The organism is Mesorhizobium sp. M0621 (assembly GCF_040320745.1).
Lineage (GTDB): Bacteria > Pseudomonadota > Alphaproteobacteria > Rhizobiales > Rhizobiaceae > Mesorhizobium.
The window spans coordinates 1-56275 of record NZ_JAMYQF010000034.1; the positions used below are offsets into that span (position 1 = coordinate 1).

The window sequence follows — 56275 nt, forward strand, 5'->3', positions numbered from 1 at the left end:
TTCTCCCGCTTGCTCTCCACGATCAGCCGCTCGATCTGGTCGGGAAGCTGGTTGGCGTAGCGCACCGGCCGCCGCGAGCGGTCGGTGAGTGCCTCTAGCCCGTCCTCCTTGTAGCGGTTGAAGATCTTGTAGCCGGTCTTGCGCGAGATGCCGAACTCGCGGCACACATCGCTCATGCCTTCCCCGTCGAGAAGACGAGCCACAAAACGAAGACGTTCCTCCATCACCGAACACTCTTTCCACGGCATCAACACCTCCGGCCAAAAAGCCAAAAGTGTTACCCATGTGTCCGGTACAAATCGTCACCTATGTCTCGGGCCGCTCAGATAGCCTGATACCAGCCTGCTGGCGCACTCTGCGCAAGATAAGAGATCGCGGCCGTTCCCCAGCGCTCGCAGTTCAAGCGCGGTATCGATCCACGTCAGAACCTCCAGCCAGATAGGCCTTGAAGCCACTCGCCGCCACCGAAATCCAATTCTAACCACTTATCGTCGTGGGTAACGCCGGTATTTTTGCTTCGTCACGTTTTGAAAGCCTCGATATCCGGCAATCTCTTCATGAGTTTCTTTGGCAAACGGAGAGGACAATGAGTAATATAGCCTGCTGATGCTTCGGGGGTAGTTTGGCCATAAATCTGGTCAACCCGTCGGATGCTCAAGCGAAGGTATCTTTTGCCTTGACGTCAGACGAAAAGAACAACCGCCAGATATACCTTGGGTCCTGCATACGCCGATAGGTTTAGATCGTTAAGGCCGAGCTTTCGGTTTCTTCTGAGAGGCTATAGCGCTCACACCCCCAATCGCCGCCACCAATATCCGGTTCTGCCGGCGTATCGCCGCGCGTAGTTCGGCAATCCTCGCCTCATCGCGCTTCACAAACTCGATGAACATCACGTTCATGTTGTTGAAGATCAGTTCGCCGAGTGCCCCCGTCTATCACCGCGACCTTGGTGTCCGTCCGCCCGATATCCCTATGAGGCGCTGGCGATTTGGGCAGATATGTTCGCCCTGGTGAACGTATTTCTCACCCTGACCGACTTGTAGACGTAGGCGACCCAGAGTCCTGTCAGCACAAACGAGACTATGTGCGCCGCCAGCGCATTGCCTACGAGCACCTGGCTCACCGGAACGCCCAGAACTGACGCAACCCAGATCGTGTCCAGCACAAAAACAACAGGGATCGCCAGCCACTGGAGCAGAAACAGTTGCGGAAAGCGGTGGCTTCGCCGCAGCATCGAAACGAGCACGACCAGTTGAAGCGCCAGAAATGCCAGATTGAGAGCAACCTCGCCATACACGGCCAGGGGCCCATTCGAGAGGGTCATGAGTTGCTGGTAGCCGTCGGCTGAATTGGCGAAGTCGGCGAGTGTACGCAGCGGTGACAATGCCTGGCCGATCGCCAGCAGCATCAACCATCCGCCAATGCCTACAAGAGCCGCAGGATTCTGTGACGGCTTCGTGGCCGATCGAACAGCAAAGAAAACAGGCACGCCGATCAACAGCAGCACGATCGCCCAATGCCAGATGGAAAACGCCCCCATTTACCCCTCCCCCTTTTAATGCCCCTCTAAGTTGTATCAGGTTTCAAATTCAACTCAAGAGGCGAGCCCTAATGTGAAATGACAATATGCCGAGCGGACGATTTCTCCTGTCTGCTCCTGACTCCCTCACACCGCAATCGCCGCCACCAGAATGCGGTTCTGCCTTCGTATCGCCGCGCGCAGCTCCGGGATCCTCGCCGCATCACGCTTCACGAACTCGATGAACATCATGTTCATGTTGTTGAAGATCAGTTCGCCGAGAGCTGCGCCATCGATGTCCTGCCGCACCAAGCCGAGTGCCTGCAATCGGGCAATCAGCGCACGGATCTGTTCGGTCAGTGAGCGATCGAGCCCGGTATAGGCCTGGCCGAATGGGCTGTCGGGCAGTTGCGTCGAGATCGCCATTGCCTGCCGCCACATCTCCTTGCTGAGATAGTGCAGCGAGTGCTCGATATAGATGCCGATCAGCGTGTCCAGCGCATCGCCGACATTGGCCGGCGGCCTGGCGACGACGCCCTGTCCGGCATTGAGCACCTCGTTGACCTCCAGCGAGACGATGGCGCCGAGGATGTCGCCCTTATTTTGATAGTAGTTGTAGATCGTGCCGACCGAGACCTCGGCCTGCGCGGCGATCGCCTCGATCTTGGCGCCTTCATAGCCGGCCTCGCGAAACAGTTCCGCCGCCGCCTCGATGATGCGGCGGTGCCGGTCCGCCTTTTGCCTTGCCCGCAATCCGCTCATCCCAGCCTCTTGCCATAAAAACAGAATTGACTCAATTTTAGAATTGGTTCAGTTTTTTGCAAGAAGCCACAAAGGCAAGGGAGAACACTCGATGACCGCTAAACCTGCATCCAGGAATCCGCTTTCCATTCTGAAGAGCCATCTGCATGCGGCGTGCGCCGCCGCGGCACTGCTGCTCGGAGCCGGCAGCCTCGCCCAGGCCGCCGACCTCAACGCGCTGATCTGGTGCGATCATGCCGATCCGGCGCTGCTGCAACCCTTCGAGGAGGCCAACAACGTCAAGGTCAACGTCAAGGAGTTCGAGGGCACCGGCGCGGGTCTCGCCATCGTCGAGCAATCGCAGCCGGGCGACTGGGACGTGATGGTGATCGATAGCATCGACGTGCCGCGCGGCGTCGAAAAGGGCCTGTTCGAGCCGCTGCCGGAAGACAGACTGCCGCTGGCCGACCTGTTTGCGCAGGTGAAGATGGACGGCTCCACCGTGGTCGGCGGCAAGCGCTACGGCATCACCGAAAAGTTCGGCTACAACACGATCGGCTACAACAAGACCAAGGTCGATCCGGCCGACATGCAGTCGATGGCGGCGCTGATCGGCGACAAGTACAAGGGCAAGGTCGCCATCTACGACTACTATCTGCCGGTCATCGGCATGGCCGCACTCGCCATCGGCAAGAAGACGGCCGACCTCACCGAGGCCGACCTGCCCGCCCTCAAGGACGAGCTTCTCAAGATGAAGGCCAATGCCAAGCTGGTCGGCGAAGTGACCGCTAGCCAGACAGCGCTGGCGACCGGTGAGGTCGACATACTGGTCGGCGGCGGCGAATGGGTGACGGCGGGGCTGGCCAAGGAAAACCCGGCGCTGGACTTCTCCATTCCCAAGGAAGGTGCGGTTCTGTGGTCGCAGTCGTTGGCCATGTTCAAGGACTCCAAGAACAAGGACATGGCGCTGAAGTTCATCCAGTACATCATGAGCCCGGAGGGCCAAGCGCGGCTTGCCACCTCGTCCTGCTACTGGGGCATGCCGGCGAACACCAAGGCGGCGCTGACCGACGACCAGAAGAAGGTCCTGCGCTTCGACGAGCAGCCGGGCTTCCTGGCGCGGGCCCAGGCCTACCCGGCGCCCAACGCCGATCTCGACAAGAAGATGCAGGACATGTGGACCGAAATGCTGCAGGCAAAATGAGCGGATATCGCTCATGAGTTCAGCTGGAAACAATGACCATGCCTTGCCCCTGGCGGGCCGTGCCCTACCCCGGGCGGCCCTGCCCTGGGCACTGGTCACGCCGGCGCTCGGCTGGACGCTGCTGTTCTTCGTGCTGCCCTTCATCGCCATGGGGTTTTCCAGCCTGACGGCGCATGAGGGCGGCGGTTTCACGCTGTCCAACTACAGCCAGTTCTTCACCAACCCGTCCTACTGGCAGGCGATGGTGAACTCGCTGCAGGTCACCGCCATCGTCACCGTCGTCTCGGTGCTGCTTGCCTATCCCTTTGCCTGGATCCTCGCCGAACAGGTGCCGGAGCGCTGGCAACGGCTGGCGCTGATGCTGGCGGTGCTGCCGTTCTGGACCTCCTATGTCGTGCGCTCTTACTCCTGGCTTCTGGTGCTGGCGCAGAACGGCGTGGTCAACCGGGCGCTGACCGGCTCCGGCCTATTCAGCGAGCCGGTGCAACTCGCCAATACACGGTTCGCCACCGTCACCGGTTTCGTGCACTTCTTCGTCATGCTTTTGACGCTGACGATCTTCGCCAACCTCAAGCAGCTCAGCCCAAGCTACCGCAAGGCCGCCGCTGATCTCGGCGCCGGGCCGGTGCGCACCTTCCTGCATGTCGTGCTGCCGCTGACGTTGCCCGGCATCATGGTCGGCGCCTTCCTCACCTTCGTGCTGTGCATCGGCGACTACATCACGCCGCAGATCCTGGGCGGCAACAACGAGTTGCTGATGCCGCAGCTGGTGATGATGCAGATCGGCCGGCGCGGTGACTTTCCGCTGGCCTCGGCGCTGTCGATCATCCTGATGGCGGTGGTCACCATTGCCTATTTCGCCTGCGCCCGCTGGCTGAAGATCGAGCGGGCCTGAGATGCGCAGGATTGTCCGCATCGCCTCATGGCTTTACGCCGTCCTGATCTACGGCTTCATCTTCCTGCCGGTGGTCGTGCTGGTGCTGTTTTCGCTGCAGGCGACGTCGTTTCCGATCCCGCCCTTCACCGGCCCATCGCTGCGTTGGTACGAAGCTGTTCTCTCTGACGTCAGGCTGACCTCGGCGCTGGCCAATTCGCTGCTGGTCGCTTCCATCTCGTCGCTCGCCGCCGTCACGCTCGGCTTCCTCTCGGCCTGGGGCTTTGCCCGTTTCGTCCTGCCCGGCTCCGGCCTGCTGCGCGGGCTGATCACATTGCCGCTGACGGTCAGCTATCTCATCATCGGCATGGGGCTGCTGGTGCTGTTCAACTGGGCGGGAGTGCCGAAATCGCTGCTTGCGGCAGGGATCGGCCATGTCGTGATCAACCTGCCGCTGTGCTTTGCCATCATCTACAGCCAGATGGGCGACCACCAGATCAACATCGAGCGCGCCGCGCGCGACCTCGGCGCGGCGGAGTGGAAGGTGCTGCTCCTGATCACCGTGCCGGTCATGGCGCCTGCGATCTTCGCCGGCTTCTTCCTGTCGATGACCTTCTCCTGGGACGAGTTCGTGATCTCCTTCCTGCTGACGCGCTTCGACACCACGCTGCCGGTCGAAATCTGGAACCTCTTGCGTTCCGGCCTCAATCCAAAAACCAACGCCGTCGGCTCGCTGGTCTTCGCCGTCTCCATCGTGCTGGTGGTGCTGTTCGAACTGACATTGCTGCGCAGGAGAAGAGCATGACCGCACCGCTGGTCGATATCAGCTCCGTCTCGCACCGCTTCGGCCAGCACACGGTGCTGAGGAACGTGTCGCTGCAGATCGAGCCCGGCAGCTACACGATCCTGCTTGGCCCCTCTGGGTCCGGCAAGACGACGCTGCTGTCCATTCTGGGCGGCTTCGTCACGCCCAGCGAAGGCAAGGTGTTCATCCGTGGCGAGGACTGCACCTCGGTGCCGCCGGCCAAGCGCCCGACGACGACGGTGTTTCAGGACTACGCGCTGTTCCCGCATATGAGCGTCGGCAGCAATGTCGGTTTCGGCCTGCGCATGCAGGGCGTCGACGGTGCTACCCGAGCGGCAAAGGCGCGCGAGGCGCTGGCGCTGGTTGGCCTCGCCTCCGCCTTCGACAAGAAGCCGCACCAGCTCTCAGGCGGCCAGCGGCAGCGTGTGGCGCTGGCGCGTGCGCTGGTGATCGAGCCGGCGGTGCTTCTGCTCGACGAGCCGCTCGGCGCGCTCGACCTCAAATTGCGCCGGCAGATGCAGGACGAATTGAAGGCGATCCAGAAGCGCGTCGGCACCGCCTTCATCCATGTCACCCACGACCAGGAAGAGGCCATGGCGCTGGCCGACCATTGCGTGGTGATGAATGACGGGCGCATCGAGGACGAAGGCCCGCCCGAGCGTGTCTATGCACGGCCAGCGACGCGCTTTTCCGCGACCTTCATGGGCGAAAGCACGATCCTTGCTGGCACAATCACGGAGGCCAGGGACCGGACAAGCATCGTCGCGACGCCGGTCGGGCCGATTTCGCTGCCCGGCACGCTGCCGGTGGGCGCTGCCGTTGTGCTGGCCATACGGCCGGAGCATCTTGTCCTCGGCCTGGCCGCTGGCAGTGTAAAGCTCGGCACGGCCGAGGTCAGCGACGTCGTCTTCCAGGGCAGCTTCAAGCGCGTGCTCGCCGTTTCCGCCCAAGATCCCTCGCTTCACTTCATCGCCAGGCTGCCGGCGACCGCCACCGTCAGGCCGGGCGACACGGTTGCGATTTCCTGCGATACCGACCAGATCATCCTGCTGACGGACTGAGCATGGGCACGCTTGCGGTCATCGACGCTCCAGACTGGTACGAGACCATTCGCATGAGCGATGGCGTGACCTTGATCCACGAGCCATGGATAAAACCGTTCTTCCGCTGCAACATGTGGCATGTGCGCGGCCGCGACCGTGATCTTCTGTTCGACACCGGGCTTGGTCATTTCAGCCTCCGGCGCCACGTGCCGCTGGTGAGCGAGCGCAAGCTGACCTGCGTCGCCAGCCATACGCATTTCGACCATATCGGCTGTCACCATGAATTTCCCGAGCGCTGCGTGCACGCGGCCGAGGCTCAAATCCTCGCCGATCCGCGCAACGAATGGACGGCCGCCGGCACCTATGCGACGGACGAGATGTTCGACGGTATGCCGCAAGGGTGGGACACGGCGCGCTACGGCATTCTGCCCGCTCCCGCCGGCCGCCTGCTCGCGCATGGCGATGTCGTCGATCTCGGCGACCGCGCCTTCGAGGTGATCCACACGCCCGGCCATTCACCCGGCGGCATCGCGCTCTACGAAAACAGGACGGGCATCCTGTTATCCGGCGACATCATCTATGACGGCCCGCTGATCGACGATGTCTACCACTCGGACATATCAGACTACATGGCGACACTCATGCGCCTGCGCGACCTCGATGTCTCGGTCGTGCATGGCGGCCATTTCCCGAGTTTCGGCAAGGTGCGTTACCGCCAGCTTGTCGACGAGTATCTCGAACAGAAGCGGCAGGCCGGCTGCCATCTGCGGCAGCCCTGGAACGCGGGCTAGCGCATCAGTTCGAAATGCCTTGGAAACGCCTGATGCAGCAGGAGCAGCATGGTCTTGCGCAGCACGTTGGTGTCACGGCTGCGAGGGTTCAGGTGATCCCAATACCAGGCGCCATGAACCAGATAATTCAAGCTCTCTGACAGTGTGTCTATGTCGACGTCGGTATAGCCGCCGCTGCGCGAAATCTCGATCAGCAGCTCGCGCGCCTCGGCGGTGTAGGCAAGGTCGCTCGGCAGGCCGATCTCGTTGTAGATCTGCATGCTCTTGCGGTCGCTGGAGAACACGACAAAAACCGAAACCCATTTCGGATGCTGCCGGGCGAAGTTTTGCGCGCAGTTGACCGCGCCGAGCAGGCGCTCAACCGGCGACAGGCCGGGCGCTCGCACCAGAGTCACCCACAGCTCATCGTATTGATCGCTGAGATACTGCAGGACGGCCCGGAACAAATTCTCCTTGCTGCCAAAATGGAAAACAACCAGCGCGTTGGAGGAACCGACATGCTGGGCAATGCGCTGCATGGTGACGCTCCCCAAGCCCTCTTCGGCGATCAGCTCAATGGTGGCGTCGATGATGCGCTGCACGCTCGCTTCGCCACGCTCGCGGCGGCGGTCCTTGGGAGCCGTATCTATGTTCGAGCCCCGACCCGCAGCGACGGCAACCTTGCCTGTCTCGGGTGCCGCTATAGCCTTGCGTTGCGCCATCTTCGTCAGTTCCTTTCGAACCATGCGGCGGCGATCGCCAGCCCACCTGAGGTTCGGGCATTCAAGTGTCCAGCGTCGGCTCACCATAACCGAAGCCGGAGATCAAGCACCATCGCGGCAAGGGCCGCATCGCCCGGTCAGAGCGACGGGCGTGTTTCGGTGTTCGTGTACCATTGGCCCTGCGCCGTTTCATAGGCCAGTGCGGCCCGGAAGACATCGGCGTCGCAATAGCTGCGGCCAACAATCTGGATGCCTGTCGGCACGCCGCTTGCCGCCCGGCCCGAAGGGATCGACAGAACCGGACAGCGGCTCATCATATTGAACGGCGTCGTCATCACCCAGCCAAGCGACGGGTTCACCTCTCTGCCGTTGATCTCGACCGTACCGTTGGTCTGATCGAACTCCGCCGGCACAGAGGGAAGCGCGTTGGTCGGGCAGATCAGCACATCGTACTTTTCGAGCAGCGGGCCCAGCGTCTGGTACATCCTGGCCGCCACGTCGAGGGTCGCGACAAAGTCCGTGGCCTTGGACTTTTGCCCGTCCTCGGCGAACTGCCGTGCATAGGTCGTCATGTCCTTGCCGTGCTCCTTGAGCAGTTGCGCAAGCGAGGCACCGAAGAGATGCTCCAGATAGGCCATGCCGGCCTTGAGCACGTCGTCGCCCCAGCCAAGGTCGACCTCCTCGACCGTAGCGCCAAGCGAGCGGAACACCTCGCAGGCGGCAAGCGTGTTCTTGCGCACGTCCGGGTCGATCTCAAAGGAGCCAAGGTCCATCGAGAATGCGATTTTCCAGCCCTTGATCGGCTTGTAGTCGAGCGGCAGGCGCAGTTTTGGGCGCAGCGTGGCGATGTCGAGCGGGCTCGGTCCAGCCATGACATTCTGCAGCACGATCGCATCCCTGACGTTTCGCGCCAGCGGTCCGGTGTGGCAGTAGAAGTCGAGGTTGAATGGCGGCTCGTCCGGATTGCGGCCGTAAGGCGGCTTGAAGCCGACGAGACCGCAGGCCGATGCGGGAATGCGGATCGATCCGGCAATGTCCGAACCGGTGGCGATCGACGATGTGCCGGAAGCCAGCGTCGCCGCCGCACCGCCGGACGAACCGCCCGGCGTAAAATCCGGATTCCACGGATTGCGCGTCACACCCCAGCGCCTCGACCAGGTATAGCCGGCGCAGCTGAATTCAGGAGTCGCCGTGCGGGCATGCACGATGCCGCCGGCCTTGATGATGCGTTCGTTCATCGTCGAGGTATGACCGCCGATGGCATCCTTGGACAGCAGCGAGCCATGCGATGTCGGCTTGCCCTTGATATAGCTCTCATCCTTGATGCCGATGGGCAGCCCCTCGAGCGCCCCGGTGCGGGCGCCCTTGGCGTATTTGGCCTCGGCCTTCCCAGCCAGATCCATCGCCTCGTCGAAATGCGTGAAGGTGAAGCAGTTGATCGTCGGCCTGGTGGCTTCGGCGCGTCGGATGGTGGCCTGCATCAGGTCGACAGGCGAAAGTTTCTTGGCCTTGAACAGCCGCAGCGCCTCGCTGGCCGGCATGTAGCAAAGGTCGAGATCGGTCATGGGAAGTCTCCTGCGATCGCCGGATCGCGTTTGGCAACGGGAGGTGGCCGCGCCGCGTGGCGCGGCGCGGAGAACCGGGTCAGGTTATTTCTGGAGGTCGGTCCAGATTTTCGTGTAGAGCGCCTGGACGTCCGGCGGGCAGGCCTGCATGAACTGGCCCTTGGCGGCGAATTGCGCGGGAACATCGACTTCCGGCGCACCTTTCATGTCCGCGGGCATGAAGGCTTCCGAGCCCTTGATGCCGTTGGCATAGCGGGCAAAAGCCGAGATCATCGCGGCATTTTGCGGATCCATGACGAAGTTCTGGAAGAGCTTGGCATTTTCGACGTTTTTGGCGTCCTTCAGCACCGCGACATTGTCCATCCAGATCGGGTAGCCTTCTTTGGGATAGCCGTAGACGATCTTGTCGTTCTGCATCCGCTGGCGCAGCGAAATGCCGTTCCAGTTGACGCCGGCCGCGATGTCGCCCTTGCCCAGGCCGTCGACGGCGCCATAGTCGAAGGACAGCCATTTCGCCTTGGCCTCGACCAGCTTGTCGCGCACCTTCTTCAGCAGCACCTTGTCGTCTGTGCAGTACTGGCCGCCTTCATAGGCGATGGCGAGGAACATGATGTCACCCATTTCGGGGACGACATTGATCTTGCCGACGAGTTCGGGCGGCGGGTCGAGGAAGATCGCGGACGTGTTGATGTCGCCGGAGTAGACCGACTTGTTGACCGACACGCCTGTCGTGCCCCACTGCCACGGAACGGTGTACTTGCGGCCCGGGTCGAATGGCACGTCGACCCATTTCGGGTCCATATTCTTGAAATTCTCCATCTTGTTGGGATCGGTCTCCAGCAGCAGGTCTTCGCTGATCCAGATCGGAACGACGCTGGCCGAAGGCACGACGATGTCGAAACCGGCGCCGCCCTGGCGGATCTTGGCAAGTGCGGTGTCGTTGGAATCGAAATCGGTGACGGTGACCTTGACCTTGTAGGTCTCCTCGAATTTCTTGATCAGATCGGGGCTGGTGTAGTTGCCCCAATTGTAGATGTTGAGTTCGCCGTCGGCGCGGGCCACGCCCGTAGCGGCCAGCATCGACAGCCCGATGGCCGTCGCGGTCAGTTTCCAGTTCATGCTGCTTTCTCCCATTGTTGGGACCGGCGGCAAAGCTGCCTCAGGTCCGTTTCCTGCTGACGAAAAAGAAGGCGGTGACGATGCCGATCGACAGCACCAGGAACGCCGTCGAAATTGCGTTGATCTCGGGGGTAACGCCGCGGCGGATCTGGCCGAGCATGTAGGTGGGCAGTGTGTCCTGGCCGCCGGACTTGACGAATTCGGTGATGACGACGTCATCCAGCGAGACGACAAAGGCGAGCATCAGCCCGGCCAGAATGCCCGGCCAAAGCAGCGGCAAGGTCACGTGCAGAAAAGTCTTCCATTTCGTCGCGTAGAGGTCGGCCGCCGCGGTCTCGAGCGACAGGTCCATGCTTTCGAGCCGCGCCCGGATCGGCAGGTAGGCGAACGGAATGCAGAAAGCGGTATGCGCGGCGATGAGGTAGCCGAGGCCGGAATAGCCGGTCCAGATCTTGATGCGCGAGAACACGATCAGCAACGCCACCGCGGTGACGATCTCCGGCACCATCAGCGGCTGGTTGATGAAGGCGTATTTGAAGGTCAATCCGCGATAGGGTTTGGTCCGGGTCGTCGCCAGCGCCGCCATGGTCGCCGAGACCGTCGCCAGCAACGCAGCGACGGCCGCGATCTGGAACGAGCGGACCGACGATTCGATCACCAGCCCGTTGTTCCAGGCCACATGGAACCAGCGCAGCGAGAAGCCCTTCCAGATCGCCAGGGAATCGTTGTCGTTGAAGGCGTAGACGACCAGCGTGGCGATCGGCAGATAGAGCAGGAAGAAACACAGTATCGCCAGGCTGACGAAGCCGTTCTGCCGTCGGACGTCGAAGCGCTTAGGCATGGGCGCCATCCGACCTTGTCGTGTTGCTGACATAAAACAGCAGCGCCACCATGACGATCGCCATCAAGGTGATCGACAGCGCCGCGCCAAGCGGCCAGTTTCGGCCCTGGCCGAATTGCAGCTCGATCAGATTGCCGATCATCAGATTGGTGCCGCCGCCCAGCACGCGCGGCGTCACATAGGCGCCAAGCGAGGGAATGAAGACCAGGATCGAGCCGGCGACGATGCCCGGCGTGACCAGCGGGACGATGATGCGCCTCAACACCTCGAGCCGCGTCGCGTAGAGATCATAGCCGGCCTCGACAAGGCGGAAATCGATCTTCTCCATGCTGGCGTAGAGCGGCAGCACCATCAGCGGCAGGAAGACGTAGACCATGCCGGCCAGCACGGCGAAATTGGTGTACATGAGCTGGATCGGATGGTCGGTGATGCCAAGCGCTTGCAGCGCCAAATTGATGATGCCGTCATTGCGCAGCACCTCCTGCATGGCGAAGGTGCGGATCAGCAGGTTCGTCCAGAACGGTATGGTGATCAGGAACAGCCAGATGTCGCGCCGGTGATCCGGCCGCGTGGCGATGAAATAGGCGGTGGGAAAACCGAGGATCAGCGTCAGCACGGTGGTTGCCAGCGACAGCGACACCGAGCGCCAGAAGATCGACAGATAGGCGGTGGCGAAGGACAGCGTGTCGTCGAAGACATCGCGCTCGAACAGCACGCTCACCCAGGCGTCGGTCGAAAACCGCCACTTCACATCGCCGTAATTGCCCGGCGTCAGGAAGGAATAGACAACCACGATCAGCAGCGGCCCAAGGGCCGCGAGGAAGACGATAAGCAGCGCCGGGGCGGAAAGCAGCCAGCGCGACCTGATATCGTCACGTTCGGCCTTTTCGGCGACCTCTCTCGCGCTTCCCATCGCCCTAGTCCTTCAGCAACTGGGCGGCGTCATTGCCGATGGAAATACCGACCCTGGTGCCGTTTTCGAAACCACAGCCGGCGCTGCGCGAATTCTGCTGGCGCACCATGAAGACATCGCCTTCGTCCAGCCGGACATGGATATGCGTGTCGGTGCCGAAATAGACGATGTTCTCGATCGTGCCGCCGAGATCGCCACGGCCTTTGACGAGCTTCGCATGCTCTGGTCGGACCATCAGCGTTGCATTGCCGCCGGCGCGGAAGTCCACGGCGGCGGTCGCGCGGATCTTCGCCCCCGAGCGCAAGGCGACTTGCGCCTGGCCATTGCCTGCACTTTCGACCGTGCCGGTCAGGAAGTTCGTCTCGCCAATGAAGTCGGCGACGAACCGCTCCGCCGGATGGTCATAAATTTCCCAGGGCGAACCGACCTGCAGGATATTGCCCGACGACATGACGGCGATGCGGTCCGACATGGTCAGCGCCTCTTCCTGATCGTGGGTGACGAAGATGAAGGTGATGCCGGTTTCGTGCTGCAGCCGCTTCAGCTCGATCTGCATTTCCTTGCGCAGCTTGTAGTCCAGCGCCGACAGCGGCTCGTCGAGCAGCAGCACTTTCGGCTGCGGTGCGAGCGCCCGGGCGAGCGCCACGCGCTGCTGCTGGCCGCCGGAGATCTGGCTGGTGCGCCGGTTCTTCAATTCCTGCATGTGGACGAGTTTCAGCATCGCGTCGACACGCGCAGCGATTTCGGCCTTCGGCCTACCCATCATCTTCAGGCCAAAGCCGATGTTGTCGGCAACCGTCATGTGCGGAAACAGCGCGTAGGACTGGAATACGGTGTTGACCGGCCGCTTGAACGGCGGCAGCGGCGCGATGTCCTGGCCATAGAGCAGGATCTCGCCGTCGGTCGGAAAGTCGAAGCCGGCGATCAGCCGCAGCAGCGTCGTCTTTCCGCAGCCGGATGGCCCCAGCAGCGTGAAGAATTCATTTTCGCGGATCGCGACGGAGACATTGTCGAGCGCCCTGACCGAATCCTGGCCGGTTCCCCGGAAGACCCTGGTGACGCCCTTCGCCTCAACGGCGGGCCGCATGGCTGTCAAGATATTCCCCTCTCCCTGGTGGCCATTCACCGGCTGACGCCGGCTGGCCATCCTCGACACCACGAATAACTATGACTAAACATACAGTCAATATCTTTTTGCCGACACAGTCGTGGCATCGATCCGCGATGATGCGGCCGATGCGCCGGTGAACCATCGTGATATGGTCACGGCGAGACCGTTGATGAATCGGGGCGAGTTGTGGCGTGAACCTGCAAATGGTGGCGCAGTGAACAGGCGTCCGTCGCGTCAGATCCTCGACTGCGCAGAACCCGTGCCGCTGGTCATCAGGCCGACGATCCGTATGCCTTCGTGACTACAGCGCCCTTTGTGGGCATGGGGCCCCGGCGGCATCACCGCAGCGCGACGCTGTTGGCTGAGGTCGGAAGCTCGTCTCTTCGGACTGGCGCACCAGTTGGGCAAAGAGAAGCGCGAAGCTTCCCAGCATCAGAAAGACGATGATCAGGCGTGTTACCGGCAATATGTCGGCCTCGACTGGCTAGCCCCCACGCCACCCATCCACTGCCGGCTAACATGACCGGTCCGGCTTTACGAGAGTTTAAAGCCGATCTTAACCATCACATTCGGGTAGCCTTTGACATGATGCGCGAACGGCAGGGCCGCATCCCGCCTTTTTATGCCGCCTTGCAGCCCGGGATGGGCCCTACCATTCGGGATGGTGCCGCCATCCGAGATGGCTCTCTTTGCAGACATGCCCTGCCCATGCTACCCCGGCGCTGGCGCGGCCCAGCCGCTGCCAACCGGTCGTCATTGGGGAGCCATGAGCAAAGCCGCCAGCCGCATCGCCTTCGTCTCGTCCGACACTGCTGACGCCAAGACGGCGCTGGAAAGCCTGTCGGCGCGCTATGGACAATCCTCCGTCGAGGAAGCCGAAACCGTCGTCGCCCTTGGCGGTGACGGTTTTCTGCTGCAGACCCTGCGCGACACGATGGGGACCGGCAAGAAAGTCTACGGCATGAACCGTGGCACCATCGGGTTCCTGATGAACGAGTACCGCTCCGGTGGCCTTACCGAGCGTCTCGCGGCCGCCGTTGCCGAAACGATACGCCCGCTGGAGATGCTGGCCGTGACCTCGGAAGGCGAAACGATTTCGGCGCTGGCGATCAACGAAGTGGCGCTGTGGCGGCAATCCTATCAGACGGCCAAGATACGGATCACCGTCGACGATCAGGTCCGGCTCGAGGAACTGAGCTGCGACGGCGTCATGATCGCCACGCCGGCCGGCTCCACCGCCTACAATCTTTCCGCGCATGGACCGATCCTGCCGCTCGACGCGCCACTGCTGGCATTGACCCCGGTCAGCCCGTTTCGCCCGCGCCGCTGGCGCGGCGCGCTGCTCTCCAACAAGGCGACCGTGCGCTTCGACATCCTCGAGCCGGAAAAGCGGCCGGTGAACGCCGCCGCCGACCACACGGAAGTCAAGGCGGTGACCTCGGTCACGGTCAGGGAATCGCCCACTGCGACGGCGACGTTGCTGTTCGATCCCAACCATTCCTGGAACGAACGCATTCTCGCAGAACAGTTCCGCTATTGAGCCGGCGCCGCGACCAGCACCTCGATTAAGCATCCCGATTAAGGTTACAACTTCACAATCGCGCCAATCACGGCCGTTTCTGTTGACAAATCGAGGGCTTGCTCCTAATTGCAATACCAATCTTGCAGGCGCGTGGCGCTTGCCGCGACAGATGTCGTTAGACGCCGTTGCGCTTCCCCGAACCAGCCAAAGACAACAACAATTGTCCTCAGACACCACGACCGCTCCAGAAGCGTTGACCTTTTCAGACCTCGGCCTGTCGCCGAAGGTTCTTTCCGCAGTCACCGATGCCGGCTACACGCAGCCGACGCCGATCCAGGCCGGCGCCATTCCGCACGCGCTTCTCGGCAAGGACGTGCTGGGCATTGCCCAGACCGGCACCGGCAAAACGGCATCCTTCGTGCTGCCGATGCTCACAAGACTGGAAAAGGGCCGTGCCCGCGCCCGCATGCCGCGCACGCTCATTCTAGAGCCGACACGTGAGCTTGCCGCGCAGGTCGAGGAAAACTTCGTCAAATACGGCAAGAACCACAAGCTCAACATCGCGCTGTTGATCGGCGGCGTGTCGTTCGACGAACAGGACAAGAAGCTGGAACGCGGCGCCGACGTGCTGATCGCGACGCCCGGCCGCCTGCTCGATCACCGCGAGCGCGGCAAGCTGTTGCTCAACGGCGTCGAGATCCTCGTCATCGACGAAGCGGACCGCATGCTCGACATGGGGTTCATCCCCGACATCGAGCGCATCTGCGAGATGATCCCGTTCACCAGGCAGACGCTGTTCTTCTCGGCGACGATGCCGCCGGAGATCACCAAGCTCACCGAAAAGTTCCTGCACGCGCCGGTGCGCGTCGAGGTCTCGAAGGCCGCATCGGCCGCGACCAACATCATCCAGCGCTTGGTCAAGTCCGGCTCCAAGCCATGGGACAAGCGCGAGACCTTGCGCAATTTGATCAAGGCCGAGGATGCGGAACTGAAGAACGCCATCATCTTCTGCAACCGCAAGGTCGAGGTGTCGGAGCTGTTCCGCTCGCTGCTGAAGTATGATTTCGACGCCGGTGCGCTGCATGGCGACATGGACCAGCGCGCGCGCATGCAGATGCTGGCCAATTTCCGCGACGGCAAGCTGCGCTACCTGGTTGCCTCCGACGTCGCCGCGCGCGGTCTCGACATCCCCGATGTCAGCCACGTCTTCAATTACGACGTGCCGATCCATGCCGAGGACTACGTTCACCGCATCGGCCGCACCGGACGCGCCGGGCGCTCTGGAAAATCCTTCACCATCGCGACCAAGTCGGACACCAAGTACATCGACGCCATCGAGCGGCTGATCGGCAACAAGATCGAATGGCATGACGGCGACCTGTCGACAGTGGTCGCCAGCGAAGGCGAGGACGATGCTCCGCGCCGCGGCAAGGGCGCGCCGCGCCGTGCCGGCCGCAAGGACGACGACCGCAAGGACCATGATCGCAGGGAAAAGGGCGGCGAGCGCAAACCACGCGAACGCCACGCTAGGCACGGCGAGGAAGCGGCACCGGAAACGGTGCGCGAGGATCAGCCGGGGGCCGAGGCCGCAGTCGCCGACATCGACGAACGCCGCTCGCGCAAGGAAGCGATCCGCTCGGAAAACACCGAGCGCAAATCATCCGATCGCAACGAACCGCGCGCACCGGAACGCGGCGACACGAGGCCGCAGCGCGACAGCAACCGCCCTGCCCGCCAACGCCACCAGGAAGACAACGACTCCACCGTCGGGTTCGGCGACGACATGCCGGCCTTCATGAAGATCGTCGCCAAGGTCTGATACGGCAGCGCTGCGCGTCCTTTTGGACGCGCAAAGCACGCAGCCACCTGCGAAAACGACCAGCCGGCTGGCTAAAGGTTTTTGAGTTGCAGGCGGGACGCCAACATATCCAGAAACGTGCGAAGCTTGGCGGAAGACGATCTGCCTTCTGGCCACAAGGTGTGTATCGGCACCGGCGCCGGCTCGAATTCCGTTAAAACCAACTCGAGGCGACCCTCATCCACCAGATGCCTTATCTGCCAAAGGGGTGAGTAGCCCAGGCCCAATCCGTGGATTGCGGCGGCATAGATGGGCGTCATCAAATTGGACCGAAAAGCGCCGGCGACTTTGACCGCTCGAGGCTTGCCTTCAATCTGAAACATCCATTCACCCGGACGCTCGTCAACGGTTCGAACGATGCAGCTATGCGCATTCAGTTCAAAGGGATGAGCCGGGCGGCCGCGGTGTGCAAAGTAGGAAGGTGCGCCGAATACGACGCGCCGCAATGCGCCCAGGCGTTTCGCTTGCAAGCTGGAATCCGGCAGATTGCCGATTCGTATCGCCAGATCGAGGCCCTCGGCACCGAGATCGACAAATCCATCGGAAAGCTGGAGGTCAACCTCGACCCGAGGATAGGTCCGCATGTAATCGGCGATGACAGGCACGAGGAAATCCGGACCGAACAGAACTGGTGCGCCCACACGCAGGATGCCTGACGGCTCCGATCGCTGGTTGGCCGCTTGCAGTCGGGCTTCATTTATTTCCTCGATGGCTGGTTTGATGCGGTGGAAAAGGGCCGCTCCGGCTTCGCTCGGTGTCGAGCGGCGTGTTGTTCTGTGGACGAGTTCGACCCCGACGGAGTCTTCCAGTGTCGCCAAGGACCGGCTGATTGACTGCAGTGAGCGGTTCAGTCGGCGTGCGGCAGCCGTCAGACTTCCGAGTTCGATGACTGCGATGAAAGCTTCAAAATCATCTATCCGGCTCATGAACTCTCCCGAAAATCGGTAGAAACTATCGCAATACCGGACAATTGTAACGCGGTTCGCGACATTTTATTTTCCTGCAAGAAAGTCCCGAAAGGACGGCTTGATGGAAGGAAATGTCATGCGAGCACCCAATCCAACCGTCCTGGTTGTTGGCGCCACAGGCCGATTTGCCGGACTTGTCGTGCCTGAGCTTGTCCGCCGCAATGTCAGTGTTCGAGCGCTTGTTCGCGACCATCCCGCGAACATCGAAAAGGCCGGGAAGCTCGGAGTATCCGAGGTTGTAACTGGAGATTTGCGCAGCCATCGGAGTCTGGAAAGCGCTGTCGAAGGCGTCGACGGCGTCTTTCACATCGGGCCGGCTTTTGCCCCCGATGAAGCCGCGATGGGTGTTGCCATGGTTGAAGCGGCGAGCCGGGCGGGTGTTCGAAAATTCGTTTTCTCGTCGGTGATCCAGCCCACCAATACGAGGCTGGAAAACCACGCGAGCAAGGTGCCGGTCGAAGCTGCTCTCTATTCGACTGATATGGAATACACCATTCTGCACCCTGCCAATTTCATGCAGAACATCGGAGCGGCTTGGCCGTCCATTGTCGAGCGTGGCATCTTCTCGGAACCGTTTCCAAAGACAGCAAAGGTGGCGCGTGTCGACTACCGCGATGTCGCCGAAGTGGCTGCGATCGCCTTGACAGAAACGCGACTGTCCTATGCGACGCTGGAACTTTGCGCCGGCATGCACAGCCGCGACGAGATCGTTTCAATGATGGGTGAGGAACTTGGCCGCCCGATCTCCGCTGGCGAGCCGACATTTGCGGAATGGGCAGCAAAAGCCCGTCTTCCCTACAGCGACCACCAGATGCAATTGCTGGCCAAGGTATTTGACCACTACGCTCAATATGGTGTCGGCGGAAATAGCCTGACGTTGCGTGCCGCCCTTGGGCGCGAGCCACGCTCTTTACAAAGCTTCATTCGCGAACTGGCCATGCGAACGGCACAGGCCGCTTGATCGCACTCACAACGGGTCCACTCACATTTTCTAGACCAGGAGATTTTCATGGCACGCGACAGGGTTTTGAAATTGAGAAAACTACCGCCTTCCTACAGCACGGTGGTGATGCCGTTCGTTCTTTCGATCCTCATGTCCTGCATTGTCTCGGCGGTTTCGACGGCAATCGGCACGGGCTGGGCGAGCGGTTTCGTGGCGACCTGGTCGTATGCATGGGGAGCATCATGGCTTGTCGCGTTTCCGAGCCTGCTGATTGTCCTTCCGATCGTGCGGCGGATCGTTGCAGTGATCGTCGATCAGCCAGCCCGGTCCTAGGGCCACGTTCTATCCGCGTGTGTTTTTAATCTCAGGGTGGGCTCGATTCCGCTCGCACCGCTGCAAGTTAATTTGCGGATCACGGTACCCACCAGACAGGAGCAATCATTCGGGAAGCGGCGGCGGTGTGTCACTCAAGGTCCGCAGGTAAGCGATGACGTCTGCTCGCTGCTTCTCGTCCTGCAGGCCCGGGAAAATCATATCTGTTCCAGGCAAAGTGAGTGCGGGGTTTGAGATAAAAAAATTCAGTTCCTCGAAGGTCCAATCGCCACCAGCGTCCTTTAAACTTGACGAATACTCGACATCGCCTTGCGAAGCCTTACGCCGCCCTACGATGCCCCACAGATTGGCCTTTTTGGAAATCTTGACCCCCGGCGCTGCAAGATGACAAACCCCGCACGTTCTGCCGAAAATTTCTTTGCCCGATTCAGCGTTTGCCGATGCAAGTCGTGCCGAAATCGGCGCAAGGGCCGGTCGTCCGGCGCCATGACTGCGCAAGTAGGCCACGACGTCCTCGTGACCACTGAGCTTGGCCAAATGTATGGGCGGATTTCCATTCGATGTCAGTGCGTTGACTTCTGCCCCGGCGTCCACAAGATGAATGACGCACTGAAGGCAGCCATTTTCGGCAGCCACGTGCAGCGGCGTCTGCGCTTTCGCCACCTGATTTGGATCGGCCCCATTGTCGAGCAACAGCTTCACGATCTCGGCGTGCCCAGCCTTGTTGGCGGCGTAGAGTGGCGTTCTTTGCCAGCTGACGGGCAGCTTGACGTCCGCGCCACGATTGATCAGAAGTTTGGCTAACTCGACATTTCCGCCTTCGCAGGCGATGTAGAGCGCGGTAACGCCGTCAAGTTCGTCAACAGCGGCGCCTTTGTCCAAGGCGAAAGCCACTGCCGCGACGTCGCCATTCCTGACAAGATCACCTAAGCTGCTCGCCTGGGCGGGCAGTGTAAAAAGGCAAAGGACGCACGAAGCCATTGTCACCCACATGCGTCCTCGTTTGATCATTGTATCCTCCCTGAAGAGAGTTCCATGACGGGCTTGTCCTAGACAAGCTGGCGACAACGCCCGAGCCGGCGGAAGAGATTTTAAGATGCCTGGTCAATGACCGCTCGGGCCTGGCGACAGGAGCCGAAACGGGCGCTTTCGCCTTGGAAGCGCCATTTATGAGTTCACGCCAGCCTGGCTCGCCCGTTACATCGGCCCGGGCATCATCTTGGTCGGCTTTTCCAGCATCGGAAACTCGGCCTTGCTGCATTTCACGTTCGGGTTCGTCGGACTGAACATGCCGTTCGGGTTGTCGCCGAGCCAGGCATGAAGGTCGTAGTGCACGAACTCCCTCGGGATGAGCGGATAGTGCCCCTCCATCGGTCCCATGAATGTTTGGCCAAAGAGCTTCGGGGGTTCCTTGGTGTCTGGCGTCAGAGGCATCAGCCATTCCACGCCCACCAGACGCAAGCCCTTCTTGGTCGGTTCGTAGATCAGGACATTGGGGTGCATCGGGTCGAGTTTTTGGCCGATACTCGGGACATTGACGAAATGGATACCCATGGCGCCCTTCGGGTAATCCATCGCACCCGCTATCTTTTCTCCACTGTAGTAGACGCAGCCGACTGTCGACAGATAGAGGTCGCGGACGGCTGCGGTGTAGTCCTCATATTTGGCGAGTGACTTTTTCAAGGCATCGATGTCGGCCTTGTTGGCGTCCTCGGCCCGAGCCGTAGCGACGCCCAACCATGCGCTTGCGAGACCTGTTAAAATGAGGACGCCGCAGCGCCCGAGGCTGGCTGTTCTTGGCATGCATTCCTCCCAGATTTTCTGATCTGGCCGTGCAAGACCGAGGCGGAAAAAATGCTGATTGCGCGGCCAGTTGTACCGCCTCATCCCCTCCGGAACAGCAACGATGCTATTCCCTTCCATGGCTGCGGGAAAGCAATTATTTTAGCGATAGCTAATTCTACGGTGCGCCAATCTGAAGAGCATCGACATCAGTTCAAACAAAAACGGCCCCATGTGGGGCCGTTTCGCATTCGCTTGCCGAACAGATCAGGTGAGCGGCGAGAGCTGGATCTCGACGCGGCGGTTCTGAGCGCGGCCTTCGGCCGTGGCGTTGGATGCGACCGGGCGCGTCTTGCCGAAACCGGTGACGGCGAAGCGGCGCTGATCGACGCCCTGACCGGACAGATAGTTGGCGACCGCCAGAGCGCGGCGCTGCGACAGATCGAAATTATGCTGCTCGCCGCCGGTCGAATCGGTATGACCGAAAACGTCGACCGTGGTCTGCTTGAACTTCTTCAGCACCAGCGCGACCGAGTTCAGCACCTGGTAGAAGCCAGGCTTCACCGCGTCCTGATCGACGTTGAAGGTGATGTCGGATGGCATGTTGAGGATGATCTGGTCACCGCTGCGGGTGACGCTGACACCGGTACCCTCAAGCTGTCGGCGCAGTTCGGCCTCGTTCTGGTCCATTGTGGCGCCGATGGCGCCACCGGCGAGCGCGCCGATGCCGGCACCAATCAGCGCGTTGCGGCGGTCATTGCCGCCGGCAAGCAGGCCAAGACTGGCACCTGCCAGAGCACCGAGGCCTGCTCCGGCCGCCGTATTGGAAATCTTCTGGTCGCCTGTATACGGATCAGTGGTGGTGCAGGCGCTCACGAGCACAGCCGTCGCCACGACGACGAGCACAGTCTTTTTCATAGATGGTCCCTCTCCAAGTCACGCCTTGCGGTGGCGCCAAATCAGCCCTTCCGGCGACTTGTACCATGAATTGCGGCGAAAAGCGGAACGGCAAAAGCACCGCCCATGGCTTTTCCCGGGGACCATGCCCCGGCGAACGCGCCGCATCGCCGCGCTGGGATGACCAGAACCAGGCTACCAGAGATTCTTGCCGTCGATGACCACCACTTCGACCTTGTCTAGATCGAAATCATCGAACAGCCGCGAGTTGACGCTGATCTTGGGATTATCGAAATCCGGCTCGCCGGTCGACCAATCCGGTGTTTCCGTGAAGGTGCCGCAGCCGCAGGTGGCGCAAAACCCATGCTTTACGGTTTTCGATCCCCATTGGTAGAAAGAAACGTTCTCTATCGGACTGGTGAGCTTGAATTGCGATGGAATGTAGTAGGCCCAGAGCGAGCCGCGTTTCGAGCAGAACGAACAGGTGCATTGCGTCACCGTCTGCGGTGCCTGCGAAACCTCGAACGTCGTCGCCTTGCAATGACAGCTTGCCTTGATGGTCATCAGCGAATTCCTCTCCATTGCCCGTCGCCTGTGAGGCAAGGCAACATAAAGAAGTGCTCCTGACAACCATCCGTCAGCAGGCTTGCCCGCCGAGAAAAAGTGTCGACCGCCGACGCCCTCGTCAGTAAGAGCGCGGCGGCACGAACAGGCAGATTGTCTTGCCGGCGTCGAGACCGGCCTGATGCGCGCACCAGTGGAACTCACCATCCGGGCTGTCCTTGACGCGCTTGTCGCTCATGGGAACAACCTCACCCGTGCCGGCGATGACATAGCCCTCGGGTTTTTCCAACACTTCGCCGGTATGAGCCGTACGACAATCATAGTTGGCGCAGCATGCGAATGGGTAACTCCAGCCTAGTGGCTTTGCCGCTGTCGGTGTGGCGTCATGCGCAAAGGCAGGTGCCGTCAGCATTGCGATTGCGCCAATTGCGAACAGGGAAAACAAGAGTCGGCCGACCGGTTCAGCGGCATGGGCCGATCTGGATGTGGCAGCAGACATGGAAGCGTTCCTTTCAAACGAGCATCAAGCACTTTGCTTGCCCGTTCCCGGAACGTGTCTTCCCAGCGGCCAGATCGTCAGCTTGCAGATATGCCGCGCCCGGCCATAAATGCTTTTTGTCTCCCCTCGATGCCGTGATGGTGAGCGCAAATGTGAGTCGGCGCAAGAAATTGCTGCGTTCACGAGTGCCGCGGCGCATGCCAACCAACCATCCGCTACCGACCGCTGAAATCAACTTCCCGGCAAACAGGTGTCGAATAAACGGGATTGGTGCGGTGTGGTTCCAGCCTATGGCTGGTTGGCGATCACATGCTCTTGATATTGAGGCAGGCCGTCGGCGATGTTGAACCAGCTGGCCTTCGAGCCGACGAAGATGTGCGCGGTCGGGCGGATGGCCGGATCGTCGACAAGTGTTCCCATGGCGACATGGACGAAAGCGCCCTCGCGGACGAGCGAATAGAGCAATGAGCCGCACCGGCCGCAATGCGCGTCATGGCCGCTTTCGTCGCCGAAGATCAGGAGCTTGTCATGCCCTGCGGTGAGAGCAAACTTCTCGCGCTCGATACCGGCGAAAGGCTTGAAGGCCGAACCGGTGGTGCGGCGGCAGTTCGAGCAATGGCAATTCGCGGCATAGATGAATTCGTCCGCGACTTCGTAGTGAACCGCGCCGCAAAAGCACTTTCCGGTGAGCCTGCTAGTCACTCTCTCCTCCGTCGTGTGGTGCGCAGGGTATGTTCAGATTCAGGTCAGGCCGAGTCGAAAATGGTGGGTTCCGAGAACCGGAGCGGACATTCGGGTCCGTGAGCACCGGAAACGCAGGTATCAGCCATTTGCAGGCCGGCCTCACCTGAATATGGACATATCCTAGTCCAGGTCCGCCACGGCTTCACCCGCACCACCTTCGATGCGCTGCGACAACGAGGCTTCCATGAAATCGTCGAGGTCGCCATCGAGTACGCTCGACGGGCTGGTGCTCTCGACGCCGGTGCGAAGATCCTTCACCAGCTGGTAGGGCTGCAGCACATAGGAGCGGATCTGGTGACCCCAGCCGATATCGCTCTTCGACGCTTCGGTGGCGTTCGCAACCGCCTCGCGCTTCTTCAGCTCTTCCTCGTAGAGGCGCGAGCGCAGCATCTCCCAAGCCTTGGCCTTGTTCTTGTGCTGTGAACGTTCGGCCTGGCAGGCGACAGCGATGCCGGTCGCAAGGTGGGTGATACGCACCGCCGAATCGGTGGTGTTGACGTGCTGGCCGCCGGAGCCGGACGAGCGATAGGTGTCGATGCGGACATCGGATTCGGAAACGTCGATCTCGATCGTGTCGTCGATGACCGGATAGACCCAGACGCTGGCGAAGGACGTATGGCGGCGCGCATTGCTGTCATAGGGCGAAATACGCACTAGGCGATGAACGCCGGATTCCGTCTTCATCCAGCCATAGGCATTATGGCCCTTGATCATCAAGGTGGCGGACTTGATGCCGGCCTCCTCGCCATCATGCACTTCCAGGATCTCGACCTTGAAGCGGCGCCGCTCGGCCCAGCGCGTGTACATGCGCAGCAGCATCGAGGCCCAATCCTGGCTTTCGGTGCCGCCGGCGCCGGCATGGATTTCGAGATAGGTGTCGTTAGCGTCGGCTTCGCCCGACAGCAGCGTCTCGACCTGACGGGCCTTCGCTTCGCCCTGCATCGAGCGGATCGCGGCTTCGGCTTCGGCAATGACGCCCTCGTCGCGTTCTTCCTCGCCGAGTTCGATCAGGCCGATATTGTCTTCCAGCGCCTGTGTCAGGCCTTTCACCGAGGCGATGCCTTCTTCGAGGCCCTGGCGTTCGCGCATCAGCTTCTGCGCTTCCAGCGGCTCGTTCCAGAGGCTGGCGTCCTCGGCGCGCACATTGAGGTATTCAAGCCGCTTTATGGCCTGATCCCAGTCAAAGATGCCTCCTCAGCAGGGTGATCGCCTGCCTGATCTCGTCGACAATATTCTGCGTTTCCGCGCGCATGGCTGGCTGTTCTGTCCTGTTTGCTGAATTGGTCGGCGATACATAGGGAGGCGGCCGCCGGCTGTAAAGCAAAATGGGCCGGCGCAAGGCCAGCCCATCCGCTCCTGAAAATCGTCAGTAGAGGCCGCCGCCGCCGGACTGGATGGCTTGATTGGCCTGCGGCGACAGCGCGCCACCGGTGGCATTGGAGCCGTCGGCGCCCATGCCGATCACCCAATAGCTGTCGGCGGGACCGGTACCCGGCTTGAAGGCCTCGATGATGGTGCCGGGATCGCCCGACGCGGCACGCATGCCGGTCTTGCGATTGATGGCGACCAGGTTCATGCCGTCCGGAACCTTGAAGTCGACATTGGGCGTGCCGTCCAGCGCCACCCGCATGAAGTCCTTGAAGATAGGTGCCGCGAGACCGCCGCCGGTGGCGCCATGGCCAAGCCCGCGCGGGGTGTCGTAGCCCATGTAGAGACCGACGACGAGATTGGGCGTGTAACCGATGAACCAGGCATCCTTTTCGTCGTTCGTCGTTCCGGTCTTGCCGGCAATATGGCGGCCCAGTTCGCCGATGGTGGCGCCGGTGCCGCGCTGCACGACACCTTCCATCATCGAGGTGATCTGATAGGCGGTCATCGGATCGAGCACCTGCTCGGAATTGTCGACCAGTTCCGGCTCAGGCTGGTTCTGCCATTCGGGCGCATTGCAGCCCTGGCAGCCACGTTCGTCCTGCTTGAACACGGTCTTGCCGTAGCGGTCCTGGATGCGGTCGATCAGCGATGGTTTGATCGACTTGCCGCCATTGGCCATGATCGAATAGGCCGACACCATACGCATCACGGTGGTTTCACCGGAGCCCAGCGCCATCGGCAGATACGGCGCCAGATGGTCGTAGACGCCAAAGCGTTCGGCATATTCGACGACCAGCTTCATGCCCATGTCGTTGGCAAGCCGCACCGTCATCAGGTTGCGCGACTTCTCGATGCCGGAGCGCAGGGTTGCCGGACCAGCGACGGTGCCGTCGTAGTTCTTCGGCGTCCAGGTCGTGTTGCCGCTCTGGATGGTGATCGGCCCATCCATGATCACCGAGGCCGGCGTATAGCCATTGTCGAGAGCCGCCGAATAGACGATCGGCTTGAACGAGGAACCCGGCTGGCGCATGGCTTGCGTCGCGCGGTTGAATTCGGACTGCGCGTAGGAGAAGCCGCCGACCATGGCCAGCACGCGGCCGGTATGCGGATCCATGGCGATCAGGCCGCCCTCAACCTCTGGAACCTGGCGCAGGCTGTAGGCGCCATCGGAGCCATCGTTCTTCTGCACGAAGATGACGTCGCCCGGCTTCAACACCTCCGCCGGCGACTTGGCCTTGACGGTCTTGCCGCCGACCACATGGCGCATGGCAAAACCCATGTCCTCCTTGCTGACGGTGCCTTCGACGCGTTCCTTGACGATTTCGCCCGATGCCTGGCGCGCGGGCTGCAGACCTATCGACAGGCCGGTCGCCGAACTGTCGAGCACGACGGCCAGCGACCATTCGGGAACGTCCTCCAGCCCTTTGACGGCGCCCAGCGGCACGCCCCAGTCGCCCGACACGTCGATGGATTTCACCGGCCCACGATAACCGCGCAGGGTGTCGTATTTCATCAACCCGTTCTGCATCGACTTGCGGGCAATGAGCTGGATCTTCGGGTCGAGTGTGGTGCGGACGGAAAGGCCGCCTTCGTAAAGCGCATTCTCGCCGTAACGGGCGATGATCTGGCGGCGCACCTCTTCGGTGAAGTACTCGCCGGCAAACAGATAGTTGCCGTTGCGGCGCGGGGTCACGCCCAGCGGCTCGGCCTTCGCCTTGTTGCCTTCCTCACGCGTGACGTAGCCATTCTCGACCATCTGGTCGATGACCCAGTTGCGGCGCTCCAGCGCGCGATCGGCATGCTTGAAGGGGTGGTAGTTGTTCGGCCCCTTCGGCAGGGAGGCCAGATAGGCGGCCTCGGCCACGCTCAGCTCGTTGACCGACTTGTCGAAATAGGTCAGCGCCGCGCCGGCGACGCCATAGGCGCCGAAGCCGAAGAAGATTTCGTTAAGATAGAGCTCGAGAATACGGTCCTTGGGATAGGCCTGCTCGATGCGGAAGGCGAGGATCATCTCCTTGATCTTGCGCTCGTAGGTCTGGTCCGAGGACAACAGGAAGTTCTTCGCCACCTGCTGGGTGATCGTCGAAGCGCCTACCTGACGCCTGCCCGAGCCGAGATTCTGCAGGTTGACGATGATGGCGCGGCCGAGGCCGGTCACGTCGATGCCGGGGTGGTTGTAGAAGTTCTTGTCTTCCGCCGACAGGAAGGCCGCCTTGACGCGGTCCGGTATGGCCTGGATCGGCAGATACAGGCGCCGTTCGCGCGCATATTCGGCCATCAACGCGCCATCCGATGAATGGATGCGGGTGGTCACCGGCGGCTCGTATTTAGCCAGCACCTCGTAGTCGGGCAGATCCTTCGACAAATGGCCTATGTAGATCGCAACGCCCGCCGCGACCAGAAGGGCCAGCGTCGTGCCGATGCCGAAAAAATAGCCAATGAGACGAATCATACCCGCTCCAGTCCTTGGTTCGGGAATTTCCTAAACGAAGCCGCCTTTCGCGCAAGCTTTCGAGCCGGTCCCAATCCGTAATCGAAGACCCTTGTCGCCACCATGTGGACAAAATACGGCAATGCAGGATTTCGCGGTCGCGAGCCGAAAATAAAAGCACCGTGTGTTGTCGCCGAGCAACGCTGCCTCTGGTTGCAGGCGCCGCCGGGCATATCAGCCTCCGGTTCCCGGTTCCGCCTTGGCCGAAGCGAAAAGCGCGACGGCATTGGTTATGCTCTGGGCCGCCTTGCCCCGCCAGTCGGCGTTGAGCAGCTGCGCCTCGTCCTTGGCGTTCGAAAGATAACCGAGTTCGACCAGTACGGATGGCACATCTGGTGCTTTCAGCACCTTGAAGCCCGCCGAACGCTGCGGATTGTTGATCAGGCCGACGCTGGTCGACAACTGGCCGACCAGTGTGTGGGCGAAACTCATCGAGAAATTGTGCGTTTCACGGCGGATCAGGTCGATCAGGATGTCGGTGACTTCCTTGCTGTCGTTCTTGATTTCCATGCCGGCAAACTGGTCGGAGAGGTTTTCCCGGTCGGCAAGCGCCTGCGCCTCGGGATCCGAAGCCTTGTCGGAAACCGTGTAGACGGTGGCGCCGCGAATGCCCTTGACGCTGATCGTGTCGGCATGGATGGAAATGAGCAGGTCGGCCTCGTGCTGCCGGGCAATGCGCACGCGGTCGTCCAGACGCAGGAATTCGTCGGTGTTGCGCGTCATGAACACATCGTAATTGCCGACGGCGGCCAGTTTGTCGCGCAGCTCCGTGGCGAAGGCGAGCGTGACGTTCTTCTCGATGGTGCCGTTCAGGCCCTCGGCCCCGCCGTCGATGCCGCCATGGCCTGGGTCGATGACGACGGTGAAGCGATGGCCCGGATTGGAGACCGGTCCGGTGCCGATCCGCCCTCCCTTGTCGGTCGAAACGGTCGATCCGGTGGTCAGCGCCTGATTGGCAAGTGCGGCATCGAACTCGCGTGCGGACGCCGCCGACATGTCGATGGCAATGCGGTAGCCGGTTCCATCCTCGTTCTTGAGCACATCGAGCTTGTCGACGGCGAAGGGGCCCTTGCCGGTGATGATCAGCCGCGAAACGCCCTCGCCGAGCTCGCCCAGGCGTACGCCCTTGACCAGGCCGCGTGCCTTCAAATCCTTGGCGTCAATGGCGAATCTCGTATTGGCAAGATCGAGGACAAGCCGGTTGGGACCGCGCAGCAGGAACCATTTGATATCGGGCTCACGGTCGAAATCCATGACGATGCGCGTCTTGGTGGCATCGCCGGCCATCTTGTAGCCTTTTGCCACAAGTGGAGCGTCGGCGGCATTGGCGACAGAGGAAAAGGCAGACGAGATCGCCAGCAGCAGCAAGAGGCAGAAAGCGGCCAGAACCCGGCCGCCAACACGACATCCCTTGTCTGTGAAGTCTGCCAGTCCCATCTCTCTTCCAGTCGCTCCCGGTTTGGCGCCAGGCGCCTGGTCGTTTCGTCGAAGTGCCGGTTAGGCCGCGAACTCGATTAACGATTGGTATCCAGAGAAGGTTAACCAAGCCTTTTCATGCAAGGGTCGGTAGCTGTACTTACGTTACGGAACTGCTTTTTGCCGGCATCGGAAATCGGGGTTGCCTTCCACCCCGCCAAATCATAAAAGCGATGGTGGATCACTGCAATCCTGGAACCGCCCTCCTCCGCAGCTTCCTGCTACAGGGTCAGATGAAAAAGGCGGCTCCTTTCGCTTCACGCGAAAAGGGTTCAGGTGATCGCGACGAATTTCGCAGGTGTGCGCCCGTGGCGGGGGAATCGCCTGCGTGAGGAAAACGGCCGGGTTTGTTCCCGCGCCGGCTCTGTATGAGCAAACAAGCTGGTCCGGTTCGTCCGGGCTTTGGTTCAAAAGGTTCTGCTGGTGACGATGGCTTCAAGCGCAATCATGGAAAGGTCCGCATCAAACCGCGCCAGTATGGCTGCGGGCGGCACCGCCATGGCGCTCAAGCGGCGGCCGGCGGACATCCAGATATCCGGCACCCACATTGCAGACACGCAGCAGCAGGCTTTGCCTCGCAAGCTGCGGCTGACGGCTGCCGGGAGGAAACGAAATAATGCCCAACAAAATGCTGATAGACGCCTCCCACCCGGAGGAAACACGCGTTGTCGTCGTTCGCGGTAATCGTATTGAAGAATTCGACTTTGAATCCCAGGACAAGAAGCAGCTCAAAGGAAACATCTACCTAGCCCGTGTAACGCGCGTAGAGCCCTCCCTTCAGGCAGCCTTTGTCGAATATGGCGGCAACCGTCACGGTTTTCTCGCCTTCAGTGAAATTCACCCCGACTACTACCAGATTCCGGTCGCCGATCGTCAGGCACTGCTGCGCGCGGAAGCGCAAGAGGCCGAGGACGAGGAGAACGAGGACGGCGACGGCGATGATCGCCAGAGCCGCGATCGTGGACGGCGCGGCCGCCGACGCGGCGGCAAGCCCCGCGACCGCGGTGAGCACAAGCGCGATGCAGCCGATTCCGGCGAGGCAAGCGACGCTGCCGACGAGACAAGCGACAATGGCGCCGATGCTGGTGCCGAAGACATCTCCCACACATCCGAGATCATCGAACATGCGGCCGATACGTCGGAACATGCCGATGCGTCCGGACATGGCGAGGATTCCGCCGATCCGGACGAAGTCGAAACCCGCGAAGGCGGTCCGACGTCGATCGCAGCCTCCGTCGAAGCCGATGTGATTTCCGAATCCGTCCCGCAGGCCGAACAGGGCAGCGAAGCGACGTCAGGCGACAATGATCGCGGCATGCTTGAGGAGGTTCAGTCCTCGCATCCGGATGATCACGAGGTCGAATCGGTCGGCGCCGAGGACGCGCTGGAAGAAGTGCGCAACCGCCGCAAGCCGGTGCGCCGCCAGTACAAGATCCAGGAAGTGATCAAGCGCCGGCAGATACTGCTGGTGCAGGTCGTCAAGGAAGAGCGCGGCAACAAGGGTGCGGCGCTGACCACCTATCTGTCGCTTGCCGGTCGCTATTCGGTGCTGATGCCGAACACGGCCCGCGGCGGCGGCATTTCGCGCAAGATCACCAGCGCGGTCGACCGCAAGCGCCTGAAGGAGGTCGTTGCCGATCTCGAAGTGCCGCAAGGCATGGGCGTCATCCTGCGCACCGCCGGCGAGAGCCGCACCAAGGCGGAGATCAAGCGCGACTACGAATATCTGATGCGGCTTTGGGAAAATGTCCGCAGTCTCACCTTGCAGTCCACGGCCCCTGCCCTGGTCTATGAGGAAGGTAGCCTGATCAAGCGTTCGGTGCGCGACCTCTACAACAAGGATATCGACGAGATTCTTGTCTCCGGCGAGGAAGGCTATCGCGAGGCCAAGGACTTCATGCGCATGCTGATGCCGAGCCACGCCAAGGTGGTTCAGCCGTTCCGCGACACGACGCCGATCTTCGTGCGCAACGGCATCGAAGCGCAGCTCGACCGCATGCTGCAGCCGCAAGTGACGCTGAAGAGCGGCGGCTACATCATCATCAACCAGACCGAGGCGCTGGTTGCCATCGACGTCAATTCGGGCCGCTCCACCAAGGAGCACTCGATCGAGGACACCGCGCTCCACACCAATCTGGAGGCGGCCGAGGAAGTCGCGCGTCAGCTCAGGCTGCGCGATCTCGCCGGCCTGATCGTCATCGACTTCATCGACATGGAGGAGAACCGCAACAACCGCTCCGTCGAGAAGCGGCTGAAGGATCACCTCAAGAACGATCGTGCGCGCATCCAGGTCGGCCGTATCTCGCATTTCGGCCTGATGGAGATGTCACGCCAGCGCATCCGCGCCAGCGTGCTGGAATCGACCATGAAGCCCTGCCCGCATTGCGGCGGCACCGGCCATGTGCGCTCCGATTCGTCGGTCGCGCTGCTGGTGGTGCGGGCGATCGAGGAATTCCTGCTCAAGGATTCGCGCAGCCACATCACGGTGCGGACGCCGGCGGCGACCGCGCTCTATGTGCTCAACCACAAGCGCGGCACGCTGGTGGAACTCGAAAGCCGCTTTGGGCTGACGATCACCGTCGAGGCCGACGATTCTGTCGGTGCGCAGCACTATGCGATCTTCCGCGGCGCGCTGGCTGAAAAGCCGGAAGGCTTTGTCGAGTTGCGCAGCCTGCCTGCCTATGTCGAGCCGGAAGAGCCCGAGGACGAGATTGTCGTCATCGAGGAAGACGACGAGGCGCCGGTGCAGGCCGAACAGCCACGCCAGCAGCAGCCGCAGCAACAACCCCGACCTGCCGCCGGTGGCGAGGAAGGCGAAGGTCGCGACCGCAAGCGTCGCAAGCGTCGCAGACGTCGCGGCGGCAAGGATCGCGACCGCGAACATGGCGCGGCAACGGACGGTGCTTCCGTCTCGACACCAGCCAATGAGTTCTCCGATTCGGCCGCCAGCGATAGTGACGCGGAAGCGGACGAGGACGCCGCTGTTGGTGTTGCCGAAACCTCCGAAACGGTTGAAGCTTCGGACGAAGGCCAGGGCAAGAAGCGCCGGCGCGGCAAGCGCGGCGGCAAACGCAATCGCCGTGAAGATGGCGAAGGCGAAGCCGAGGCAAGCGCTGGCGAGACAGCCGACGCGTCTGAAGGCGAAGTCTCCGCAACCGAGGTGATCGCTAGCGAGCCGGCAATCGCCGCACCAGTCGAAGAGCCGGTGGCGCTTGCTCCGGCCAACGACGACACGCCGGCAACAGAGAAGCCGAAGAAGCCACGCCGTGCCGCCAAGCCGAAGAAGGCCGCGGCCGAGGTCGTCGCCGAGGCGCCGGCCGCCGAGGTGGAAGCACCGGTCGAGACGCCGGCCACTGCGTCCGACGAGGCAGCGGCTGTCGAGAAGGCACCAAAGGCCCGCCCGTCGCGACGCAAGGCGGCGGCCGCGGATGCGCCAGTCGTGCCGGTGGTGTCTTCGACCGTAGCCGAAGAAGCGGCCGCGAAAACCGAGGACAAGCCGAAGCGTGCGGGCTGGTGGCAGCGGAAGGGCTTTTTCTAAGTCTTTCAGTCGCTTGAAGTGATTTTCTGACAAATAAATCCCGCGCTGTTTTGAAAGACGGCGCGGGATTTTTGGTAGCGAGGGGCTGGTTTCCCCGCCCCGGTTCTTCGTTGGCCTATCTGTTCTTGCCTGGCAAGTCCGACGTGGTCGTCGTCGAGCAGTTATTACAGTCGGTGTCGCCCTGCTTCACCTGACCATGTGGTCCTGAAGTCGTGGTGGTCGTTGTCGTCGTGCCACTGTTATCCGGGTTAGCGCTGTCATTTGTTTTTCCGCCATTTCCCTGTCCGGATGTGGTTGACGTATCGCTGTCAAATCCATTCTTCACGGCAGACGCGGGAGCGGACGCTGCGAGTGCGAGTGCCAAAGCCGCCGCGAACGTAAGGAGCGTTTTCATCTATTCCTCCACTGAGAAGCCCAAAAGCGACCCATCTTTTTTGAGAGGCCGCATCTTTTTTTGAGAGGCAGAGGCACGTGAGAGGCAGAGGCACGGCCTGATGCCGCAAAGAACCATGAGACTCTTCCAGCGAGGTCGGGTCCATTCTCTATTCGATAGTATTATGGTTAATGGCCCGGAACTGATCGAACGATATATGTCGTTCGGGTTAGGCGGTGCCGCGGCAGGCGCTGTGGGCATTCGCCGGCAATCTAAGATTCCAAACTGACCCACTGCCAATTTTTCAGATCTGGCGTTCCGATCCGCCGCGAAACGCTCGCGCTTCTCTATGCATGTCGTTGTCCCAAACCACTGCGCACTTCTGGGCGACATGCCTCAAGGCGCGAAGATCGACCAGTTCATCATCCTGGCCAGCTTTTCCAGTGCGATCGATCCCAGCTTGGAATTGCCGTTGGCGTTGAGACCTGGCGACCAGACGGCAAGCGACGCCACGCCCGGCACGATGCCCAATATGCCGCCGCCGACGCCGCTCTTGCCGGGGATGCCGACGCGGAAGGCGAAATCGCCGGAGCCGTCATAATGGCCACAGGTCAGCATCATGGCGCCGCTCGACCGATACCACGGAATGCCCGGTCGCCGGGTTCTTGCCGCCATTGGCGAGGAAGCGGCCGGCGAGCGCCAGTTGCCGGCAACTCATGGCAATGGCGCAATGGTGGAAGTAGACGCCCAGCGCCAGCTCCGGCGCATGGTGGAGATTGCCGAAAGATTTCATGTAGTTGGCAAGCGCGAAGTTGCGATAGCCGGTGGCCCGTTCGGACGCCGCGACCTCGCGATCGATAATGATCGTCTCGTCATCGGCGAGGAACTGGATGAAGCGCAGGATTTCGCCGATCGCCTCGCGTGGCTGGTGGCCAGCAAGCAGGATGTCGGAAATAACGATGGCGCCGGCATTGATGAACGGATTGCGCGGAATGCCGTTCTCATGCTCGAGCTGTACGATCGAGTTGAACGGATTGCCTGACGGTTCGCGCCCGACCCGCTGCCACAGCGCGTCGCCGACATTGCCGAGCGCCAGCGTCAAGGTGAACACCTTAGAGATGCTCTGGATCGAAAAGGCCTGCTCGGCGTCGCCCGCCATCAGCACGCGGCCGTCATTGGTGACAGCGGCGATGCCGAATTTCTTCGGGTCGACCTTGCCCAACTGAGGAATGTAGGTGGCAACGTCGCCACGATCGCTGCGTTCGGCCATTTCAGCGGCGACTTCGGCCAATGCCTGTTCAAGTTTGGGGGCCTGTTCAAGTTTGGGGGCCTGGTCAAGTTTGAGGGCCTGCTCGAGTTCCGGCATGGCGCTACCTCAACCAGCGTTCAATGCGTGTCATTGCCTCGACCATGTCGTCGTGGCTGCCGGCATAGGAAAACCGCATCATCCGGTGCCCCGCCTGGATGTCGAAGTCGCGGCCGGGCGTTGCCGCGACATGCGCTTCAGCCAGCATTTTCCGCGCGAAGGCCATGCTGTCGTTGGTGTGCCGGGTGACATCGCAAAAGGCGTAGAAGGCGCCGTCCATCGGGGCCGCCAGCGGAAAGCCGAGTTCCGGCAGGCGTTTCATCAGGAGTTCGCGATTCCGGGCGTAGCGGCTTTTCACCGCTTCCAGCTCCTCAGTTGCCTTGAACGCCTCGATGGCGGCGATCTGCGACAGTTCCGGCGGCGAGATGTAGAGGCTCTGGGCGATGCGCTCGACCGGCCGCACCAGCTCTTCGGGCAGCACCATCCAGCCGATGCGCCAACCGGTCATGCAGTAGTATTTCGAGAAGGAATTGATCACCGTCACGTCGCCTCCGTAGGCAAGCGCCGTGGTGTCGGGGGCGGAATAAGCCAGCCGGTGGTAGATCTCGTCCGAGATGACGGCGATGCCGAGTTCTTGTGCCGTCCTCACCAGGGCCGCCAGTTCATCGGCCGGTATGACCGCGCCGGTCGGATTGGCCGGGCTTGCGAACAGAACGCCCTTCAGCGGCTTTTCACGATGCGCCGTTTCCAGATGGCCGGCATGCAGATAGGCCGCGTCGCCGAGTTCGATCTCGACCACCTCGATGCCGAGTGCGGCCATGATGTTGCGATAGGCGGGATAGCCGGGTGCAGCAATGGCGACGCGATCGCCTGGATCGAACATCGCCAGGAAGGCGAGATTGAAGGCGGCCGACGATCCGGTGGTCACAGCGATCCGGCCGGGCTCGATATCAAGCCCATAGTGATCAGCGTAGTGTTCGGCGATCGCCTTGCGCAAACCTGCCAGTCCCAGCGTATCGGTGTAACCGATGCGACCTTCCTGCAAGGCCTTGGCCGCCGCCGCGCGAACCAGAACCGGTGCGGGATCGGAGGGCTGGCCGACGGCCATGGAAATGACCGGCACGCCTTGCGCCTTCAGCCGGTTTGCCTCGGCCAGAATGTCCATGGCATGGAAAGGCTCGACATTGCCGCGGCGTGAGAGCGAAACGACCATTTTATCCCTATTCCCGACGATCAAGCGCGCCAAGCACTGGCGCATGCGCCGCACAAATGCCCGATTGATGTGAGGATCACAAGTTGAGGAAGTTTCCGGCGCCGACTTTTCATCTTTCGCCCGCTCGTCTACCAGTGGACCCATCATGTTGAGCCGACCCAAATCGACGATTGCCCAAGCTGCGCGCGTCTTCGCGACGCTTTCGCTCGGCGTTGCCGTCGCAGTGGCAAGTTCGGTTAGCGCTTTCGCCCAGAACGTGCCGGTGGTACGCGACGCCGAGATCGAGGCGCTGGTGCGCGATTATGCGCGGCCGATCTTCAGGGCGGCGGGCCTGGCAAATGACGGCATAGACATCGTTCTTGTCAACGACCAGAGTTTCAACGCCTTCGTCACCGGGCGCCGGCTGTTCATCAACACCGGCGCGCTGATGACGGCCGAAACGCCCAACGAGATCATCGGCGTCATTGCCCACGAAACCGGCCATATCGCCGGCGGCCACCAGCAGAAACTGCGCGACCAGCTCGAACGCGCCAAGACGATGGCCATCATTGCGACATTGCTTGGCGCCGGCACCATCGTCGCCGGTGCGACCACCAACAGCCGCGGCCTCGCCGGTGCGGGCATGGGCGTGGCGGCCGGCGGCGGCGAGATGGCGCAGCGCAGCATCCTCGCCTATCAGCGCACAGAGGAGATGACGGCCGACCGCTCGGCAATCACCTATCTCAACGCCACCGGCCAGTCCGGCATGGGCATGCTGAAGACGTTCCACCGCTTCCAGACGGCGCTGTCGCTTTCGGGCGCGCAAGTCGATCCCTACCGGATCAGCCATCCGATGCCGCAGGACCGCATCGCCAATCTCGAAGTGCTGGTGAAACAGAGCCCCAATGTCGACAGACTGGACTCGCCGGCGCTGCAGCAGCGTCATGACATGATGCGGGTGAAGATCGCCGTCTACATGGGTGGCCAGGCCGCTGCGTCGCGGCTGATGCGAAAGATGCAGGGAACGCTGGCCGCGCAGTATGGCGACGCCCAGTCGACCTACCTGTTCGGCAACATCGCCACCGCGCTCGCCAAGACCAATGCGCTGATCAAGGCGCAGCCGAAGAACGCCTATTTCCAGGAACTGCGCGGCGATATCCTGATGAAGGCAAACAAACCTAGGGATGCCGCAGACGCCTATGCCAGGGCGGTCAGCCTCGATCCGGCACGGTCCGGCTTGTTGCCTGTCTCCCTTGGGCAGGCGCTGATGGCCGTCGGCACGCCGGACTCCTTGAAAAAGGCCGTGGTGCAGATCAACAACGGCCTCGGGCGCGACAAGGAAAATTCGGCCGGGTATCGCTATCTGGCGCAGGCCTATGGCGAGCTGGGCGACATACCGGGCGCCGAACTCGCCACCGCCGAAGGCCATTTCTATTCCGGCAACTATAAGGATGCGAAGATTTTCGCCATGCGGGCACAGCAAGAGATGAAGCGCGGCGAGCCGCGCTGGCTTCGCGCCCAGGATATCATAAACTACAGGCCGTCAACCAAGATCAAGTGAACCTTCCGGCCGCGCGCCACGACACAGCCAGACCGGAAAACAGGTAGAAGGAACGGAACGATGAAAAAGGCACTGCTGCTGGGCACCACGGGGGTTGCGGTCGCTCTTGCCATGCTGGCTTTCGGATTCGTGGCAGGGAACCCGCAGATTGCCAAGGCAGGTACAGCGCAGCCGGTCGAGACGGCGGCCGCCGACACCAAGATCGACCGCACCGAGGTCGAAGGCATCATCCGCGACTATCTGCTCAAGAACCCGGAAGTCCTTCTGGAGGTCCAGGACGCGCTTGAGGCCAAGCAGAAGGAAGAGCAGCGTATCGCCCATCTCGGCGTGATCAAGAACGCCAAGGACCAGATATTCAACTCCGCCTTCGACGGTGTCGTCGGCAATCCGAACGGCAAGGTCACCATCGTCGAGTTCTACGACTACAATTGCGGCTTCTGCAAACGCGCCATCGACGACATGAAGGCGCTGACCAAGACCGATCCGGATTTGCGCTTCGTGCTCAAGGAATTCCCCATCCTCGGACCGGATTCGCAAAAGGCGAGCGTCGTCTCGATGGCCTTTCACCTGATGCACCCGGAAAAATACGGCGAGTTCCACAATGCGCTGCTCGGCGGCCAGGGGCGCGCCACGGAGGCAGCGGCCATCAAGGTCGCGCTGTCGCTCGGTGCCGACGAAGCAGCGCTGCGCGAGAAGATGAAGGATCCCTCGATCACCGAGACCTTCTCCAAGACCTTCGATCTTGCCAACAAGCTGGCGATCACCGGAACGCCATCCTATGTCGTCGGCAACGAGGTCGTGTTTGGTGCGCTTGGGCAGGAAGTGCTGGCTGAAAAGATCGAGGCGGCGAAGGCCGCGCTCTGATCTTGCTCGCGAGCATATTTCTCACGGGCACATTTCCACCTGTTGTGGACAGTGAAAGAACGCACTTGCGCTCTTTCCGCGGGCGTCTATGCCCATTATAGAGGGCCCAGAGCGCCGGCTTGATGTCGGCGCCGGGAAAGGTCGGCTTTTTTGAAAACGGTTTTCGTCCTGAACGGTCCCAATCTCAACGCGCTCGGCAAGCGCGAGCCGGGCATCTATGGCGGCAAGACACTTGCCGCCATCGCCGACGACTGCAAGCAGGCCGGCACGGCACTTGGGCTTGAGATCGATTTCCGCCAGTCGAACCATGAGGGCGACCTTGTCGACTGGATCCAGGAAGCCGGCGACAAGGCTGTCGGCATCGTCATCAATCCTGGCGCCTACAGCCACACGTCGATCGCCATCCACGACGCCATCCGCGCTGTCGCGCCATTGCCGGTGGCCGAAGTCCATCTTTCCAACATCCATGCGCGGGAACCATTCCGCCACGTCTCCATGGTCGCGCCGGTCGCCGTCGGCATGATCTGTGGCTTTGGGCCGCTCGGCTACACGCTGGCATTGCAGGCGCTGGCAGCACGCCTATGACCGGCCAACAAACAGAAGGCTCGAAAATGTCGATAAAGAAGACCGGTGTTGACCAGCAGCTGATCCGCGATCTGGCGGGCATACTGAACGACACCAACCTCACCGAGATCGAGGTTGAACTGGGTGACCTGAAGGTGCGCGTCTCGCGCCAGGCGCCGGCGGTTCACGCGATCGCAGCGCCGCAGCAGGCCTATACGCCGGCACCAGCGCAAGCTGCCGCCGTTGCCATGCCCGTCGTAGCGGACCTTTCCAAGAATGCGGTCACCTCGCCGATGGTGGGCACCGCCTATCTGGCGCCGTCGCCCGACGCCAAGGCGTTCATCGAGGTCGGCCAGAAGGTCAAGGAAGGCCAGACGCTGCTCATCATCGAGGCGATGAAGACAATGAACCAGATCCCCTCGCCGCGCACCGGCACGGTGACGGCGATCCTGTTCGAGGATTCGCAGCCCGTCGAATACGGCATGCCGCTTGTCGTGATCGAGTAGAGCGGGCCGGATGTTCCAGAAGATCCTCATCGCCAATCGCGGCGAAATCGCCCTCCGGGTCCTGCGCGCCTGCAAGGAACTCGGCATCCAGACGGTGGTGGTGCATTCGACCGCCGACGCCGACGCCATGCATGTGCGGCTCGCCGACGAGAGCGTCTGCATCGGCCCGCCGCCATCGCGCGACAGCTACCTCAACATCCATCAGATCGTCGCGGCCTGCGAAATCACCGGCGCCGATGCCGTGCATCCGGGCTACGGCTTCCTGTCGGAGAATGCCAAGTTCGCCGACATCCTGGCTGCGCACAACATCACCTTCATCGGCCCGACCGGCGACCACATTCGCATCATGGGCGACAAGATCGAGGCCAAGCGCACTGCAAAGCGCCTCGGCATTCCGGTGGTGCCCGGTTCGGACGGCGCGGTTACCGATCAAAAGGAAGCCAGGCGCATTGCCGCCGAGATCGGCTATCCCGTGATCATCAAGGCATCCGCGGGTGGTGGCGGGCGCGGCATGAAGGTCGCCCTTACCGAGGCCGACCTCGAGGTCGCCTTGCAGACAGCGAGCACCGAAGCTGGTGCGGCCTTCGGCGACGATGCCGTCTACATCGAGAAATACCTGGAAAAGCCGCGCCATATCGAGGTGCAGGTGTTCGGCGACGGCTTTGGCCACGGCGTCCATTTCGGCGAGCGCGACTGCTCCTTGCAGCGCCGCCACCAGAAGGTCTGGGAAGAAGCTCCCTCGCCGGCCCTCAATGCCGAAGAGCGAGCCCACATCGGCGGCATCTGTGCCAAGGCCATCGCCGACCTCGGCTATTCCGGCGCCGGCACGATCGAATTCCTCTACGAGAATGGCGAGTTCTATTTCATCGAGATGAACACGCGCCTGCAGGTCGAGCATCCGGTGACGGAAGCGATCACAGGCATCGACCTCGTGCACGAGCAGATCCGCGTCGCCTCCGGCGGCGGCCTTTCGGTGAAGCAGGAGGATATCAAGTTCAACGGCCACGCCATCGAATGCCGCATCAACGCCGAGGATCCACGCACCTTCACGCCCTCGCCCGGCACGATCACCCACTTCCACACACCGGGCGGCCTGGGCATCCGCGTCGATTCCGGCGTCTATTCCGGCTACAAGATCCCGCCCTATTACGACAGCCTGATCGGCAAGCTGATCGTGCATGGGCGCAATCGCGTCGAGTGCATGATGCGCCTGCGCCGCGCGTTGGACGAATTCGTCGTTGATGGTATCAAGACGACATTGCCGCTGTTTCGCGATCTCGTCGGCAATGCCGACATCGCCAATGGTGATTACGACATCCACTGGCTGGAAAAATATCTGGCCAAGGAAGAGTAGCGCGGAGACGCGATGACCCGTCCTTATGCGCCCGGCTATCGCATCCCCACCGACCTTCTGCTCAAGGCCTATGCCTCGGGCGTCTTCCCGATGGCCGAAAGTGCCGGCGACCCGGAGGTATTCTGGGTGCGGCCGGAGACGCGCGGCATCATTCCGCTCGACGATTTTCACACGCCGAAGAGCCTCAGGAAAACGATCAAGAAGCATCCTTTCGACATCCGTTTCGATTTCGATTTCGAAGCCACGATCGATGGCTGCGCCGAAAAGCGCGCGGAGCGCCGGTCGACCTGGATCAATGCGCCGATCCGCGAAGCCTATGTGCAACTGCATCGGATAGGGCATTGTCATTCGGTGGAGGCGTGGCGGGAGGACCGGCTGGTCGGCGGCCTCTATGGCGTGTCGCTTGGCCGGGTCTTCTTCGGCGAAAGCATGTTCGCCAGGGAGACGGACGCCTCCAAGACCTGCCTTTTTTACCTCGTCGAGCGGTTGAAGGCACGAGGCTTCGCGCTGCTTGATACGCAGTTCACCACCGAGCACCTGAAGCGCTTCGGCGCGGTCGACGTGCCGCGCGGCAAATATGAGAAGATGCTGGCCGAAGCGCTGAAGGGGGAGGCCGTATTCTATCCCTGACGATGGAGCCTCTTACTTCCCGGCCGCGGCGTCCAGCGGCGTCTGCGCATGGAACATCATCTTCCAGCCATTGACGCGATGGACGTAGCCGGTGCTGACCAGGGCCGCGTAGGGTTCGCCGCTCTCGCGCGTGGCATGTGCCTCGTAGGTCAGCATGACGATGTCGCTGCCCGGCTCGATAATACCCTTGAGGTCGATCTTCAGGTCCCGCCAGCGGTTGGGCTTGGTTGCTGTCTTGGCGAGATCGGCATTGTCCATCGCCTTGGCCATCTGCGGAAATGCCACCAGGCATTCGGTGTCGGCATTGGCGGCGTAATAGGCCGCGTCGCCGGTCCAGAACCCCTTTTCGAGTTCGAGCAATTCTGCCTTGCCGGCAGTGATCCGCTTGCTGTCTGACATCGGAAAATCCTCCGTGCGCAAATGCGCGATCGTCCGTGGTCCAACGCATGGTCGCCAGGACGGTTCCGAAGGATCAGTTGGGGTCGGTCGTCGTCTCGGGTTCCGTGGCATCCGGCTGTGCCACATCCGGAGTGGCAGCAGGCTTCGGCTTGGCCGCGGCGGGCTTTGAAGCATCGGCTTTGGTCGCGCCGGCCTTGGTGCCGTCAGGTGCCGGCACGTCGGACTTCTGCTTGCATTCCTTCAGCCAGACGTCATAGACGGCATGCTCGACGGCGTTGAGGCCGGGGCTTTCGGCAAACATCCAGCCGGTAAAGATGCGGCGGATCTTGCGGTCGAGCGTGATCTCGTCGACCTCGACGAAGGAATCCGTCTTTGGCTCTTCGCTCTGCGGCCGCGAATAGCAGACGCGTGGCGTCACCTGCAAAGCGCCGAATTGCACCGTCTCGTCGATATAGACATCGAAGGTAATGATGCGGCCGGTGATCTTGTCGATGCCGGCAAACTCGGCGACAGGATTGGTGATCCGCTCCGATCCCGCGGGCGGTGCCGGCGCCGGTGCGGCAGGTTCAGGCGAAGCGGCAAATGCCGCAGTGCCGACGGCAAGACCGGCGGCTAGCGTCAGACTGGCCATCGATGTCAGGTTGAAAAAGCTCATATAGGGATACCGGTGGTTCGCGCCCGGGTGATTCTGTCGATCGCCAAGGCTAGTCGCCGTTTTCTGATCAGCAAGCAGCTAAACACCAATTGTGGCGATAAAGGACCGGCCTGCACCCTGTCGCTACGACCCGGGCGTCCAGGCGTCGTAGTCGCCGGTGACCTGCGGACGATGCTGATTGGTCAGCACCGAGCCCTTCGGGCGATAGGCCGCCGGCGTGCCGGTCAGATTGGGCTGGTGCGGCTTCTGCCAGTCGCGCGGCTTGTAGTCTTCGCTCGCCGGTGCGACGTCGACCCGATGATGGATCCAGCCGTGCCAACCAGGCGGTATGGCGGAGGCTTCCGAATAGTTGCGGTAGATGACCCAGCGCCGCGTGCGGCCTTCCGAATCGATGCCGCCCTCGTAATAGATATTGCCCGTTTCGTCCTGACCGACCTTCTTGCCATGCCGCCAGGTGTGCAGGCGCGTTCCCAGCGTCTGGCTGTTCCACCAGGTGAAAAACTGCGTCAGGAAAGTCTTCATCTTCAGAACCCTCGCGCCGGCAGCGCCCGTTTCCTGCTTATGGCGTCAGGCCTTGCCGAAGGCAAGGCTTTTGCCACGGGGACAGCGCAAATGGCTTGCCGGAAACCCGACACAAGCCGGTGATCCTCTCGATCGCAGGGATGCGCGCTTGCCAAGCCTTTGCGGTCTTTCTAAAGCTCTGCGCGCGCCTGCGGATATCCAACCCGGCAGCAGGCCGAAGGAGGTGACGATTGGCCACGGAATTGCCGACCACCGACATCCGCATCAGCGCCGAGCTGATTCGCCGCCGCAAGGGCGGCACACCGATCGTCTGCCTGACCGCCTATACCTACCCAGTGGCCCGCTTGCTCGACGAGCATGTCGATCTGCTTCTGGTCGGCGACAGCGTCGCCATGGTGCTGCATGGCCATAAGACGACGCTGGGCGCCTCGCTGGAGATGATGATCGCGCATGGGCAAGCGGTGATGCGCGGCTCGGCCAGGGCCTGCATCGTCGTCGACCTGCCGGCCGGCACCTATGAGGCTTCGGCAACGCAAGCCGTCGCTTCGGCACGGCGCGTTGCTGACGAAACCGGCTGCCAAGCGGTGAAACTCGAAGGCGGCGTCGATATGATCAGGCAGATCGCGGCCATCGTCGCCGCCGGCATTCCGGTCATGGGACACATCGGCCTGCAGCCGCAATCGGTTGAAAAAGATGGTGGCTACAAGATCAAGGGCCGCACCGAGGAGGCTGTTGCGGCTTTGCTTGACGATGCGCTTGCGGTCGAGAACGCCGGCGCTTTCTCGGTGGTCATCGAAGGCACGGTCGAGACGGTCGCCGCCGATATCACCCGCCGCATCGCCATTCCAACCATCGGCATCGGCGCCAGCGGCGACTGCGACGGCCAGATCCTGGTCATCGACGACATGGTCGGGCTGACCGTCGACCGCGTGCCGAAATTCGTCAAGGAATACGCCGATCTTCGCAGCGTGATCTCGCATGCCGCCGAAACCTATGCAGCGGAGGTGCGGAGCCGGACATTCCCTGGTCCCGGCCACGTCTTTTCGGCGACAAACAGCCGGGATGACGCATGAGCCGGTCGGTGGTCGTCGACAGCGTTGCAGCACTTCGCACGCAAATCCATGATTGGCGGCGCGACGGCCTTCGTATCGCCATGGTGCCGACCATGGGCGCACTGCATGACGGGCATAGCTCGCTGGTCAGAATCGCGCTCGAAAAGGCCGATCGCTGCGTCGTGTCGATCTTCGTCAACCCGACACAGTTCGCGCCGAGCGAAGACCTCGACAAATACCCGCGTCAACTCGCCCGCGACCTCGACCGGCTGGGTGTCGCAAAGGCCGACCTCGCCTTCACACCGACGGTTGGCGAGATGTATCCTGCCGGTTTCGCCACTAAAATCTCGGTCGGCGGGCCCTCCGCCGGGCTCGAATCGGACTTTCGGCCGACCTTTTTCGACGGCGTCGCCACCGTGGTGGCAAAGCTTCTGCTGCAGGCAATGCCCGATTGCGCGATCTTCGGCGAGAAGGACTACCAGCAGCTTTGCGTCGTCAGGCAGCTCTGCCGCGACCTCGACCTGCTTGTCGAGATCATCGGCGCACCGACGATCCGCGACGCACATGGTCTCGCCATGTCGTCACGCAACGCCTATCTCGATGAAACCGAACTCAAGATCGCCCGCCAGTTCAACGTGATATTGCGCAACACGTCAGTGGCCCTGGCGGCAGGCGCCGACCGGGACGATGCAACCGAAGAGGCCAGCCGCGCCCTCATCGCCGCCGGTTTCCAAAAAGTCGACTATGTCGAGGCACGCGAAAGCCTGACTCTCGCGCCATGGCGTCGAGATCGCGAGGGACGCCTGCTCGCGGCGGCCTGGCTCGGCAAGACCAGGCTGATCGACAATGTGGAGGTTTCTTCCACCTAGGACGGAGGTCGATCAGGAACCTTCCGGGCAGTCTGGCAGTCTGGCAGACCGGCAAGTTCGGCAAGATTGCCAACCTCAGACGCAGTCCATCGGCATCGCTGCTTGCTCCAGTCTACATTTCTTCCTTTCGACCGCCGCTCCTGACAAAGAACTGCCCAACGAGGATCCCGACAATGCCAGCGCAGGCTTTCACGAGTGCATCGGCAAAGTGCGCGTGGCGACCTGGATCAATGATCTGAAGCAGTTCCAGTATGCCAGCGGTCACAGTCACAAAAATCACGGCTTGATACAGTCGGTTGGGGAAGCCGAGTGCCAGGGCGAAGCCCAACAGGACATAGGCCAGGGCGCGTTCAACATTCGCTTCGGCGAGGTGCGGCCGCATCTGGATCGGCGACAAAGTTGCGAAAATGATGATGGCGAGCAGCGCCAACGCTACGGTGCGGGACAGTTTGGTCATGTCCTTGCATATCCGTCGTGAGCCGGCACGGCAAATGCCGGGATGACGCATGGCCGGATCCGCCGAAGAAGCCCGGCGGCAGCCTATCCGAGCGGCTTCTCGAAATTCAGCGTCGTCGACCTTGAGGCCTCGGGGGAATCTGCGGCGGTGCCGACGGGCAAAAACCCCTTCGATCGGTAGAAGGCGATGGCGCTGCCATTGACCTCCTCGACCTCGACGCGCAGCACTCGCGCTTCCGGGAAACTGGCCTCGACCTCGTCGAGTAGTGCTTGCCCGATCCCGCGCCTCTGGCAGTCCGGATGGACGTAGAGCTGGTTCAACAGGATGACCTTCGCATCCGCGGTGGCGGCGGCGAAAGCCATGCCGCCGATCCGCTTGCCATCATCGGCCACCAGGAACTCCGAGTTCGGCCGTGTCAACCGCGAACGGAGCGAGGCAATCGAGTGCCATTCATCGGTGATCTCGGTCACCTTGGCAGTGCCATAAAGGGCGTCATAGGTCGCATGCCAGGTCTCGACCAGCAGCGTCCGCACTGCGGCAAGGTCGCGCTCTCCGGCGGTGCGAACGAACACCGCCCTACTCGATGCCCAGCTTGGCCTTGACGAGGTCGTTGACCGCTTGCGGATTGGCCTTGCCGCCGGTCGCCTTCATCACCTGGCCAACGAACCAGCCCGCCATGCTCGGCTTGGCGCGCGCCTGTTCGACCTTGTCGGGGTTGGTAGCGATTACCTCATCGACAGCCTTCTCGATGGCGCCGGTGTCGGTGACCTGCTTCATGCCACGGCTTTCGACCAGCTGGCGCGGATCGCCGCCCTCGTTCCAGACGATCTCGAACAGGTCCTTGGCGATCTTGCCGGAGATGGTGCCATCCTTGATCAGATCGATGACAGCGCCGAGCTGATCGGGCGAAACCGGAGCGTTTTCAATGTCCTTGCCGGCCTTGTTCAATTGCCCGAGCAGATCGTTGATGACCCAGTTGGCGGCGAGCTTGCCGTCGCGACCGGCGGCGACCTTCTCGAAATAATCGGCGATCGGCTTTTCCGACACCAGGATCGAGGCGTCATAGGTCGACAGGCCGAGCGACGAGATCAGTCGCGCCTTCTTGTCGTCGGGCAGTTCCGGCAATTCCTTCGCCAGCGCGTCGACATAGGCCTGGTCGAACTCCAGCGGCAGAAGATCCGGATCGGGGAAGTAGCGGTAGTCGTGCGCCTCTTCCTTGGATCGCATCGATCGCGTCTCGCCCTTGACGGCGTCGAACAGCCGCGTTTCCTGGTCTATCTTGCCGCCATCCTCGAGGATGGCGATCTGCCGGCGCGCCTCATACTCGATGGCCTGGCCGATGAAGCGGATCGAGTTGACGTTCTTGATCTCGCAGCGCGTGCCGAACTCGCCGCCCGGCTTGCGCACCGAGACATTGACGTCGGCACGCATCGAGCCTTCGTCCATGTTGCCGTCGCAGGTGCCGAGATAACGCACGATGGTGCGCAGCTTGGTGACATAGGCCTTGGCTTCGTCAGCCGAGCGCATATCTGGCTTTGAGACGATCTCCATCAGCGCCACGCCGGAGCGGTTGAGGTCGACATAGGACATGGTCGGATGCTGGTCGTGCATCGACTTGCCGGCATCCTGCTCCAGATGCAGCCGCTCGATACCGACCTCGATGTCCTCGAATTCGCCCTGGCGGTCGGGACCGACCGAGACGATCACCGTGCCCTCGCCGACAATAGGCTGCTTGAACTGCGAGATCTGGTAGCCCTGCGGCAGGTCAGGATAAAAATAGTTTTTCCGATCGAAGACCGACTTGTGGTTGATCTGCGCCTTCAGCCCAAGGCCGGTGCGGATCGCCTGCTTGACGCATTCCTCGTTGATGACGGGCAGCATGCCCGGCATCGCCGCGTCGACCAGGCTGACATTGGCGTTGGGTGCCGCGCCGAAAGCGGTCGAAGCGCCGGAAAACAGCTTTGCTTCCGAGGTGACCTGCGCATGGACTTCGAGACCGATGATGATCTCCCAGTCGCCGGTGGCGCCGGAAACAAGGCGCTTGGCGTCGGGCGTGCGGGTGTCGATGAGGGACATTGTGGCCTGCGTATTGGAACTACGGATTATGCGTTTACGCATATTTTGGTGTGCAACTTCGCTAGTGCAAACCGTTCAACGAGACAAGCGCAAAGCCACGGACTGGCCTTTTCAGCCGCTTTCGCCTATAGGACGCTCATCCCAATGGAGAGTGGATGTCCACTTACGCTCAGTCCCGGTAAGGCCCTGACCTCCTAGCGAGGCAGGGCAGAAGACCTGAAACCCCGTGCCGCGAAGCTTCGCGGCGGCGGCATTTTCTGTTTTCCCGGAAACTCTCCCATGGATATTTCGCGCATTGAACAGCGCATCCTGCACCTGCTCGCGCAGGGCGGACGCATTGAAATCGAAAAGAACGAGAAAAAGCGGATCGCCTCCGTCAAATGCCTGACCCGTGATGGCTGGCATTATCCGGGCGTCGATCTCGACATGTTTCGAAAGCTGAAGCGGAAGAAGGCCGTTTCTTCGTCGGGCGGTGGACCCTATCGCATCACCCGGCGCGGACTGGAACTCGTCCGTTCCGAACTCGACAACAGGTAGATACGGCTCCGCCGGTCGGTTCTCCGGCCGGCGGTTCCTTGTCACCGCTCAGGCGGTGGCGATATAGGCCCTGATCTCTTCGGCCTCGCGCTCGACGTCCTCGATGCGGCGCTTGACCACGTCGCCGATAGACACGATGCCATCGAGCATGCCGTCCTTTTCCACCGGGAGATGGCGGAAACGGCCTCGGGTCATGATTTCCATCACCTCGTTGACGGTGTGGTTTTCGTTGCAGATCTTCACCTTCGGCGTCATTGCCGAACGCACGGCGATATCGAGCGCGGCACCGCCTTCCTTAGCCAGAACCCGCACAATGTCGCGCTCGGAAAGAATGCCGACGATCTTGTGATCGCCATTGGTGATGACAAGCGCGCCGATCCTGTGTTCGGACAGAATGCGAATGGCTTCGCTCAGCTTTTCGTTCGGCCCGAGCGTCAACACGTCATGGCCTTTTTTCTCGAGAATTGCCTTCACCGTCATGGCGTCCTCCTCTGCTTTTGCCTGCCGGTTCCTGCCCTGACCGGCCTCACATAAGAGTGAACATCGTGCGCCGTGATCGGTTGCATTTCAAGTGCGGTGGTCTGTGGTCTCCCATTCCGGTGCCTGCCACCGTCTGTCGAACCAGCGCAGGCCGAAGAACCCGGCGACAAAGCCGCCAATATGGGCTTCCCACGCGATCTGGCCCTCTACTCCCGGGGCAAAGCCAAGAAGACCGGTGGCAAGATTGATGATCATCCACACAGCGAGGAAGATCACGACGCCGCGCAAGCGCAACACGAATGCGATCGGCAGCACCGGGCCGGCGAAGGCGACCTTGTCGGCCAAGCGGTCGGTGCGGAAACCAAACCGCGCCGCAGCCCCCATCATGCCTGATATGGCTCCTGAGGCACCGACCAGCGGCGCCTCTCCATACGGATGCACCGCCCAGAAAAGCGCGACCGAGGCCAGTCCGGTCACGGCGAAGAACAGCGCGAACCGGAGCGCGCCCAGACGATTAGCCAATGGCGAACCAAAGGCGGCGAGCCAGACCATGTTGATGGCAATATGGGCAAAGCCGCCATGCATGAAGGCATAGGTGAACGGCCGGGAAAAGAGGAACCAGTCGAAGCCGTATTGCCCGGTATACAGGACAGGGATGAAGGCCCCGTCGTACAGCAATGTCATCTGCTGTGCGTCGTTCAGCACATATTGCTGCAGCAGATAGACGGCGACGCAGATACCGATCACCGCCAGCACGATGGGCGGCAGGTTGAACACCGGCTCGCGCCGCGGGGGTGGCGCGTCGTCCATCGGTTCCGTTTCGGAAGGGTCTGCCGGTTCGCTCATGCGCATCTGGTCCAGGATTCGATGCGCGTCCTTTAGAGCAAGGATGCCCGGGTTGGAACAATTCTGTTTCTCAAACAGCGAGCGCCCGGCACACCATCGTCTTCATTTGCTACGAAACCGAAAGGAAGCGAAGCGGAAATGCTCCGGGATTTGAAAAACTCGCAATCAGCGTTCTCGGAAGCGATCGGCCCCCTCCCTAGAATGCAGCCGATTTCAAAGGGGTCTCCACATGATCAAGCATATTCTTTCGCTGGCGGCAGCGGCCGGCATAGCCAGTCTTGCCACCGCTGCTTCGGCGCAGGGCATATCCGGCGCGCCGGCACCCTTCGACAAGGGCGGCGTCAAGATCGCCGTCGTCAGCTTCCTCGGCTCCGGTGACTGGCTCCAGGCATTCGAGGCCGGCGTGAAGCGCCAAGCCGATGCGCTCGGCATCGAGGCCAACATCTCGCAGGCGCGCAACGACATCAACACCGAGCGGCAGTTGATCCAGCAGGCCATCAATCTCGGCGTGCAAGGCATCATCATCAACAACGGCCAGCCTGAAGCCATCAAGGACGTCGCACAGGCGGCGCTTGACGCCGGGATTCCGGTGGTGGCCTACGACACCAACCTCGACAACCCCAAGATCCCGCAGGTCGAGCAGTCCGATGCCGACATGGCGCGCCTCGTGCTCGACCAGGCGGTCAAGGACCAGGGCGAGAAATTCGATGGCGGCGTTCTCTATGTCGCCGGCTTCGCACCGCTCGACCGCCGCTATGCGGTGTGGAAGGATTTCGGCAAGAAGTACCCAGGCATCAAGGAAGTCGCCACCTGGGGCGTGGTCAACGACACCGTCGCCGCTTCGGTCGCGGACCAGACCAAGGCTGTGCTCACCGCCAACCCGACGCTTTCGGTTGTCTTCGCTCCATGGGACGAATTCGCCCGTGGTGTGAAACTCGCCATCGATGAGCTTGGCGTCGGCGACAAGGTGAAGATCTACGGCGTCGACATCTCGACATCGGACATCCAGGCTATTCTCGAACCGAACAGCCCTTGGGTGGCGACGGCGGCAACCAACCCGGCTGTGGTCGGCGAGGCTTCGGTGCGCGCATTGGCCCAGCTGATCGCCGGCCAGGATCCCGGCCATTCGGTGCTGATCCAGCCGACGCTCGTCACCAGAAAGAACCTCGTCGACAACAACATCAAGACGATCGAGGACCTGCAGGCAAAATTCCCGGCCTTCAAGGACAGCGATGCCGCAAAGGCACCGTGGATCCCGGCGACGAATTGAGAGTTCCAGCGCCTTCTTTCACAAAATCAGCGACCCAAACAATCATCCCCCGGCCTGACCGGGGGATGCCGGCATCTGCGACGACGCTACCCGTTGCGACAGGCAAAGTGCGCCGGCCTGACCTTTCGAAAGACGATCATGAGTTCTGTCCCTACCCCCGACTATTCCAGGAACATGCGCCTGATCGGTCATTCCGACCAGGGAGGACGGCCGGACGGATTGCAAGTAATGGTGCATCGCGGCTTCGCCTATGTCGCGCATCCCTGGTCTCAAGGCTTTTCCATCATCGATGTGCGCGACCCCAAAAATCCGGGTGGGACGGTGTTCGTGCCCGCACCGCCGAGTACCTGGACGATCCATCTGCAGACGCATGAGGATCTGCTGCTGGTCGTCCATGCGCGGGATCTGTTCGCCGACGCCGCTTTCGCCTTCGACGAGAAGGTCTACTACACCAAGTCGATCGGCGAGACGATCGGCACCGCATCCGGTTCGGGCGCAGCGCGGACATGGTCGGCCGGCATGGCCATATACGACATCTCGAAGCCGACGCAGCCTCGCCAGATCGGTTTCTTCCGGGTCGACGGCATCGGCATCCACCGCATCTGGTATGTCGGCGGGCGCTACGCCTATGTATCGGCGCTTCTCGATGGCTACAGCGACTACATCCTGCTCACGGTGGATCTTCAGGACCCGACACGACCCGTCGAGGTCGGTCGCTGGTGGATTCCAGGCATGCATCTCGCCGGCGGCGAGATACCCGGCTGGCCTGATGGCCGCCGCTATGCGTTGCATCATGCGGTCGTCGAGGGCGATACGGCCTATGCCTGCTGGCGCGACGGCGGGTTGACCATCCTTGATGTCGCCGACCCTGCCCTGCCGAGGCTGATCAGCCACAGGAACTGGTCGCCGCCCTATGGTGGTGGCACACATTCGGCGCTGCCGCTGCCGAAACGCGGCTTGCTCGTCGTCGCCGACGAGGCCGTACTCGACCACGAGGAGGATGGGCGCAAGCTCACCTGGATCTTTGATGTACGCGATCCCGCGAACCCGGTTTCGATCTCGACCCTGCCGACCCCGGACGAAGCCGACTACACCGCCAAGGGCGGACATTTCGGTCCGCACAATCTGCACGAGAATCGGCCGGGCAGTTTTGTGTCCGACACGCTGATCTTTGCAACCTACCAGAATGCCGGCGTGCGCGTTTTCGACATTTCCGACCCTTATCGGCCAAAGGAGACCGGGGCGCTTGTGCCGCCAGCGCCCAGCCGCATGGTCGACAAGCGTCCGAACCGGCCGCAAGTGATCCAGTCGACCGACGTGTTCGTCGACGCCAACGGCGTCGTCTATTCGCCGGATTACAATGCCGGGCTGGCAATCATGGAATATGGCGGTTGACAGACGCGACCGTGCCCCGTTGGCTTGCCTGCCTTTCCCATTTCACTCCCAATCCATAACCGGCTGAACCAATTGTCCCTCACCGCCGCCCCCATTGCCGTCGCTGTCGCCGGAATCGAAAAATCCTTTGGACCGACGCGCGCGCTCGCCGGAGCCGATCTTGCCGTGGCAGCCGGGGAGGTCGTGGCGCTGATGGGCGCCAACGGTGCCGGCAAATCGACGCTGGTGAAAATCCTTTCAGGCTCGCATGTACCCGACGCCGGGACGATCACGCTGGGCGGCAGGATCGTCGCCTTCGCCTCACCCAGCGCCGCCAAGGCTGCCGGCATCGCGACCGTTCATCAAGCGACGGATCAGGCGGGGGCTGCCGGACTGACGGTCGCCGAGAATCTCCTGCTCGATGAACTTTGCCAGCCAGGCGGGCGCTTCTTCGTCTCGGCCCGGTCGATCCGCAGGCGCGCACGCGCCATCGCGGCGCTGATCGATCTCGACCTGCCGCTCGACCGCGACTTCGTCGACCTGCGGCCGGCGGAACGGCAATTGATCGCCATTGCCCGCGCCGTCGTGGCCAAGGCCTCCGTCCTCATCCTCGACGAGCCGACATCCAGCCTCTCGGCCACGGAGGCGGACCGCCTTTTCGCCATCATCCGGCGGCTGCGCGCGGACGGCATGGCAATCCTCTATATCTCGCACAGGCTTGGCGACCTTGCCGCAATCGCCGACCGCGCCGTCGTCATGCGCGGCGGTCGTATCGTCGGCGCCTTTGCCAGGCCGATCGATTTCCCGGCAGCCGTTGCAGCCATGATCGGCCGGACCCTGGAAGCCGCCACCCATGACCGCAAGACGTCGTCGGCCCCAATTATCGCTTCCATCAAGGACGCGCGGCTGATTCCCGGTGCGAGGCCTTTCGATCTCGATCTGCACTCAGGCGAGGTCGTGGCGCTGACCGGCACGCTTGGCTCGGGCAAGAGCCGATTGCTGCGCGCGCTTTTTGGTTTGGAAACGCTGGTGCAAGGCAGCTTCGTGCTCGATGGAAAACCATGGCTTTCCGACGGGCCGGCGCGATCGATCGAAAACGGCGTCTTTATGGTCGCCGAGGACCGTTGGGCATCGTCGCTTCTGCCGCCCGAGGTCCCCGGCGCCTCGATTGCGGGCACGATCGCCCTGCCGCATCTGAGGCGCTGGTTTCCGGGCGGCCTGCTGCGGGTCGCGCGCGAGCGCAAGGTTGCCGCCGAGGCGATCGCCCGGCTCGGTATCAAGGCGCGCGGCCCCGATGACACGCTCGACGAGCTTTCCGGCGGCAACCAGCAGAAGGTCGTGCTTGCTCGATGGCAGGCGGCACCTTGCCGGCTGCTGCTGCTCGACGAGCCCTTCCAGGGCGTCGATGTCGGTGCACGCGCCGACCTGATCGCCGCGATCCGCAACAGCCAGAGCGGTTCCGCCACGCTGATCGCGACGAGCGACACCGAAGAGGCGCTGGAGGTTGCCGACCGCATCCTCGTCATGCGCGATCACTCCCTTCACGAGGCCGGCGACGGCCATGGCTCGCTGACCGACCAGATCGGCAAGGTCGAGAGCGAAAAGGCCGGAGATCAACGATGACGAACCTAATGACCGAGCAACCGGCCGCCCCGCGCACATCGCTTTTCCGCGAAACGCGCCGCTACGCGCTCTTCGTGCTGCTGGCACTGATGGTGATTGGCTTCTGGTATGCGCAGCCCGCCTTCATCCGCTCGGCCAACCTGTTTTCTATCCTGCAGGCGGTTTCGGTCGTGGCGATCCTCGGCGTTGGGGTCTCGATCACGATGTCGGCCGATGGCTTCGATCTCTCCGTGGGCAGCATCGCCGCCTCGTCGGTGATGGCGGCAAGCTATGCCATGGTCGTCTGGCAACTGGATGCGGTCCAGACCATGGGTCTGGTCTTGCTGATGGGCGCTCTCATCGGCCTCCTGAACGGACTGCTGATCGTGCGTGTCGGCGTTCCCGATCTTCTCGCCACGCTGGCGACGATGTTCCTGCTCGCCGGCCTGCAGCTGATCCCGACAGGCGGCCGCTCGATCACCGCCGGCATGGTGCTGCCCGACGGCTCGTCCGTTCCCGGTGCTTACGATCCGGCTTTCCTGATCCTCGGCCGGTCGCGGCTCTTCGACACCGTACCCCTGTCTGTCGTGGTCATGGCGGTCGTCGCCCTGCTCGCCTGGTTCCTGATGGAGCGCACGCGCTGGGGGCGCGTCTTCTATGCGATCGGCGGCAACGAAACGGCCGCGCATCTTTCCGGCGCGCCGACCAAGGCATATCGGCTCTGGGCCTATATCCTGTCCGGCACGCTTGCTTCGTTGGGAGGGCTGATCGTCGCTTCGCGTGTCGGCCGCGGCGACGTCTCGGCCGGCAACTCGCTCCTGCTCGATGCGGTGGCGGCCTCGCTGATCGGATATGCCGTGCTCGACAAGCGTCGCCCGCATGTGATCGGCACGGTGGCCGGCGCAATCTTCGTCGGCGTCCTCCTGAATGGCCTCACCATGCTGAACGCGCCCTATTACACGCAGGATTTCGTCAAGGGTGTCGTGCTGGTTGGCGCTCTGGCGCTGACCTTCGGCCTGGGAAAGAAACGATAGTTCACACCGGCGCAAGCGTTATCTCCCCTCCTTCGCGGCGAAACGAGGGAGGGGAGAAAAGGTCAGTTGGTGGGGATCCAGCTTGCGGTCGCTGCGTCGCTCTGACCAAAAGCGGGCAACTTGGCATCGAGATCCTCGATCGTCTTGATGCCGTTCCTGCGCAACTCCTCCTGTGTCAGCAGGACCGGCTTGACGACGATGTTGTGCCCCGGATCCTCCCCCGCGATCAGCTTGGCCGCCGCGCGAACCGAAACCGCGCCGACGACAGCCGGATTGGTGGCCGCGGTGGCGACCCATGGGCTTCCTTCCGCCGTGATTTCGGTGATATCGGCCGTCGACACATCGGCCGAATAGATCTTCACCTTGTTCGAGATGCCGAGTTCGTCGGTGGCGAGTTTCACGCCGCGCGCGAACTCGTCATAAGGGGCAAAGACGACACTGATGTCGGGATTGGCCTGGAACGCTGCCTTGGTCTGGTCGGCTGTCGACACAGCGGTCGTGTCGTTGACAGTTCCCCAGCGTGCTTTCTCGACAACGCCGGGATTGGCCTTCTTGGTCTCCTCCCAGATTTCGTTGCGGCGGTCGAGCGGCGCGAAACCGGCAACGTAGACATAGCCGGCCTGAAACGTGGTGCCGTTGTCCTTGAGCGCCTGGCCAAGGGAGGCTTTGGCAAGCTCGTGATCCGACTGCTCGACCTGCGGGATTTTCGGGTTGCCGAGATCGACGTCGAACGCGACGACCTTGATGCCCGCGTCGAGTGCCTTCTGCGCGACATCCTTCAACGCTTCCGGCTGGCCATGATCGATGATGATCGCCTGCACGCCGAGATTGATCGCCTGTTCGATCTGGTCACGCTGTGCTGCCGCATCCTGCCGACCGGAAAAGACGGTGAGACCGATATCGAGCGCTTTCGCCTGCTTCGTGGCGCCGGCCTGATAGGCCTGGAAGAAATCGCCGGCGGAGATGAAGGTGACCAGTGCCACTTTCACGCCGCCCTTGTCGAAAGGCGCGGGAGCGCCCGCAATTCCGGCAGCTTGAGCCAACCCGACCGGAATGGTGCAGGCGAGCAGGCTGGCGGTGATCAGTCCAAGAATGGAAGTCTTCATGAAGGTCCCCAGAAAAAACGCGCCAGCAAGGCACGTCTCCGGACCGCGGAACCGCCGCCGTCGCGCCTTGAGGAACGAATTCGCGAGAATACAGCGGCAATGGAACCATTCGGAACGCAGATTTTTCTCTTTCGAAGCGCGTCGTTGGCAAATGTTGCCGCTGGGCCTCGCGATCGGCGATGCCGTGTTGTCGACCATCGGGATGGTTGCCGGCGCTGCCGGCAAGCAGAAATGCCCGCCCGCCATTAACCCCGAATCGCCAGCCGCGAATCAAAAAAGAAGCCGTTCAAGGTTTCCCTTGAACGGCCGGTCGAGCCCCCTGCTCCCCTAAAACTCTGACTGAAGTGCTGCCGATCGTCGCGAAACGACCGCTTCTGGAGTGGTTTTTATGTGCCACGGGCCTCGCCTCGGCGCAACGTAAACCACTTGTTAACCTTAACGGCCCCGACCCGTGAACAAGTGTTAACGACGCTGGCACGCTTCCTGCTCCGCAACGCATGTAGGTCATCGGAGGGCGCCCTTCTGTTCACCGATGGGACATCAGACGACAGATTGCGCGGAGCAGCATAGCATGAACCAGAATGGATCGATCACGCTGTTCCACTATTGGAATCGCCTGCGTGACGGACGCCCTGCCCCGAAGCGTTCGGAGGTCGAGCCGGCCGACATCAAGTCGCTGCTGGCCGACACCTTTATCCTGGAACGGGACACGCGCGGGCAAGCCGTATTCCGGCTCGCCGGCACCAGGCTTTGCGCCTGCTATGGTCGCGAGCTCAAGGGGTTTTCCTTTCCGTCGCTGTGGCGCGAGAAGGATCAGCGGCTCGTCTCGCGGCTGATCCATGGCGTCTTCGAGCAGAAGTCGGTCGTGCTCATCACCTATGAGGGCTTCAGCCGCAACGGGCGCTCCAACAAGTTCGAACTGCTTGCCCTGCCGCTGGACGGCGGCGTCGAAAATCCGCGCTGCCTGGGCGTCATCAGCGCCGTGGAGAAGCCCTTCTGGCTGGGCGCCGACCCGATCACCGACGCGTTGATCGATTCGATCCGCGTCATCGACCCGGAAAAGGAACTCCTGAACAACCGTCCGGCGATCGATGTTCCCTCGCTCGTTCCCGATGAACTCGGGGCACCCGAGACGATCTCGGCGCTTGGTCGGGCGCGCCGCATCCGCCATCTCGTCGTCTTCGATGGCGGGCGCGAGGAATAATCCGCACTCTCGCCGCTTGATGTATGGCGCCGAAAGGCGCGCAGCGGTTTTGGGACAACGGCATGCATAAAAGGAAAGCCCTGGAGCGCCCGCTTTTCCCTTTGTTAACCCGCTTTGTTGTACTTCTTTGATGAAGTTCCTCGCATCGACGCGTGGGATGCCAAACGGGGTGTAGGCAGTCATGAGGTCAGCGGCGATCGACTATGCGCCGTCCCAAGCTGAAAGGCGC

The 56275-nt window shown here is 61.8% G+C and carries 55 protein-coding genes and 1 pseudogene (1 of these 56 cut by a window edge); 25 read left to right on the forward strand and 31 right to left on the reverse strand.

All coding sequences use genetic code 11. From position 1 onward, the window contains the following. The 3 genes from NKI38_RS21515 to NKI38_RS21525 form a co-directional block, all read right to left on the reverse strand. Window positions 1-248 (reverse strand): helix-turn-helix domain-containing protein (locus NKI38_RS21515; protein ID WP_352660361.1); only part of this gene is annotated, 248 nt, incomplete at its 3' end. Window positions 249-970: 722 nt separating this feature from the next. After that, window positions 971-1540 carry a DUF2569 family protein gene (locus NKI38_RS21520; protein WP_352660364.1) on the reverse strand — a complete coding sequence of 190 codons (570 nt, stop codon included), beginning with the start codon at window positions 1538-1540 and terminating at the stop codon, window positions 971-973. A 126-nt stretch (window positions 1541-1666) separates the two neighbouring features. After that, window positions 1667-2281, reverse strand: a complete 615-nt coding sequence (locus NKI38_RS21525) for a TetR/AcrR family transcriptional regulator (RefSeq protein ID WP_352660367.1) — start codon at window positions 2279-2281, stop codon at window positions 1667-1669. A gap of 91 nt (window positions 2282-2372) precedes the next feature. On the opposite strand from NKI38_RS21525, the gene NKI38_RS21530 reads away from it, so the two are divergent. The 5 genes from NKI38_RS21530 to NKI38_RS21550 are packed head-to-tail and all read left to right on the forward strand — an operon-like array spanning window position 2373 to window position 6977. Beyond that, complete coding sequence (locus tag NKI38_RS21530; protein WP_352660370.1) at window positions 2373-3464, forward strand: polyamine ABC transporter substrate-binding protein; 1092 nt, start codon at window positions 2373-2375, stop codon at window positions 3462-3464. A 13-nt stretch (window positions 3465-3477) separates the two neighbouring features. Then, a complete protein-coding gene (locus NKI38_RS21535; protein ID WP_352660373.1) occupies window positions 3478-4359 on the forward strand; it encodes an ABC transporter permease in 882 nt (293 codons plus the stop codon). 1 nt (window position 4360) lies between these two features. Continuing rightward, window positions 4361-5143 carry an ABC transporter permease gene (locus NKI38_RS21540; protein ID WP_352660376.1) on the forward strand — a complete coding sequence of 261 codons (783 nt, stop codon included), beginning with the start codon at window positions 4361-4363 and terminating at the stop codon, window positions 5141-5143. Beyond that, window positions 5140-6204, forward strand: coding sequence for an ABC transporter ATP-binding protein (locus NKI38_RS21545; protein ID WP_352660379.1), 1065 nt, complete (start codon window positions 5140-5142; stop codon window positions 6202-6204). Before NKI38_RS21540 ends, NKI38_RS21545 begins: the two co-directional genes overlap by 4 nt. Window positions 6205-6206: 2 nt before the next feature. Beyond that, window positions 6207-6977, forward strand: coding sequence for an MBL fold metallo-hydrolase (locus NKI38_RS21550; RefSeq protein ID WP_352660382.1), 771 nt, complete (start codon window positions 6207-6209; stop codon window positions 6975-6977). Here the strand turns inward: NKI38_RS21550 and NKI38_RS21555 are convergent. The 6 genes from NKI38_RS21555 to NKI38_RS21580 all read right to left on the reverse strand — a co-directional run bounded on the left by NKI38_RS21555 (window position 6974) and on the right by NKI38_RS21580 (window position 13203). Continuing rightward, window positions 6974-7678 (reverse strand): TetR/AcrR family transcriptional regulator, encoded by a 705-nt coding sequence (locus NKI38_RS21555; RefSeq protein WP_352660385.1) that lies wholly within the window; start codon window positions 7676-7678, stop codon window positions 6974-6976. The genes NKI38_RS21550 and NKI38_RS21555 overlap by 4 nt on opposite strands. Window positions 7679-7815: 137 nt before the next feature. Beyond that, window positions 7816-9243: an amidase gene (locus NKI38_RS21560; RefSeq protein ID WP_352660388.1), complete on the reverse strand. Its 1428-nt coding sequence runs from the start codon at window positions 9241-9243 to the stop codon at window positions 7816-7818. An 84-nt stretch (window positions 9244-9327) separates the two neighbouring features. Next, on the reverse strand, window positions 9328-10362 hold the full coding sequence (locus NKI38_RS21565) for an extracellular solute-binding protein (RefSeq protein ID WP_352633451.1): 1035 nt from the start codon (window positions 10360-10362) through the stop codon (window positions 9328-9330). A gap of 40 nt (window positions 10363-10402) precedes the next feature. Further along, window positions 10403-11203 carry an ABC transporter permease gene (locus NKI38_RS21570; protein WP_352660391.1) on the reverse strand — a complete coding sequence of 267 codons (801 nt, stop codon included), beginning with the start codon at window positions 11201-11203 and terminating at the stop codon, window positions 10403-10405. Beyond that, a complete protein-coding gene (locus tag NKI38_RS21575) occupies window positions 11196-12116 on the reverse strand; it encodes an ABC transporter permease (RefSeq protein ID WP_352660394.1) in 921 nt (306 codons plus the stop codon). The genes NKI38_RS21570 and NKI38_RS21575 overlap by 8 nt, the downstream gene beginning before the upstream one ends. Before the next feature lie 4 nt (window positions 12117-12120). Beyond that, window positions 12121-13203 (reverse strand): ABC transporter ATP-binding protein, encoded by a 1083-nt coding sequence (locus NKI38_RS21580; protein ID WP_352660528.1) that lies wholly within the window; start codon window positions 13201-13203, stop codon window positions 12121-12123. A 790-nt stretch (window positions 13204-13993) separates the two neighbouring features. On the opposite strand from NKI38_RS21580, the gene NKI38_RS21585 reads away from it, so the two are divergent. Both NKI38_RS21585 and NKI38_RS21590 read left to right on the forward strand, forming a co-directional pair. Beyond that, entirely contained in the window at window positions 13994-14767 is a 774-nt protein-coding gene (locus NKI38_RS21585; protein WP_352660397.1) for an NAD kinase, read from the forward strand. A 202-nt stretch (window positions 14768-14969) separates the two neighbouring features. After that, window positions 14970-16568: a DEAD/DEAH box helicase gene (locus tag NKI38_RS21590; protein ID WP_352660400.1), complete on the forward strand. Its 1599-nt coding sequence runs from the start codon at window positions 14970-14972 to the stop codon at window positions 16566-16568. A gap of 71 nt (window positions 16569-16639) precedes the next feature. Here the strand turns inward: NKI38_RS21590 and NKI38_RS21595 are convergent, their stop codons facing one another. Beyond that, entirely contained in the window at window positions 16640-17533 is an 894-nt protein-coding gene (locus tag NKI38_RS21595) for a LysR family transcriptional regulator (RefSeq protein WP_352660403.1), read from the reverse strand. A gap of 118 nt (window positions 17534-17651) precedes the next feature. Here NKI38_RS21595 and NKI38_RS21600 point away from each other — a divergent pair, with 118 nt between their 5' ends. Further along, on the forward strand, window positions 17652-18536 hold the full coding sequence (locus tag NKI38_RS21600; protein ID WP_352660406.1) for an NmrA/HSCARG family protein: 885 nt from the start codon (window positions 17652-17654) through the stop codon (window positions 18534-18536). 48 nt (window positions 18537-18584) lie between these two features. Beyond that, complete coding sequence (locus NKI38_RS21605) at window positions 18585-18851, forward strand: DUF2798 domain-containing protein (RefSeq protein ID WP_352660409.1); 267 nt, start codon at window positions 18585-18587, stop codon at window positions 18849-18851. Window positions 18852-18956: 105 nt separating this feature from the next. On the opposite strand, the gene NKI38_RS21610 is transcribed toward NKI38_RS21605, so the two are convergent. The 9 genes from NKI38_RS21610 to NKI38_RS21650 form a co-directional block, all read right to left on the reverse strand. Next, complete coding sequence (locus NKI38_RS21610) at window positions 18957-19862, reverse strand: ankyrin repeat domain-containing protein (protein WP_352660412.1); 906 nt, start codon at window positions 19860-19862, stop codon at window positions 18957-18959. 186 nt (window positions 19863-20048) lie between these two features. Continuing rightward, window positions 20049-20654 (reverse strand): hypothetical protein, encoded by a 606-nt coding sequence (locus NKI38_RS21615; protein ID WP_352633469.1) that lies wholly within the window; start codon window positions 20652-20654, stop codon window positions 20049-20051. Between the two features lie 246 nt (window positions 20655-20900). After that, window positions 20901-21551 carry a YiaD family glycine zipper/OmpA-like lipoprotein gene (locus NKI38_RS21620; protein WP_352633471.1) on the reverse strand — a complete coding sequence of 217 codons (651 nt, stop codon included), beginning with the start codon at window positions 21549-21551 and terminating at the stop codon, window positions 20901-20903. Between the two features lie 174 nt (window positions 21552-21725). Further along, window positions 21726-22094: a GFA family protein gene (locus NKI38_RS21625; RefSeq protein WP_352633473.1), complete on the reverse strand. Its 369-nt coding sequence runs from the start codon at window positions 22092-22094 to the stop codon at window positions 21726-21728. A gap of 121 nt (window positions 22095-22215) precedes the next feature. Next, window positions 22216-22593, reverse strand: a complete 378-nt coding sequence (locus tag NKI38_RS21630; protein WP_352633475.1) for a hypothetical protein — start codon at window positions 22591-22593, stop codon at window positions 22216-22218. A 288-nt stretch (window positions 22594-22881) separates the two neighbouring features. Next, window positions 22882-23295: a GFA family protein gene (locus NKI38_RS21635; RefSeq protein ID WP_352660415.1), complete on the reverse strand. Its 414-nt coding sequence runs from the start codon at window positions 23293-23295 to the stop codon at window positions 22882-22884. Between the two features lie 162 nt (window positions 23296-23457). After that, window positions 23458-24589, reverse strand: a protein-coding gene (prfB, locus tag NKI38_RS21640; protein WP_352660418.1) for a peptide chain release factor 2 whose coding sequence is annotated in 2 segments (ribosomal slippage) — window positions 23458-24522 and window positions 24524-24589 — 1131 coding nt in all. Because the reading frame shifts where the segments join, the coding sequence is not laid out codon by codon here. Window positions 24590-24703: 114 nt separating this feature from the next. Beyond that, a complete protein-coding gene (locus tag NKI38_RS21645; RefSeq protein ID WP_352660421.1) occupies window positions 24704-27160 on the reverse strand; it encodes a penicillin-binding protein 1A in 2457 nt (818 codons plus the stop codon). Between the two features lie 213 nt (window positions 27161-27373). Beyond that, complete coding sequence (locus NKI38_RS21650) at window positions 27374-28636, reverse strand: N-acetylmuramoyl-L-alanine amidase (RefSeq protein WP_352660424.1); 1263 nt, start codon at window positions 28634-28636, stop codon at window positions 27374-27376. A gap of 655 nt (window positions 28637-29291) precedes the next feature. On the opposite strand from NKI38_RS21650, the gene NKI38_RS21655 reads away from it, so the two are divergent. Next, a complete protein-coding gene (locus NKI38_RS21655) occupies window positions 29292-32213 on the forward strand; it encodes an Rne/Rng family ribonuclease (RefSeq protein WP_352660427.1) in 2922 nt (973 codons plus the stop codon). A 115-nt stretch (window positions 32214-32328) separates the two neighbouring features. On the opposite strand, the gene NKI38_RS21660 is transcribed toward NKI38_RS21655, so the two are convergent. The 3 genes and pseudogenes from NKI38_RS21660 to NKI38_RS21670 form a co-directional block, all read right to left on the reverse strand. Beyond that, on the reverse strand, window positions 32329-32607 hold the full coding sequence (locus tag NKI38_RS21660; RefSeq protein WP_352660430.1) for a hypothetical protein: 279 nt from the start codon (window positions 32605-32607) through the stop codon (window positions 32329-32331). 375 nt (window positions 32608-32982) lie between these two features. Beyond that, window positions 32983-33856, reverse strand: a pseudogene (locus NKI38_RS21665) (glutaminase). Between the two features lie 100 nt (window positions 33857-33956). After that, the gene (locus NKI38_RS21670; RefSeq protein ID WP_352660433.1) at window positions 33957-35105 is read right to left on the reverse strand and encodes a pyridoxal phosphate-dependent aminotransferase; all 1149 of its coding nucleotides are present in this window, start codon (window positions 35103-35105) and stop codon (window positions 33957-33959) included. Window positions 35106-35250: 145 nt separating this feature from the next. Between NKI38_RS21670 and NKI38_RS21675 the strand changes: the two genes are divergently transcribed. From NKI38_RS21675 to aat, 6 genes are all read left to right on the forward strand, one after another. Then, window positions 35251-36645: a M48 family metalloprotease gene (locus NKI38_RS21675; protein ID WP_352660436.1), complete on the forward strand. Its 1395-nt coding sequence runs from the start codon at window positions 35251-35253 to the stop codon at window positions 36643-36645. 60 nt (window positions 36646-36705) lie between these two features. Next, window positions 36706-37509 carry a DsbA family protein gene (locus NKI38_RS21680; protein WP_352633495.1) on the forward strand — a complete coding sequence of 268 codons (804 nt, stop codon included), beginning with the start codon at window positions 36706-36708 and terminating at the stop codon, window positions 37507-37509. Window positions 37510-37659: 150 nt separating this feature from the next. Further along, entirely contained in the window at window positions 37660-38094 is a 435-nt protein-coding gene (gene aroQ / locus NKI38_RS21685; RefSeq protein WP_292186858.1) for a type II 3-dehydroquinate dehydratase, read from the forward strand. Between the two features lie 26 nt (window positions 38095-38120). After that, window positions 38121-38579, forward strand: coding sequence for an acetyl-CoA carboxylase biotin carboxyl carrier protein (accB, locus tag NKI38_RS21690; RefSeq protein ID WP_352660439.1), 459 nt, complete (start codon window positions 38121-38123; stop codon window positions 38577-38579). Between the two features lie 10 nt (window positions 38580-38589). Then, the gene (accC, locus tag NKI38_RS21695) at window positions 38590-39933 is read left to right on the forward strand and encodes an acetyl-CoA carboxylase biotin carboxylase subunit (RefSeq protein WP_352660442.1); all 1344 of its coding nucleotides are present in this window, start codon (window positions 38590-38592) and stop codon (window positions 39931-39933) included. 12 nt (window positions 39934-39945) lie between these two features. Then, window positions 39946-40563: a leucyl/phenylalanyl-tRNA--protein transferase gene (aat, locus tag NKI38_RS21700; protein WP_352660445.1), complete on the forward strand. Its 618-nt coding sequence runs from the start codon at window positions 39946-39948 to the stop codon at window positions 40561-40563. 12 nt (window positions 40564-40575) lie between these two features. On the opposite strand, the gene NKI38_RS21705 is transcribed toward aat, so the two are convergent. The 3 genes from NKI38_RS21705 to NKI38_RS21715 form a co-directional block, all read right to left on the reverse strand. Further along, complete coding sequence (locus NKI38_RS21705; protein WP_352660448.1) at window positions 40576-40962, reverse strand: hypothetical protein; 387 nt, start codon at window positions 40960-40962, stop codon at window positions 40576-40578. 73 nt (window positions 40963-41035) lie between these two features. Beyond that, a complete protein-coding gene (locus NKI38_RS21710) occupies window positions 41036-41617 on the reverse strand; it encodes a DUF2155 domain-containing protein (protein ID WP_352660451.1) in 582 nt (193 codons plus the stop codon). Between the two features lie 123 nt (window positions 41618-41740). After that, a complete protein-coding gene (locus NKI38_RS21715) occupies window positions 41741-42139 on the reverse strand; it encodes an NADH:ubiquinone oxidoreductase subunit NDUFA12 (RefSeq protein ID WP_352660454.1) in 399 nt (132 codons plus the stop codon). A 230-nt stretch (window positions 42140-42369) separates the two neighbouring features. Here NKI38_RS21715 and panB point away from each other — a divergent pair, with 230 nt between their 5' ends. Further along, window positions 42370-43212 carry a 3-methyl-2-oxobutanoate hydroxymethyltransferase gene (gene panB, locus NKI38_RS21720; RefSeq protein ID WP_352660457.1) on the forward strand — a complete coding sequence of 281 codons (843 nt, stop codon included), beginning with the start codon at window positions 42370-42372 and terminating at the stop codon, window positions 43210-43212. Then, window positions 43209-44060, forward strand: a complete 852-nt coding sequence (gene panC / locus NKI38_RS21725) for a pantoate--beta-alanine ligase (RefSeq protein WP_352660460.1) — start codon at window positions 43209-43211, stop codon at window positions 44058-44060. The genes panB and panC overlap by 4 nt, the downstream gene beginning before the upstream one ends. Before the next feature lie 112 nt (window positions 44061-44172). On the opposite strand, the gene NKI38_RS21730 is transcribed toward panC, so the two are convergent. The 3 genes from NKI38_RS21730 to gatB all read right to left on the reverse strand — a co-directional run bounded on the left by NKI38_RS21730 (window position 44173) and on the right by gatB (window position 46593). After that, window positions 44173-44517, reverse strand: coding sequence for a VanZ family protein (locus NKI38_RS21730; RefSeq protein ID WP_352660463.1), 345 nt, complete (start codon window positions 44515-44517; stop codon window positions 44173-44175). Between the two features lie 83 nt (window positions 44518-44600). After that, window positions 44601-45089 carry a GNAT family N-acetyltransferase gene (locus NKI38_RS21735; protein WP_352660466.1) on the reverse strand — a complete coding sequence of 163 codons (489 nt, stop codon included), beginning with the start codon at window positions 45087-45089 and terminating at the stop codon, window positions 44601-44603. A gap of 4 nt (window positions 45090-45093) precedes the next feature. Continuing rightward, on the reverse strand, window positions 45094-46593 hold the full coding sequence (gene gatB, locus NKI38_RS21740; protein ID WP_352660469.1) for an Asp-tRNA(Asn)/Glu-tRNA(Gln) amidotransferase subunit GatB: 1500 nt from the start codon (window positions 46591-46593) through the stop codon (window positions 45094-45096). Between the two features lie 279 nt (window positions 46594-46872). On the opposite strand from gatB, the gene NKI38_RS21745 reads away from it, so the two are divergent. After that, window positions 46873-47130, forward strand: coding sequence for a YjhX family toxin (locus NKI38_RS21745; RefSeq protein ID WP_023759402.1), 258 nt, complete (start codon window positions 46873-46875; stop codon window positions 47128-47130). Window positions 47131-47178: 48 nt separating this feature from the next. Here NKI38_RS21745 and NKI38_RS21750 read toward each other — a convergent pair whose 3' ends face one another. Next, a complete protein-coding gene (locus tag NKI38_RS21750) occupies window positions 47179-47610 on the reverse strand; it encodes a CBS domain-containing protein (RefSeq protein WP_023759403.1) in 432 nt (143 codons plus the stop codon). Window positions 47611-47697: 87 nt separating this feature from the next. Then, the gene (locus NKI38_RS21755; RefSeq protein WP_352660472.1) at window positions 47698-48456 is read right to left on the reverse strand and encodes a rhomboid family intramembrane serine protease; all 759 of its coding nucleotides are present in this window, start codon (window positions 48454-48456) and stop codon (window positions 47698-47700) included. A gap of 229 nt (window positions 48457-48685) precedes the next feature. Here NKI38_RS21755 and NKI38_RS21760 point away from each other — a divergent pair, with 229 nt between their 5' ends. From NKI38_RS21760 to NKI38_RS21775, 4 genes are all read left to right on the forward strand, one after another. After that, complete coding sequence (locus NKI38_RS21760) at window positions 48686-49726, forward strand: substrate-binding domain-containing protein (protein ID WP_352660475.1); 1041 nt, start codon at window positions 48686-48688, stop codon at window positions 49724-49726. Between the two features lie 138 nt (window positions 49727-49864). Continuing rightward, window positions 49865-51121, forward strand: a complete 1257-nt coding sequence (locus NKI38_RS21765) for an LVIVD repeat-containing protein (RefSeq protein ID WP_352660478.1) — start codon at window positions 49865-49867, stop codon at window positions 51119-51121. A 72-nt stretch (window positions 51122-51193) separates the two neighbouring features. Beyond that, on the forward strand, window positions 51194-52723 hold the full coding sequence (locus NKI38_RS21770) for a sugar ABC transporter ATP-binding protein (RefSeq protein WP_352660481.1): 1530 nt from the start codon (window positions 51194-51196) through the stop codon (window positions 52721-52723). After that, window positions 52720-53736, forward strand: a complete 1017-nt coding sequence (locus NKI38_RS21775) for an ABC transporter permease (RefSeq protein WP_502899349.1) — start codon at window positions 52720-52722, stop codon at window positions 53734-53736. The genes NKI38_RS21770 and NKI38_RS21775 overlap by 4 nt, the downstream gene beginning before the upstream one ends. 62 nt (window positions 53737-53798) lie before the next feature. Here NKI38_RS21775 and NKI38_RS21780 read toward each other — a convergent pair whose 3' ends face one another. Then, a complete protein-coding gene (locus NKI38_RS21780) occupies window positions 53799-54842 on the reverse strand; it encodes a substrate-binding domain-containing protein (protein ID WP_352660484.1) in 1044 nt (347 codons plus the stop codon). 571 nt (window positions 54843-55413) lie between these two features. Here NKI38_RS21780 and NKI38_RS21785 point away from each other — a divergent pair. Together NKI38_RS21785 and NKI38_RS21790 are read left to right on the forward strand one after the other, a co-directional pair. Continuing rightward, a complete protein-coding gene (locus tag NKI38_RS21785; RefSeq protein WP_352633536.1) occupies window positions 55414-56046 on the forward strand; it encodes a PAS domain-containing protein in 633 nt (210 codons plus the stop codon). Between the two features lie 181 nt (window positions 56047-56227). Further along, window positions 56228-56275: the beginning of a PilZ domain-containing protein gene (locus tag NKI38_RS21790; protein WP_352660487.1), read on the forward strand. 570 nt of this gene lie beyond the right edge of the window; the window shows 48 of its 618 coding nt (coding positions 1-48); the start codon lies at window positions 56228-56230; its stop codon lies off the right edge, out of view.

Excerpts from the sequence above, each read along its gene's own strand:
- NKI38_RS21520 (WP_352660364.1), bottom strand. The coding sequence starts at position 1,540 with ATGGGGGCGTTTTCCATCTGGCATTGGGCGATCGTGCTGCTGTTGATC.
- NKI38_RS21525 (WP_352660367.1), bottom strand. The coding sequence starts at position 2,281 with ATGAGCGGATTGCGGGCAAGGCAAAAGGCGGACCGGCACCGCCGCATC.
- NKI38_RS21530 (WP_352660370.1), top strand. The coding sequence starts at position 2,373 with ATGACCGCTAAACCTGCATCCAGGAATCCGCTTTCCATTCTGAAGAGC.
- NKI38_RS21535 (WP_352660373.1), top strand. The coding sequence starts at position 3,478 with ATGAGTTCAGCTGGAAACAATGACCATGCCTTGCCCCTGGCGGGCCGT.
- NKI38_RS21540 (WP_352660376.1), top strand. The coding sequence starts at position 4,361 with ATGCGCAGGATTGTCCGCATCGCCTCATGGCTTTACGCCGTCCTGATC.
- NKI38_RS21545 (WP_352660379.1), top strand. The coding sequence starts at position 5,140 with ATGACCGCACCGCTGGTCGATATCAGCTCCGTCTCGCACCGCTTCGGC.
- NKI38_RS21550 (WP_352660382.1), top strand. The coding sequence starts at position 6,207 with ATGGGCACGCTTGCGGTCATCGACGCTCCAGACTGGTACGAGACCATT.
- NKI38_RS21555 (WP_352660385.1), bottom strand. The coding sequence starts at position 7,678 with ATGGCGCAACGCAAGGCTATAGCGGCACCCGAGACAGGCAAGGTTGCC.
- NKI38_RS21560 (WP_352660388.1), bottom strand. The coding sequence starts at position 9,243 with ATGACCGATCTCGACCTTTGCTACATGCCGGCCAGCGAGGCGCTGCGG.
- NKI38_RS21565 (WP_352633451.1), bottom strand. The coding sequence starts at position 10,362 with ATGAACTGGAAACTGACCGCGACGGCCATCGGGCTGTCGATGCTGGCC.
- NKI38_RS21570 (WP_352660391.1), bottom strand. The coding sequence starts at position 11,203 with ATGCCTAAGCGCTTCGACGTCCGACGGCAGAACGGCTTCGTCAGCCTG.
- NKI38_RS21575 (WP_352660394.1), bottom strand. The coding sequence starts at position 12,116 with ATGGGAAGCGCGAGAGAGGTCGCCGAAAAGGCCGAACGTGACGATATC.
- NKI38_RS21580 (WP_352660528.1), bottom strand. The coding sequence starts at position 13,203 with ATGCGGCCCGCCGTTGAGGCGAAGGGCGTCACCAGGGTCTTCCGGGGA.
- NKI38_RS21585 (WP_352660397.1), top strand. The coding sequence starts at position 13,994 with ATGAGCAAAGCCGCCAGCCGCATCGCCTTCGTCTCGTCCGACACTGCT.
- NKI38_RS21595 (WP_352660403.1), bottom strand. The coding sequence starts at position 17,533 with ATGAGCCGGATAGATGATTTTGAAGCTTTCATCGCAGTCATCGAACTC.
- NKI38_RS21600 (WP_352660406.1), top strand. The coding sequence starts at position 17,652 with ATGCGAGCACCCAATCCAACCGTCCTGGTTGTTGGCGCCACAGGCCGA.
- NKI38_RS21605 (WP_352660409.1), top strand. The coding sequence starts at position 18,585 with ATGGCACGCGACAGGGTTTTGAAATTGAGAAAACTACCGCCTTCCTAC.
- NKI38_RS21610 (WP_352660412.1), bottom strand. The coding sequence starts at position 19,862 with ATGATCAAACGAGGACGCATGTGGGTGACAATGGCTTCGTGCGTCCTT.
- NKI38_RS21615 (WP_352633469.1), bottom strand. The coding sequence starts at position 20,654 with ATGCCAAGAACAGCCAGCCTCGGGCGCTGCGGCGTCCTCATTTTAACA.
- NKI38_RS21620 (WP_352633471.1), bottom strand. The coding sequence starts at position 21,551 with ATGAAAAAGACTGTGCTCGTCGTCGTGGCGACGGCTGTGCTCGTGAGC.
- NKI38_RS21625 (WP_352633473.1), bottom strand. The coding sequence starts at position 22,094 with ATGACCATCAAGGCAAGCTGTCATTGCAAGGCGACGACGTTCGAGGTT.
- NKI38_RS21630 (WP_352633475.1), bottom strand. The coding sequence starts at position 22,593 with ATGTCTGCTGCCACATCCAGATCGGCCCATGCCGCTGAACCGGTCGGC.
- NKI38_RS21645 (WP_352660421.1), bottom strand. The coding sequence starts at position 27,160 with ATGATTCGTCTCATTGGCTATTTTTTCGGCATCGGCACGACGCTGGCC.
- NKI38_RS21650 (WP_352660424.1), bottom strand. The coding sequence starts at position 28,636 with ATGGGACTGGCAGACTTCACAGACAAGGGATGTCGTGTTGGCGGCCGG.
- NKI38_RS21655 (WP_352660427.1), top strand. The coding sequence starts at position 29,292 with ATGCCCAACAAAATGCTGATAGACGCCTCCCACCCGGAGGAAACACGC.
- NKI38_RS21660 (WP_352660430.1), bottom strand. The coding sequence starts at position 32,607 with ATGAAAACGCTCCTTACGTTCGCGGCGGCTTTGGCACTCGCACTCGCA.
- NKI38_RS21670 (WP_352660433.1), bottom strand. The coding sequence starts at position 35,105 with ATGGTCGTTTCGCTCTCACGCCGCGGCAATGTCGAGCCTTTCCATGCC.
- NKI38_RS21675 (WP_352660436.1), top strand. The coding sequence starts at position 35,251 with ATGTTGAGCCGACCCAAATCGACGATTGCCCAAGCTGCGCGCGTCTTC.
- NKI38_RS21680 (WP_352633495.1), top strand. The coding sequence starts at position 36,706 with ATGAAAAAGGCACTGCTGCTGGGCACCACGGGGGTTGCGGTCGCTCTT.
- accB (WP_352660439.1), top strand. The coding sequence starts at position 38,121 with ATGTCGATAAAGAAGACCGGTGTTGACCAGCAGCTGATCCGCGATCTG.
- accC (WP_352660442.1), top strand. The coding sequence starts at position 38,590 with ATGTTCCAGAAGATCCTCATCGCCAATCGCGGCGAAATCGCCCTCCGG.
- aat (WP_352660445.1), top strand. The coding sequence starts at position 39,946 with ATGACCCGTCCTTATGCGCCCGGCTATCGCATCCCCACCGACCTTCTG.
- NKI38_RS21705 (WP_352660448.1), bottom strand. The coding sequence starts at position 40,962 with ATGTCAGACAGCAAGCGGATCACTGCCGGCAAGGCAGAATTGCTCGAA.
- NKI38_RS21710 (WP_352660451.1), bottom strand. The coding sequence starts at position 41,617 with ATGAGCTTTTTCAACCTGACATCGATGGCCAGTCTGACGCTAGCCGCC.
- NKI38_RS21715 (WP_352660454.1), bottom strand. The coding sequence starts at position 42,139 with ATGAAGACTTTCCTGACGCAGTTTTTCACCTGGTGGAACAGCCAGACG.
- panC (WP_352660460.1), top strand. The coding sequence starts at position 43,209 with ATGAGCCGGTCGGTGGTCGTCGACAGCGTTGCAGCACTTCGCACGCAA.
- NKI38_RS21730 (WP_352660463.1), bottom strand. The coding sequence starts at position 44,517 with ATGACCAAACTGTCCCGCACCGTAGCGTTGGCGCTGCTCGCCATCATC.
- gatB (WP_352660469.1), bottom strand. The coding sequence starts at position 46,593 with ATGTCCCTCATCGACACCCGCACGCCCGACGCCAAGCGCCTTGTTTCC.
- NKI38_RS21745 (WP_023759402.1), top strand. The coding sequence starts at position 46,873 with ATGGATATTTCGCGCATTGAACAGCGCATCCTGCACCTGCTCGCGCAG.
- NKI38_RS21750 (WP_023759403.1), bottom strand. The coding sequence starts at position 47,610 with ATGACGGTGAAGGCAATTCTCGAGAAAAAAGGCCATGACGTGTTGACG.
- NKI38_RS21755 (WP_352660472.1), bottom strand. The coding sequence starts at position 48,456 with ATGAGCGAACCGGCAGACCCTTCCGAAACGGAACCGATGGACGACGCG.
- NKI38_RS21760 (WP_352660475.1), top strand. The coding sequence starts at position 48,686 with ATGATCAAGCATATTCTTTCGCTGGCGGCAGCGGCCGGCATAGCCAGT.
- NKI38_RS21765 (WP_352660478.1), top strand. The coding sequence starts at position 49,865 with ATGAGTTCTGTCCCTACCCCCGACTATTCCAGGAACATGCGCCTGATC.
- NKI38_RS21775 (WP_502899349.1), top strand. The coding sequence starts at position 52,720 with ATGACGAACCTAATGACCGAGCAACCGGCCGCCCCGCGCACATCGCTT.
- NKI38_RS21780 (WP_352660484.1), bottom strand. The coding sequence starts at position 54,842 with ATGAAGACTTCCATTCTTGGACTGATCACCGCCAGCCTGCTCGCCTGC.
- NKI38_RS21785 (WP_352633536.1), top strand. The coding sequence starts at position 55,414 with ATGAACCAGAATGGATCGATCACGCTGTTCCACTATTGGAATCGCCTG.